This window comes from Ferrimonas sp. YIN67 (assembly GCF_057219095.1).
The window spans coordinates 1-56,495 of record NZ_JBXVVJ010000013.1; the positions used below are offsets into that span (position 1 = coordinate 1).

At 54.4% G+C, this 56,495-nt stretch carries 59 protein-coding genes and 4 tRNA genes (1 of these 63 running past the window's edge); 59 read left to right on the plus strand and 4 right to left on the minus strand.

All coding sequences use genetic code 11. From position 1 onward, the window contains the following. Positions 1–844: 844 nt before the first annotated feature. Entirely contained in the window at positions 845–3,139 is a 2,295-nt protein-coding gene (locus tag AC2D8U_RS19780) for a DUF3604 domain-containing protein (RefSeq protein WP_484620812.1), read from the minus strand. Between the two features lie 248 nt (positions 3,140–3,387). On the opposite strand from AC2D8U_RS19780, the gene AC2D8U_RS19785 reads away from it, so the two are divergent. From AC2D8U_RS19785 to birA, 5 genes are all read left to right on the plus strand, one after another. Beyond that, the gene (locus tag AC2D8U_RS19785; RefSeq protein WP_484620813.1) at positions 3,388–4,353 is read left to right on the plus strand and encodes a tripartite tricarboxylate transporter substrate binding protein; all 966 of its coding nucleotides are present in this window, start codon (positions 3,388–3,390) and stop codon (positions 4,351–4,353) included. Beyond that, a complete protein-coding gene (locus tag AC2D8U_RS19790) occupies positions 4,350–4,823 on the plus strand; it encodes a tripartite tricarboxylate transporter TctB family protein (RefSeq protein WP_484620814.1) in 474 nt (157 codons plus the stop codon). The genes AC2D8U_RS19785 and AC2D8U_RS19790 overlap by 4 nt, the downstream gene beginning before the upstream one ends. A 32-nt stretch (positions 4,824–4,855) precedes the next feature. Then, on the plus strand, positions 4,856–6,373 hold the full coding sequence (locus AC2D8U_RS19795) for a tripartite tricarboxylate transporter permease (RefSeq protein ID WP_484620815.1): 1,518 nt from the start codon (positions 4,856–4,858) through the stop codon (positions 6,371–6,373). Between the two features lie 236 nt (positions 6,374–6,609). Beyond that, positions 6,610–7,644 (plus strand): UDP-N-acetylmuramate dehydrogenase, encoded by a 1,035-nt coding sequence (murB, locus tag AC2D8U_RS19800; RefSeq protein ID WP_484620816.1) that lies wholly within the window; start codon positions 6,610–6,612, stop codon positions 7,642–7,644. A gap of 3 nt (positions 7,645–7,647) precedes the next feature. Next, positions 7,648–8,610 (plus strand): bifunctional biotin--[acetyl-CoA-carboxylase] ligase/biotin operon repressor BirA, encoded by a 963-nt coding sequence (gene birA, locus AC2D8U_RS19805; protein ID WP_484620817.1) that lies wholly within the window; start codon positions 7,648–7,650, stop codon positions 8,608–8,610. On the opposite strand, the gene coaA is transcribed toward birA, so the two are convergent. Continuing rightward, complete coding sequence (gene coaA, locus AC2D8U_RS19810) at positions 8,607–9,554, minus strand: type I pantothenate kinase (protein ID WP_484620818.1); 948 nt, start codon at positions 9,552–9,554, stop codon at positions 8,607–8,609. The two genes, birA and coaA, sit on opposite strands and share 4 nt — an antisense overlap. A gap of 219 nt (positions 9,555–9,773) precedes the next feature. Here coaA and AC2D8U_RS19815 point away from each other — a divergent pair. The 19 genes from AC2D8U_RS19815 (at position 9,774) to AC2D8U_RS19905 (ending at position 30,669) form a co-directional block, all read left to right on the plus strand. After that, positions 9,774–9,849 (plus strand) — tRNA-Thr (locus AC2D8U_RS19815). A 7-nt stretch (positions 9,850–9,856) separates the two neighbouring features. Beyond that, positions 9,857–9,941 (plus strand) — tRNA-Tyr (locus AC2D8U_RS19820). A gap of 30 nt (positions 9,942–9,971) precedes the next feature. After that, positions 9,972–10,046, plus strand: a tRNA-Gly gene (locus tag AC2D8U_RS19825). Between the two features lie 10 nt (positions 10,047–10,056). Further along, positions 10,057–10,132: transfer RNA gene (locus tag AC2D8U_RS19830), tRNA-Thr, on the plus strand. Between the two features lie 100 nt (positions 10,133–10,232). Next, positions 10,233–11,417, plus strand: coding sequence for an elongation factor Tu (gene tuf / locus AC2D8U_RS19835; RefSeq protein ID WP_484620819.1), 1,185 nt, complete (start codon positions 10,233–10,235; stop codon positions 11,415–11,417). Between the two features lie 224 nt (positions 11,418–11,641). Then, positions 11,642–12,013: a preprotein translocase subunit SecE gene (gene secE, locus AC2D8U_RS19840; RefSeq protein WP_484620820.1), complete on the plus strand. Its 372-nt coding sequence runs from the start codon at positions 11,642–11,644 to the stop codon at positions 12,011–12,013. Between the two features lie 5 nt (positions 12,014–12,018). Further along, positions 12,019–12,564 carry a transcription termination/antitermination protein NusG gene (nusG, locus tag AC2D8U_RS19845; RefSeq protein WP_484620821.1) on the plus strand — a complete coding sequence of 182 codons (546 nt, stop codon included), beginning with the start codon at positions 12,019–12,021 and terminating at the stop codon, positions 12,562–12,564. Between the two features lie 118 nt (positions 12,565–12,682). Beyond that, positions 12,683–13,111, plus strand: a complete 429-nt coding sequence (gene rplK, locus AC2D8U_RS19850; RefSeq protein ID WP_484620822.1) for a 50S ribosomal protein L11 — start codon at positions 12,683–12,685, stop codon at positions 13,109–13,111. A gap of 4 nt (positions 13,112–13,115) precedes the next feature. Next, a complete protein-coding gene (gene rplA / locus AC2D8U_RS19855; protein ID WP_484620823.1) occupies positions 13,116–13,817 on the plus strand; it encodes a 50S ribosomal protein L1 in 702 nt (233 codons plus the stop codon). Between the two features lie 266 nt (positions 13,818–14,083). Continuing rightward, positions 14,084–14,587 carry a 50S ribosomal protein L10 gene (gene rplJ, locus AC2D8U_RS19860; RefSeq protein WP_484620824.1) on the plus strand — a complete coding sequence of 168 codons (504 nt, stop codon included), beginning with the start codon at positions 14,084–14,086 and terminating at the stop codon, positions 14,585–14,587. A gap of 48 nt (positions 14,588–14,635) precedes the next feature. Continuing rightward, on the plus strand, positions 14,636–15,001 hold the full coding sequence (rplL, locus tag AC2D8U_RS19865; protein WP_484620825.1) for a 50S ribosomal protein L7/L12: 366 nt from the start codon (positions 14,636–14,638) through the stop codon (positions 14,999–15,001). Between the two features lie 222 nt (positions 15,002–15,223). Beyond that, positions 15,224–19,249 (plus strand): DNA-directed RNA polymerase subunit beta, encoded by a 4,026-nt coding sequence (gene rpoB / locus AC2D8U_RS19870; protein WP_484620826.1) that lies wholly within the window; start codon positions 15,224–15,226, stop codon positions 19,247–19,249. A gap of 92 nt (positions 19,250–19,341) precedes the next feature. Beyond that, positions 19,342–23,547 (plus strand): DNA-directed RNA polymerase subunit beta', encoded by a 4,206-nt coding sequence (rpoC, locus tag AC2D8U_RS19875; protein ID WP_484620827.1) that lies wholly within the window; start codon positions 19,342–19,344, stop codon positions 23,545–23,547. 209 nt (positions 23,548–23,756) lie between these two features. Next, on the plus strand, positions 23,757–24,131 hold the full coding sequence (gene rpsL, locus AC2D8U_RS19880) for a 30S ribosomal protein S12 (RefSeq protein WP_067666107.1): 375 nt from the start codon (positions 23,757–23,759) through the stop codon (positions 24,129–24,131). 82 nt (positions 24,132–24,213) lie between these two features. Next, on the plus strand, positions 24,214–24,684 hold the full coding sequence (gene rpsG, locus AC2D8U_RS19885; RefSeq protein ID WP_484620828.1) for a 30S ribosomal protein S7: 471 nt from the start codon (positions 24,214–24,216) through the stop codon (positions 24,682–24,684). A 104-nt stretch (positions 24,685–24,788) separates the two neighbouring features. Continuing rightward, the gene (gene fusA, locus AC2D8U_RS19890; RefSeq protein ID WP_484620829.1) at positions 24,789–26,888 is read left to right on the plus strand and encodes an elongation factor G; all 2,100 of its coding nucleotides are present in this window, start codon (positions 24,789–24,791) and stop codon (positions 26,886–26,888) included. Positions 26,889–26,973: 85 nt separating this feature from the next. Continuing rightward, entirely contained in the window at positions 26,974–28,158 is a 1,185-nt protein-coding gene (tuf, locus tag AC2D8U_RS19895; protein ID WP_484620830.1) for an elongation factor Tu, read from the plus strand. Between the two features lie 173 nt (positions 28,159–28,331). After that, positions 28,332–29,243, plus strand: coding sequence for a glycosyltransferase family 2 protein (locus AC2D8U_RS19900; RefSeq protein ID WP_484620831.1), 912 nt, complete (start codon positions 28,332–28,334; stop codon positions 29,241–29,243). Positions 29,244–29,250: 7 nt separating this feature from the next. After that, a complete protein-coding gene (locus AC2D8U_RS19905) occupies positions 29,251–30,669 on the plus strand; it encodes an oligosaccharide flippase family protein (protein ID WP_484620832.1) in 1,419 nt (472 codons plus the stop codon). Here AC2D8U_RS19905 and AC2D8U_RS19910 read toward each other — a convergent pair. Continuing rightward, positions 30,586–31,518: a glycosyltransferase gene (locus AC2D8U_RS19910; protein WP_484620833.1), complete on the minus strand. Its 933-nt coding sequence runs from the start codon at positions 31,516–31,518 to the stop codon at positions 30,586–30,588. The two genes, AC2D8U_RS19905 and AC2D8U_RS19910, sit on opposite strands and share 84 nt — an antisense overlap. Before the next feature lie 209 nt (positions 31,519–31,727). Further along, entirely contained in the window at positions 31,728–33,053 is a 1,326-nt protein-coding gene (locus AC2D8U_RS19915) for an O-antigen ligase family protein (protein ID WP_484620834.1), read from the minus strand. A 153-nt stretch (positions 33,054–33,206) separates the two neighbouring features. Between AC2D8U_RS19915 and AC2D8U_RS19920 the strand changes: the two genes are divergently transcribed. The 35 genes from AC2D8U_RS19920 to rplQ all read left to right on the plus strand — a co-directional run. Then, a complete protein-coding gene (locus tag AC2D8U_RS19920) occupies positions 33,207–34,361 on the plus strand; it encodes a glycosyltransferase (RefSeq protein WP_484620835.1) in 1,155 nt (384 codons plus the stop codon). A gap of 149 nt (positions 34,362–34,510) precedes the next feature. Beyond that, a complete protein-coding gene (locus tag AC2D8U_RS19925; RefSeq protein ID WP_484620836.1) occupies positions 34,511–35,632 on the plus strand; it encodes a glycosyltransferase family 4 protein in 1,122 nt (373 codons plus the stop codon). Positions 35,633–35,649: 17 nt separating this feature from the next. Further along, positions 35,650–37,074, plus strand: a complete 1,425-nt coding sequence (locus tag AC2D8U_RS19930) for a lipopolysaccharide biosynthesis protein (RefSeq protein ID WP_484620837.1) — start codon at positions 35,650–35,652, stop codon at positions 37,072–37,074. A 251-nt stretch (positions 37,075–37,325) separates the two neighbouring features. Next, positions 37,326–38,723 (plus strand): undecaprenyl-phosphate glucose phosphotransferase, encoded by a 1,398-nt coding sequence (locus tag AC2D8U_RS19935; protein ID WP_484620838.1) that lies wholly within the window; start codon positions 37,326–37,328, stop codon positions 38,721–38,723. A 17-nt stretch (positions 38,724–38,740) separates the two neighbouring features. Next, positions 38,741–39,931 (plus strand): outer membrane beta-barrel protein, encoded by a 1,191-nt coding sequence (locus tag AC2D8U_RS19940; RefSeq protein WP_484620839.1) that lies wholly within the window; start codon positions 38,741–38,743, stop codon positions 39,929–39,931. Positions 39,932–39,940: 9 nt separating this feature from the next. Continuing rightward, positions 39,941–40,462 carry a polysaccharide biosynthesis/export family protein gene (locus AC2D8U_RS19945; protein WP_484620840.1) on the plus strand — a complete coding sequence of 174 codons (522 nt, stop codon included), beginning with the start codon at positions 39,941–39,943 and terminating at the stop codon, positions 40,460–40,462. A 66-nt stretch (positions 40,463–40,528) separates the two neighbouring features. Further along, on the plus strand, positions 40,529–42,730 hold the full coding sequence (locus tag AC2D8U_RS19950) for a GumC family protein (protein ID WP_484620871.1): 2,202 nt from the start codon (positions 40,529–40,531) through the stop codon (positions 42,728–42,730). A 295-nt stretch (positions 42,731–43,025) separates the two neighbouring features. After that, positions 43,026–43,337, plus strand: a complete 312-nt coding sequence (gene rpsJ, locus AC2D8U_RS19955; RefSeq protein WP_014290685.1) for a 30S ribosomal protein S10 — start codon at positions 43,026–43,028, stop codon at positions 43,335–43,337. A gap of 29 nt (positions 43,338–43,366) precedes the next feature. Beyond that, the gene (gene rplC, locus AC2D8U_RS19960; RefSeq protein WP_484620841.1) at positions 43,367–44,005 is read left to right on the plus strand and encodes a 50S ribosomal protein L3; all 639 of its coding nucleotides are present in this window, start codon (positions 43,367–43,369) and stop codon (positions 44,003–44,005) included. A 17-nt stretch (positions 44,006–44,022) separates the two neighbouring features. Next, complete coding sequence (gene rplD, locus AC2D8U_RS19965; protein ID WP_484620842.1) at positions 44,023–44,628, plus strand: 50S ribosomal protein L4; 606 nt, start codon at positions 44,023–44,025, stop codon at positions 44,626–44,628. Beyond that, on the plus strand, positions 44,625–44,927 hold the full coding sequence (rplW, locus tag AC2D8U_RS19970) for a 50S ribosomal protein L23 (RefSeq protein ID WP_484620843.1): 303 nt from the start codon (positions 44,625–44,627) through the stop codon (positions 44,925–44,927). The genes rplD and rplW overlap by 4 nt, the downstream gene beginning before the upstream one ends. Before the next feature lie 18 nt (positions 44,928–44,945). Continuing rightward, complete coding sequence (gene rplB, locus AC2D8U_RS19975; RefSeq protein ID WP_484620844.1) at positions 44,946–45,770, plus strand: 50S ribosomal protein L2; 825 nt, start codon at positions 44,946–44,948, stop codon at positions 45,768–45,770. Positions 45,771–45,785: 15 nt separating this feature from the next. After that, the gene (rpsS, locus tag AC2D8U_RS19980) at positions 45,786–46,064 is read left to right on the plus strand and encodes a 30S ribosomal protein S19 (RefSeq protein WP_298445050.1); all 279 of its coding nucleotides are present in this window, start codon (positions 45,786–45,788) and stop codon (positions 46,062–46,064) included. 10 nt (positions 46,065–46,074) lie between these two features. After that, positions 46,075–46,407: a 50S ribosomal protein L22 gene (rplV, locus tag AC2D8U_RS19985; protein ID WP_345335755.1), complete on the plus strand. Its 333-nt coding sequence runs from the start codon at positions 46,075–46,077 to the stop codon at positions 46,405–46,407. A gap of 11 nt (positions 46,408–46,418) precedes the next feature. Then, on the plus strand, positions 46,419–47,108 hold the full coding sequence (gene rpsC, locus AC2D8U_RS19990) for a 30S ribosomal protein S3 (protein WP_484620845.1): 690 nt from the start codon (positions 46,419–46,421) through the stop codon (positions 47,106–47,108). Between the two features lie 11 nt (positions 47,109–47,119). Then, entirely contained in the window at positions 47,120–47,533 is a 414-nt protein-coding gene (rplP, locus tag AC2D8U_RS19995; protein ID WP_484620846.1) for a 50S ribosomal protein L16, read from the plus strand. Beyond that, positions 47,533–47,724 (plus strand): 50S ribosomal protein L29, encoded by a 192-nt coding sequence (rpmC, locus tag AC2D8U_RS20000; protein ID WP_067665778.1) that lies wholly within the window; start codon positions 47,533–47,535, stop codon positions 47,722–47,724. The genes rplP and rpmC overlap by 1 nt, the downstream gene beginning before the upstream one ends. Next, complete coding sequence (rpsQ, locus tag AC2D8U_RS20005) at positions 47,724–47,972, plus strand: 30S ribosomal protein S17 (RefSeq protein ID WP_222545565.1); 249 nt, start codon at positions 47,724–47,726, stop codon at positions 47,970–47,972. Before rpmC ends, rpsQ begins: the two co-directional genes overlap by 1 nt. A 165-nt stretch (positions 47,973–48,137) precedes the next feature. Continuing rightward, positions 48,138–48,506 (plus strand): 50S ribosomal protein L14, encoded by a 369-nt coding sequence (gene rplN / locus AC2D8U_RS20010; RefSeq protein ID WP_484620847.1) that lies wholly within the window; start codon positions 48,138–48,140, stop codon positions 48,504–48,506. A 10-nt stretch (positions 48,507–48,516) separates the two neighbouring features. Further along, positions 48,517–48,831 carry a 50S ribosomal protein L24 gene (rplX, locus tag AC2D8U_RS20015; RefSeq protein WP_067665769.1) on the plus strand — a complete coding sequence of 105 codons (315 nt, stop codon included), beginning with the start codon at positions 48,517–48,519 and terminating at the stop codon, positions 48,829–48,831. Positions 48,832–48,843: 12 nt separating this feature from the next. Beyond that, on the plus strand, positions 48,844–49,383 hold the full coding sequence (rplE, locus tag AC2D8U_RS20020) for a 50S ribosomal protein L5 (RefSeq protein ID WP_484620848.1): 540 nt from the start codon (positions 48,844–48,846) through the stop codon (positions 49,381–49,383). A gap of 11 nt (positions 49,384–49,394) precedes the next feature. Beyond that, positions 49,395–49,700, plus strand: coding sequence for a 30S ribosomal protein S14 (rpsN, locus tag AC2D8U_RS20025; protein ID WP_484620849.1), 306 nt, complete (start codon positions 49,395–49,397; stop codon positions 49,698–49,700). 20 nt (positions 49,701–49,720) lie between these two features. Then, the gene (rpsH, locus tag AC2D8U_RS20030; protein ID WP_484620850.1) at positions 49,721–50,113 is read left to right on the plus strand and encodes a 30S ribosomal protein S8; all 393 of its coding nucleotides are present in this window, start codon (positions 49,721–49,723) and stop codon (positions 50,111–50,113) included. 11 nt (positions 50,114–50,124) lie between these two features. Then, a complete protein-coding gene (gene rplF, locus AC2D8U_RS20035) occupies positions 50,125–50,658 on the plus strand; it encodes a 50S ribosomal protein L6 (protein WP_484620851.1) in 534 nt (177 codons plus the stop codon). 9 nt (positions 50,659–50,667) lie between these two features. Next, the gene (rplR, locus tag AC2D8U_RS20040) at positions 50,668–51,018 is read left to right on the plus strand and encodes a 50S ribosomal protein L18 (protein WP_484620852.1); all 351 of its coding nucleotides are present in this window, start codon (positions 50,668–50,670) and stop codon (positions 51,016–51,018) included. 14 nt (positions 51,019–51,032) lie between these two features. Further along, positions 51,033–51,533, plus strand: coding sequence for a 30S ribosomal protein S5 (gene rpsE, locus AC2D8U_RS20045; RefSeq protein WP_484620853.1), 501 nt, complete (start codon positions 51,033–51,035; stop codon positions 51,531–51,533). Positions 51,534–51,539: 6 nt separating this feature from the next. Then, the gene (rpmD, locus tag AC2D8U_RS20050) at positions 51,540–51,719 is read left to right on the plus strand and encodes a 50S ribosomal protein L30 (protein WP_028115040.1); all 180 of its coding nucleotides are present in this window, start codon (positions 51,540–51,542) and stop codon (positions 51,717–51,719) included. A gap of 3 nt (positions 51,720–51,722) precedes the next feature. Continuing rightward, positions 51,723–52,157, plus strand: coding sequence for a 50S ribosomal protein L15 (gene rplO, locus AC2D8U_RS20055; protein WP_484620854.1), 435 nt, complete (start codon positions 51,723–51,725; stop codon positions 52,155–52,157). A gap of 14 nt (positions 52,158–52,171) precedes the next feature. Further along, positions 52,172–53,491: a preprotein translocase subunit SecY gene (gene secY, locus AC2D8U_RS20060; RefSeq protein WP_484620855.1), complete on the plus strand. Its 1,320-nt coding sequence runs from the start codon at positions 52,172–52,174 to the stop codon at positions 53,489–53,491. Between the two features lie 24 nt (positions 53,492–53,515). Further along, a complete protein-coding gene (rpmJ, locus tag AC2D8U_RS20065; protein ID WP_073326189.1) occupies positions 53,516–53,629 on the plus strand; it encodes a 50S ribosomal protein L36 in 114 nt (37 codons plus the stop codon). A 135-nt stretch (positions 53,630–53,764) separates the two neighbouring features. Further along, the gene (gene rpsM / locus AC2D8U_RS20070; RefSeq protein WP_484620856.1) at positions 53,765–54,121 is read left to right on the plus strand and encodes a 30S ribosomal protein S13; all 357 of its coding nucleotides are present in this window, start codon (positions 53,765–53,767) and stop codon (positions 54,119–54,121) included. Between the two features lie 13 nt (positions 54,122–54,134). After that, entirely contained in the window at positions 54,135–54,524 is a 390-nt protein-coding gene (rpsK, locus tag AC2D8U_RS20075; RefSeq protein ID WP_067665737.1) for a 30S ribosomal protein S11, read from the plus strand. 24 nt (positions 54,525–54,548) lie between these two features. After that, positions 54,549–55,169, plus strand: a complete 621-nt coding sequence (gene rpsD / locus AC2D8U_RS20080) for a 30S ribosomal protein S4 (protein WP_484620857.1) — start codon at positions 54,549–54,551, stop codon at positions 55,167–55,169. Between the two features lie 24 nt (positions 55,170–55,193). After that, positions 55,194–56,186 (plus strand): DNA-directed RNA polymerase subunit alpha, encoded by a 993-nt coding sequence (locus AC2D8U_RS20085; protein WP_484620858.1) that lies wholly within the window; start codon positions 55,194–55,196, stop codon positions 56,184–56,186. A 38-nt stretch (positions 56,187–56,224) separates the two neighbouring features. Beyond that, positions 56,225–56,495, plus strand: the 5' portion of a protein-coding gene (gene rplQ, locus AC2D8U_RS20090; protein WP_484620859.1) for a 50S ribosomal protein L17. 122 nt of this gene lie beyond the right edge of the window; only the first 271 of its 393 coding nucleotides appear in the window; its start codon is at positions 56,225–56,227; the stop codon falls past the right edge of the window.

The window sequence follows — 56,495 nt, forward strand, 5'->3', positions numbered from 1 at the left end:
AGAATACCGGCCTGTCACGCCGGGGGTCGCGGGTTCGAGTCCCGTCCACTCCGCCATCTATTTGCAGAAAGCCTGAGTCGAAAGACTCAGGCTTTTTGCATTTCTGAAGTTTAATGAGTGGACGGTGCAGTGGTACGTGTGCGCTGGGCACCATCAACCCATCCCTGGTGCTCCCCTCTGCTCGGCGTCCTGCCTCGCGCTCAAGCGCTGCGTTGCTGCGCAACGGTCGCTTTCGCCCACTCCGCCATCTATTTGCAGAAAGCCTGAGACTAGGCGTCCCCGACGAAAGACTCAGGCTTTTTTGCATTTTTGAAGTTCAATGAGTGGACGGTGCAGTGGTACGTGCGCCTTTGGTGCGAACAACACATCCTGTGTCATCCCTCAGGCTGCCATCCCTGGCAGCCGCTACGGGCCTGCGTCGCTGAAGAGGTTCGTACTTGACATATTACGGCAACACCTCCCTGTGACTGTGCCCTGTCGGCGTCCTGCCTCCACCTCAGCGAACTGCGAAGCTGTGCTTCGGTTCCGCTTCACCCGCCATTATTTCCCTCTCTCTGGATTAGGGCCTCATCTTCGGATGAGGCTTTTTTCGTTGTTGTTTCGAGACTTGAGTTGGAGTGAACGGTGCAGTGGTATGTGCTCCTTGCACGGAAATTGCTAACAACACGTCCCTGTGGCGGTGCCCTGTCGCCATCCATGGCTCCACCTCGCAGGGCTGCGAAGCTGCGCTTCGGTCCCTGCTCGCCCGCCATTATTTGCAGAAAGCCTGAGACTAGGCGTCCCCGACGAAAGACTCAGGCTTGATGTATGTGGCGAGTTTAAACTGGCATTTGGGGAAGCGTTTCTAACGGATGGCGTAGATAGGGCTAGACCAGGCTTGAAAACCGTCTTCGGTGATGGTGCTGATCCAGATCGGACTATCCCCTTCAGGATTGAGTTTGATGGTGCGCTCGATATTGATCTGCTTGTGAGGATTCTCCTGCGGTAAGCGGATCACCGAAAGCTTGCGATCCAGTCCACCGCAGTCAAGAACCTCTCCGTCATAACCGATCTCAGCCAAAGCCAGGGTCAGATCGCCACGATTGGTGCTGATCTTCAGTACCGGATCTGGATGGATATCCTCGTCCAGCCAGACATCGAAACCCATAAAGTTGCCTGTCGTCAGGGTATCCCATATCACTTGATCCGAGCCTACCTGCTGAAACTGCCGTTCGGGGTTCCAGTGATTGATGGTTCGGAACTGGGTGATCTTGGCACCTTGAAAGTGTGCCCGACCGCGCCATAGGGAGTTTCGCCCTCGGCCTCGGTATTCTGCTCCCTGCCAGATAACCCGGATCCGATTGCCCAGTTCATCTTGGGAATAGGGGCGCACAGTCTCCAGAAGTGCTTTGCCGTTGCGGATCTCAAGCCTCTCGATGGGCTCAGCAGCGGCGATCTTCACCTTAAGTTCCAGTGTGTCGCTGTTGGTTCTGACGATGTCGCCCATCATTGCCTGGGTAATTGGCTCGGGAGTGACGGGAATACGGCCATTGGGATCGGTCTCGTAGTAGAGGCTGCCCTCCGGGAATTGCGCCGTGACCTCCAGATGGATGCGTGAGCCGGTGGTAGCGTAATGGTGACGTTTCTTGAGGGAATCAAAGATCCCATTGCGATCGAGGCGGTCGGTGAGAAAGCAGGTGAGCCCTCCATAAGCTCCGAAAGTCCCCGCACCAGGGTAACTGGCACCAGGGCGCCCTTTGTGGCCGTCACTGTTGGCGACTACGCCGCTGCGGTGGCCTAGTTCAAAGCTGTCGGTCATCACCCACTCAAAAGTGCCCCATGCGGAGTGGATCTCATTGGCGCAGCGGATGTTGGGATCATGAGCCAGGGCCAGATTGGCGTAACGACCGCCGATATGGGCGTAGATAAAGCAGTCTTCCTGGGCAAGGGCGTTGAATAGGTCGTCGAGAGTATTGGCATCATCCTTAAGATTGGAGCGGTCGCTCAGCAGGGCGTGGGAGGAACGATAGATAGGGCGCCCTTCATGACGGTAATAGACGTTGTGATCACCACCAACCGCCGTGTTTCCGGACCACTCATAACCTGGCAGGGTGACAAATTCGCCGGGTTGGTAAAACTCGGCATTTAGCTCACTGAGCTGACCCCAAAACGCATTGGTGATTTGAAAATCGTTGCCTTGGTGCCCCGTTGCATCAAGGAAGGCCAGGTCGCGGGCAAATTCAAAGTAGGCACGAGCAGTGGAGGATCCGACGGTTTCCCCGGTCTGACCATGCATATCTCCCCAGTAGCCGGCCTTGGTTCCCTTCTCGATAAGCAGCGGTCCGGCGGTTGCCACCAGTTGGTCGTTGGCAAACACTTTGATCCACAGGGTGCCCTCATGTTCGACCTGTAGGTTTTCCAGGATCATTGAGCGCCGCCCCCGTTCGTACGTCAGTGTGTCCGGCAAGCCAGTAACGGGCAGGTTGGGTTCAAAGCGCAATTGCGCGCTGGCTTGATCAGTGGGGTTGCCCCAAAGATCTTCCACCTTAACTCCCAGTTTGAAAATCTCTTCGGGCCGCCTCAGGGTTGGCAGGATCGCCTTCCAGTCATGTGCTGGCCCGGGAACGATTGGGATCACCAGGCGATCATCCAGGGGTTCAAAGTGCCCGGTGGCGCAGATGTCGGCGGCGATACGGAACTCAAAGGCTTCCTCAACGTAGGTAGCCATCTCCATGCCAGGCGATCCCTGGCTGGTGTCACCCAGGGTGATGGTAATGGTATCGCCTGACTTCAGGTAACCCCCTTTTAATCTGGCGGTCAGGGTACGGTTCCAGGGACGCTGACCGGCGTTGCCATCAAATTCCAGGGCGATCTTGCCGTCACCGGAGCAGTGAGCCGTGGTGTAGTTTGCCAGGCTGGGGGCGTTCATCTGGGGCGAGCCACAATCCGACACGATACGCATAAAGAGGCGGATGGCCCCAGTGTCATCCAGACCCAGCTTACCCACTGTGTAGGTTACGGTCAGGGTTTGAAAGGAACGTGCTTCAACGGGTGAATGCGGGGTGATTGCCGCGCGGCCATAGAGTTCTTTCTCCTCTCCGGGGCGGACTAACGGGCCGGCATCTCCCATGAACTCGCGCGGAATGGCACTACTCGACATATGACTCTCCTTGTTATTGTTTTTTACGTTGCCACCCATGCTTGCATGTGCCCAAAAGGTCATAAGCAATGGCTGCTTTGTATATGTTTTTTATGTAGTTTTTATTGAATTTGTGCAGAATGGTCATTACAGCATTTATTGAACTCGGGGACCACAGATAGCGCCCTTCAATAAGTAATAACAATGACAAATTCGGTCCTAGCAAAGTGGTCAGGGGCAGAGTCGATAACAGATTGGAGCTTGAGCGAATGGGCGAAGTAAGAAACCAAGGCAGGCAAACCTGGCTGCGGGTTGTGGTGGGATCATTTGTGCTGATCTCCACTATGGTCGCACCAAAGCTTGTCTGGGCCGGGGCCTATCCTGAGAAACCTATTACCCTGGTGGTGCCTCATCGGGCCGGTGGCAGTACGGAAACCATGGCACGGGTGTTTGCAAAGTCCCTGACGGGAGAATTGGGCAAGCCTGTGATTGTCAAAACCCGCCCCGGCGGTGGGGGGGCGGTGGGGGCTGCGGAAGTGGCCACTGGCAGTGCGGATGGTTACACTCTGCTGTTCGCCTCCACCAGCACCTTGCTCTGGCCGCCTCTGGTGCAAGATGTGCCCTTTGATCTGGATAGTTTCTCCTATGTTGCGCAGATCACTGAGTATCAGCAGGCGCTGGTCACCCGTGCCGATGCGCCTTACGACGATTTGGCCGGTTTAATTGAGTACTCGAAGGGACAAAAGCGCATGACCTATGCGGATCAGAACCCTCTCTCTCGTGCCTATATCGATTATCTGGCTGACGCCGAATCTCTCAACTGGACGGCGATCCCCACTCGGGGAGGGGGAGAGGTGCTGCCTCTGTTGCTCTCCGGTAAGATCGATTTCGCCTATTCAGGCGGTATGCATAACCGTTATCCGGGGAAACTGAAGGTGTTGGCATCCTTGAACAAAGAGCCGTTGATGGCTTCCCCGGAGATTGGCACCATCCATGAGTCCCATGGGATCAGTATTCCGGGTCACACAGTCGTGGTCGTACCCAAAGGCGTTGATAAAGCCATCATTCAGCGCCTGGAGTCAGCCATTGAGACCTCACTTCGGGACAGGGATCTGGTCAAACTGCTAAATGATAACCTGAAGTTTCCGGTTAAGTTTGTTGGCTCTGAGGGCTTAACCGCCGAGGTGAAGAGGACGGTTGATGTCGTTCGCTCTGTCGCAGAGAGCATTCAATGAGTGGGCAGATGCTTGCTACGCCGCGCTCTCAACTCCTGAACGCCGATGTGATCGCCAGCCTTGTGCTGGCAGTCGTTGCGCTCATCCTGTTGTGGCAGGTGATCCCGGCAGAAGTGGATGGCTCCGCCAATGACCTGGATCTGCCCGCGACCTTTTTCCCCAATGTAATGGCGAGCCTTCTGCTGCTGTTAAGTCTGGCTCAGGCATTTTCCGCGGCAGCCTTTCCTGCGGCTCGAGCGGGCCAGGGAGACTCTGAGCATCGGCATGGGCTGATCTGGGCCGCCTTAATGGCGCTCTATTTCTTGGGTTTATGGGGGGTGGGTTTTGTCGTCTCAAGCATCCTCGGGATCGCAGTTGCAATGTGGTTGATCGGGGAGCGGTGTTGGTGGCAGATCCTGGCCCTTTCCCTGATCTTTCCTTTGCTGGTTGAGCGGGCGGCCTGGCACTTCTTCATCGTTCAACTCCCTTAATTCAGAATAACGACAATAGGAGTTAATGGCTCATGTTTGAGCAACTGCTCGCAGGGTTTGAGGCCGCTCTTACCTTGCAAAATCTCATCTATATCGCCGTTGGTGTGACCCTTGGCATTGTGATTGGGGCGGTACCCGGACTGGGCAGCGTGACTGCTTTGGCGGTGTTGGTCCCTCTCACCTACTATATGACGCCACTTACCGCCATCGCCTTCCTGGTTGGTGTGAATAAAGGGGGCACCTCCGGCGGTGCGATCCCGGCGATTTTGCTCAATACTCCGGGAACACCCGAGTCGGCGGCAACCGCGATGGATGGGTACCCTATGACCCAGAAGGGGGAGGCTAAGCGCGCCATGAAATTTTCCCTCTACGCCTCTGTGACTGGGGATACCTTCTCCGATCTGATGCTGATCCTGCTTGCTGCTCCCTTTGCCATATTTGCGTTGCAGTTCGGACCGCTGGAATTCAGCTGTGTGTTGATCCTCTCCTTTACCCTGTTGGCGGGGCTGACCGGGGAACGGCCACTGAAGGGGTTTATCGCCATCGCAATGGGGGTATTGATCTCTACCATTGGATTGGACCCCATCGATAGCACCCCTCGTATGATTTTTGGCCAGATCAACCTTTTTGATGGTCTGCCGCTGGCGTCGATTGCCATCGGTGCGCTGGCCCTGGCGTCGGTTGCCGATCAGATCTTGCGCCTTCGGGGCCAAAATCGCGCGCGCCGTTTCAGCGCTCAGCCTCAGGGAAATAGCAGAGTTTCATTGCGGGAGTTCTTTGGTCATTGGCGAACTCTGGGGCGCTCCTCGATGATCGGGTCGGCGATCGGTTTACTGCCTGGGCTGGGGGTGACCCTGGCAGCCTTTCTCAGTTACGGCGCGGCAAAGCGAAGCGCCAAGAACCCGGCCGAGTTTGGTAAGGGGACCCCAGAGGGGATCATTGCAACCGAGGCGGCAAACAGCGCGGTGGTGGGCTCGAACCTGATCCCAACCATAGCCTTGGGGATCCCTGGCAATATCGCTGCGGCTTTGCTGATCAGTGCCTTTATGATCCATGGTGTGGTGCCTGGCCCCTTTATGATGACCATGCACGGTGAGCTGATCTACGCGCTCTTTGCTTCCATGCTGCTGGCCAATGGAGTGCACCTGATCATCGGACGCCTTGGGATCCCCCTATGGGCTCTGATCGCCAAAGCCAAGATCTCTCTGGTATTGCCACCGGTGGTCATGCTTTGCGTGGTTGGAGTGTACCTGCCGGGCCAGTCTCTGTTTGATGTGGGAGTGATGCTGGTGTTTTCTGTGGTTGGCCTGGTGATGAGTCGCCTTGGGATCCCGGTAGTCTGTCTGGTTATTGGCTTCCTGCTGGGAAGTCTGTTTGAAACGTCCTTGCGCCAGGCGATCCGTTTGCATAATGGCGATATCGGCTCGGTGTTGCACAGCCCGATCGCGATGATTGCCTTGCTGCTTGCGGCGATGGTACTGGTAAGGGGCCTATGGCGGGCCTGTGTGCTGTATAAAAAAGCGAATGTAGGCCTGGCCTCCGTGCGTTGAATGCTGGACTCTGGGCTGAGGGTTGGCAGGGACTAGCCTTCCTGGTTTGACTTAGGGGGCAGGCAATAAAAGTCCTTGTGGTGTATTGGTATCAAGCTCCTTATCCCTGTGAGCAAAGTCCGGTTATCCAGTCAAATCGCAGCAGTTTGGGGGAGCCCTTGCGCTCCCCCTCGCTTCTTGTGGTGGCTTGCCTTACCATTCGGGTTTGTTTTTTGTCACCCGGAGTCTCCACCCCAATGTCCCTCACTCCATCACATTTGTGTGATCTGCAGCCACACCACACTTTTGCTGTTCCAGCACAGGCGAAGACGATGGTGTCGGTAAAGAGCGTCGCCGAGCTGCGCTCTGTGCTGCGCGATCGCAACTACGACGGAATGCCTCGCTTCATCCTGGGCGGGGGGAGCAATGTCCTCTTTACGGAACTCTTTGATGGTTTGGTGATCTGCAATGAGATCCGGGGACGCACACTGCATCGGGGCGAAAGCGAAACCTTGTTGCACCTCGGGGCAGGGGAGAGCTGGGACGAGAGTGTGCGCTGGAGTCTGGCACAGGGTGTTTCCGGGCTGGAGAATCTGGGGTTGATCCCAGGTTCGGTTGGCGCGGCACCTATTCAGAATATTGGCGCTTATGGTTGTGAGTTCGCCGATCATTGCCTCTATGTCGATTATCTGGACAGCGAAACTCTGGAGGTGGTTCGACTGGACGCTCAAGAGTGTGGTTTTGGCTATCGTGACTCTGTGTTTAAACAGTCGCTGGCAGGTAAGGCTATTGTGATTGCGGTGGGCTTGGCCCTACCCAATGAATGGCAACCAAAGTTGGGTTATGGCCCGCTTAAAGCCTTGCAGGAGAAAGCCTCCCTCACTGCTGACTGTGTGTATCACGAAGTCGTTAAGGTGAGACAAAGCAAGTTACCGGATCCTAACGTGATGGGGAATGCTGGCAGCTTTTTCAAAAACCCCGTGGTGCCCGTCGATCGGTTTAAAACATTACAGCAGGCGCACCCCGAACTCCCAGGCTATCCGGACCGAGAAGGGTGGGTCAAAGTGCCCGCAGGCTGGCTGATTGATAAGGCTGGCCTTAAGGGGATGCAATCTGGCGGTGCCGCCGTTCATCAGGATCAAGCTTTGGTCCTGATCAATCGAGGACAGGCTACGGCCGAGGATGTCGTCGCTTTGGCCAGGATGGTGGTGGAAGTGGTTGAGCACCACTATGGGCTAGTGCTAGAGCCAGAAGTACAGATCATCGACCGCCATGGTCGTTTGTGCTGGTAGCCTATGTTTACTGAAATTCGTCAAAAACTAATTACTCAACTGTCTGATGGGCGCTTCCATTCGGGGTCTTCATTGGCACTGGCGATGGGAGTAAGCCGAGCGGCTATACACAGCCAGATGGAGGCATTGTCGGATCTGGGACTCGAGATCTTTCGCGTGAAAGGTAAAGGGTATCGTTTATCCGAGCCCCTGAGTTTACTCGAGCCCATGAGGTTACAGTCTCGCGAGGTCCCCCTTCATCTGTTTTGGCAGCTTGATTCGACCAATGCGTTTCTAATGAGCCGGCGAGATTGTGCCGTCAGTGGCGAAGCCTGTCTGGCCGAGATGCAGACTGCTGGACGGGGTCGCCGAGGTCGCACTTGGGTTTCGCCCTTGGCAAGCCATCTATACCTTTCTTATTTTTGGCGCCTGGATCAGGGGATGAGTGCCATTGGTGGATTGAGCCTGGCCGTCGGGGTGATGTTGGCGGAGGCGATTGAGGCGCTTGGGGTGGCCAATGTGGAACTGAAGTGGCCCAATGATCTCTATCTCAACGGACGAAAACTCGGTGGGATCCTGATCGAGATGAATGCCCAGATCGGTGAGCCTTGTGAATTGGTGATCGGCTGTGGCATCAATGTCGCGATGCCGCCGGAGCAGGCGAAGTTGATCGATCAACCCTGGGCCGATCTACAAAGTGAACTGGGCCCGGTGGATCGCACCACCCTGGCGCACAGAGTGCTGGACTGTCTTGATCAGGGGATGGAGACCTTTGAGCGAGCAGGTTTGACTCCCTTCCTGGAAGCATGGCGAAAGCGAGACTGTTTTGCTGATACTCAGGTTAAGTTACTGATGGGCAATCGTGAAGTGCTTGGGGTGGCTAGGGGCATCGATGAGCAGGGGAACGTACTGATTGCTCTGCCTGATGGCCAACTTAAAGCTTTTGGTGGGGGCGAATTGAGCTTGCGCCGGATTACGCCATCCTAGCCACGTAGCCGGATCTGCTCGATCCTATGCTGCTGACCTTTGGTCAGGATCAGATCGGCACGCTCCCTTGTGGGTTCGACATTGTTACGCAGGTTGGGTCCGTTGATCTCGTCCCAGATCTTACGGGCAGTCTTGCTTGCTTCTGAGCTGGTCAGCTTAGCATAGTGGTGGAAATAGGAGTTGGGGTCGCGGAAGGAGCCGTCGCGGAAGCTCAGAAAGCGATCTACATACCACTGCTTGAGCAGCGTTTCATCTGCATCAACATAGATGGAGAAGTCAACGAAGTCGGAAACAAAGGGGCGCTGTGGCCAGTGTGGATAGTCGATCCCGGACTGCAGGACATTGAGCCCTTCGAGGATCAGAATGTCGGGTTGGTGGATCTTCTGACTGGCGTTTGCGATCCGATCATAGCTGAGGTGTGAATAGATTGGGGCTTCTGCCATTTCACCTGACTTCACTTTACGTACAAAGTCGAGTAGCAGGCGAATATCATAGCTTTCAGGGAAGCCTTTGCGTGCCATTAGGTCACGTTTCTTCAACTCATCAAGTGGATAAAGAAAACCATCAGTGGTGACCAGTTCAACCTGTGGGTGCTCGGGCCAACGTTGCAGCAATGCCTGAAGAATACGGGCAGTGGTGCTTTTGCCCACGGCTACCGAGCCGGCGACGCTGATGATGTAGGGTCCCAATGAGGGTTTGCGCCCTAGGAATTGTTCCAGGACATCTCCCCTGCGCTGTTTGGCGTGGACATAAAGGTTGAGCAGGCGGGACAGGGGTAGATAGATGGTTTCTACCTCCTCCAGTGAAATATGTTCATTTATCCCACGCAGACGGACAAGCTCACTTTCACTCAGTGGCAGAGGTACGGCATCACGCAGTCCGGCCCATTGAGGGCGGCTGAAACATTGATAAGCGTGATCTTTGTCTACTGAATGTGAAACCATTATCTCTCCTAGGCTGCGAGCGGGACTATACAATTCGTACGGAAAAAGGTACAGCCGCTTACATGCCTGAGTGTTTTCGAACGGCTCACCGGAGGCTGGCGACATGATGGTTGGTTAAAAGCTGCCCATACGGTAGGGGATTTGGCGGATTTTTTCATTTCCCTATTGCGCTACCCCTACGGTTTTCTTATTATGCGCTCCGCATCTTAAAGATGCCGTGCCGCTATAGCTCAGTTGGTAGAGCAACTGACTTGTAATCAGTAGGTCCCGAGTTCGACTCTTGGTGGCGGCACCAAATTTCTGGAGGGGTTCCCGAGTGGCCAAAGGGAACAGATTGTAAATCTGTCGGCACTGCCTTCGATGGTTCGAATCCATCTCCCTCCACCATATTTTTCCCTGGCGTGCGCTACGGGAAATGCGGGCATCGTATAATGGCTATTACCCTAGCCTTCCAAGCTAGAGATGCGGGTTCGATTCCCGCTGCCCGCTCCAATCTTAAAGTGCTGATATAGCTCAGTTGGTAGAGCGCACCCTTGGTAAGGGTGAGGTCCCCAGTTCGACTCTGGGTATTAGCACCATCTCTCTCGCGTCACGTCACATCTATCCTGTTATACTCATTCCCGAGTAACCAAGAAGCCAAAGTGAATTATCCACTTTAAGTTTTGACCGAGGCACATCATGTCTAAAGAAAAGTTTGAACGTACGAAACCGCACGTTAACGTTGGTACCATTGGCCACGTTGACCACGGTAAAACCACTCTGACCGCTGCGATCACCAACGTGCTGGCTAAGCACATGGGTGGTGAAGCCAAAGCGTTCGATCAGATCGATAATGCTCCTGAAGAGCGCGAGCGTGGTATCACCATCGCTGCTTCTCACGTTGAGTACGACACTGAGATCCGTCACTACGCTCACGTAGATTGCCCAGGTCACGCTGATTACGTTAAAAACATGATCACCGGTGCTGCCCAGATGGACGGCGCGATCCTGGTTTGTGCGGCGACTGATGGCCCAATGCCACAGACCCGTGAGCACATCCTGCTGTCCCGTCAGGTTGGCGTACCTTACATCATCGTGTTCCTGAACAAGTGCGACATGGTTGATGATGAAGAGCTGCTCGAGCTGGTAGAGATGGAAGTTCGTGAGCTGCTGTCCGAGTACGACTTCCCAGGCGACGACACTCCAGTGATCCAGGGTTCTGCCCTGAAAGCTCTGGAAGGCGATGCCGAGTGGGAGAAGAAGATCCTGGAACTGGCTGAAGCTCTGGATACCTACATCCCAGAGCCAGAGCGTGCCATCGACGGTGCGTTCATCCTGCCAATCGAAGACGTATTCTCCATCCAGGGCCGTGGTACCGTAGTTACCGGTCGTGTAGAGCGTGGTATCGTTCGCGTGGGTGACGAAGTAGAGATTGTGGGTATCAAAGAGACCCAGAAGACTACCTGTACCGGTGTAGAGATGTTCCGCAAGCTGCTGGACGAAGGCCGTGCTGGTGAGAACTGTGGTGTTTTGCTGCGTGGTACCAAGCGTGAAGAAGTAGAGCGTGGTCAGGTTCTGGCTGCTCCGGGTTCTATCAACCCGCACACCAAGTTCACCTCTGAGGTTTACGTACTGTCCAAAGAAGAAGGTGGTCGTCACACCCCGTTCTTCAAAGGCTACCGTCCTCAGTTCTACTTCCGTACTACCGACATCACCGGCACCATCGAGCTGCCAGAAGGTGTTGAGATGGTAATGCCAGGCGATAACATCCAGATGGAAGTTACCCTGATCGCACCTATCGCGATGGAAGAAGGCCTGCGTTTCGCTATCCGTGAGGGTGGCCGTACCGTAGGTGCTGGTGTTGTTGCGACCATCGTAGAGTGATCTACTGACGCAATATCACTGAAAGGGCGCCTTTAGGCGCCCTTTTTGCTGCACAAGTGTTCATCTTGCTTGTCAGCACTGGTCGGAATGCATAAAATCTAGGGCTACTTTTTTGCCGGTCGGCGGTCCTGTGACAGGGCGGTCCCTTTTTTGCTGCCGGCGTGGATCAGACAGTGGGCGACTTGTCGCCTTATGAGCACAGACTCGAATACGGGATTGTAGTAATGAGCACCAATACTGAAAACCAAGGCAGCTCCATGGATACCCTCAAGTGGGGCCTGGTCGCAATCATTCTTGCGGCTGCCGTGGTTGGCAACCAATACTTTGATACGGTCTCCGTACTGTATCGTGCCCTGGGCGTGGTCCTGGCCATTGCCGGTGCGCTGTTTATCGCCGCTTCCACCGAAAAAGGGAAAGCTGCGTGGGCCTTCGCCCAAGAGTCCCGTCTGGAAGTTCGCAAGGTGGTATGGCCGACTCGCCAAGAGACCATGCAAACCACTATGATCGTACTTGCCGTAACCGCGCTGGTGGCTTTCGCCATCTGGCTGCTGGATATGGGACTGGTGTGGATCGTTAACCTGATCACTGGGGTATAACTTCAATGTCCGAACAACCGAAAATGCGTTGGTATGTCGTGCAGGCCTTCTCTGGTTTTGAGTCCCGTGTGTCCAAAACCCTGAAAGAGCACATCAAAATGCACGAGATGGAAAAGTACTTCGGTGAAGTACTGGTCCCCACCGAAGAGGTGGTGGAAATGCGTGCCGGCCAGCGTCGCAAGAGCGAGCGTAAGTTCTTCCCAGGTTATGTCCTGGTGCAGATGATCATGAATGATGAGTCTTGGCACCTGGTTCGCAATACTCCACGCGTGATGGGCTTTATTGGCGGAACTTCTGATCGTCCTGCCCCAATCTCCGAAAAGGAAGCGAACGCTATCCTGAATCGCCTGGAAGAGACTGCTGAGTCTCCAAGTCACCGCACTCTGTATGAGCCGGGTGAAGTGGTTCGTGTAACGGATGGGCCTTTTGCCGACTTCAACGGTACCGTTGAAGAGGTTGATTACGATAAGAGTCGTGTCAAGGTCTCGGTGATGATCTTCGGTCGTTCCACCCCGGTGGAACTGGATTTTGGTCAGGTTGAAAAGTCCTGATCAAAAGATCGCCAAAAAGGTTTGTCGAGTGGTGGCGGATTTGTATATAATTCGCCGCCCCTTTTTCACGGGGAGTCTGGTTAATCCAGACGTTTGAACCCAAACGAGGTAATTTACCATGGCTAAGAAAGTCACAGCTTATATCAAGCTGCAAGTAGCGGCTGGTGCTGCTAACCCGTCTCCACCAGTTGGTCCAGCTCTGGGTCAGCACGGTGTAAACATCATGGAATTCTGTAAGGCGTTTAACGCCCGTACAGACAAGGTAGAGAAAGGTCTGCCGATCCCTGTTGTGATCACTGTATACGCGGATCGTTCTTTCACGTTCGTAACCAAGACTCCACCTGCTGCCGTTCTGCTGAAGAAGGCTGCTGGTATCAAGTCCGGTTCCGGTCGTCCGAACACCGAGAAAGTAGGTACTGTAACTCAGGCTCAGCTGAACGAAATCGCTGAGACCAAAGCTGCAGACATGACTGGTGCTGATATCGATGCTATGGCTCGCTCCATTGCCGGTACTGCCCGCTCCATGGGCCTGGTAGTAGAGGGATAAGACGATGGCTAAAATTTCTAAGCGCATGCGCGTTATCCGCGAAAAAGTTGATGCGACTCGCGAGTACGAGATCAACGAAGCTGTTGCCCTGCTGAAAGAGCTGGCCACTGCCAAATTCGTTGAGTCTGTTGACGTTGCCGTTAACCTGGGCATCGACGCTCGTAAATCCGACCAGAACGTACGCGGTGCAACTGTACTGCCACACGGTACCGGTCGTGACGTACGCGTTGCTGTCTTCACCCAAGGTGCCAACGCCGACGCTGCCAAAGAAGCCGGTGCTGATCTGGTAGGTATGGACGAGCTGGCTGCACAGGTTAAAGCTGGTGAGATGAACTTCGACGTTGTGATCGCTTCCCCGGATGCGATGCGTGTTGTGGGTCAGCTGGGTCAGATCCTGGGTCCACGTGGCCTGATGCCTAACCCTAAGACTGGTACTGTTACCCCGAACGTTGCTGAAGCGGTTAAAAACGCTAAAGCCGGTCAGGTTCGCTACCGTAACGACAAGAACGGCATCATCCACACCACCATCGGTAAGGTTGATTTCGACGGCAACAAGCTGAAAGAAAACCTGGAATCTCTGCTGGTAGCGCTGAAGAAGGCTAAGCCTGCTTCCGCCAAAGGTACTTTCATCAAGAAAGTAGCTATCTCTACCACCATGGGTGCTGGTGTTGCGGTTGACCAGGCTAGCCTGGAAACCCAAGCTTAATAGCATTTACAGGGCGCGAGGTTATCTGTATAATTTTGCGCCCTATAGGTCGAAGCCTGAGTCCTCTTTGAGGGTTGGGCTTTCGTCCGAGACCGTAGGTGGAACCCAGGTTTCGAACCGAGGATCCTTAATAAGTGCCTACGTAGACGGTGTTGGACCTAAAGAAGAATTCTGTTCTTCTGGAACCTCCCCACCGTGTTCGCTCCCCGCAAGGGGTCTTTAGTTTCTAGGCGAAAGCCTAGGTGGAATCCAGGAGTGAAAGCCCAATGGCACTGAATCTCGAAGGCAAGAAAGCAATTGTTGCTGAAGTCAACGAAGCTGCCAAAGGTGCTCTGTCCGCAGTTGTAGCCGATTCTCGCGGCGTAACTGTGAGCAGCATGACCTCTCTGCGTAAATCTGCCCGTGAAGCTGGTGTTGTTATGCGCGTTGTGCGTAACACCCTGGCCAAGCGTGCGGTTGAAGGCACTGCTTTTGAGTGCTTGAACGACGCATTTACAGGTCCGACTCTGATCGCCTTCTCTCAGGAGCACCCAGGTGCTGCGGCTCGTCTGTTCAAAGACTTTGCCAAAACTGAGCAAGCGTTCGAAGTCAAAGCACTGGCATACGAAGGGGAGCTGATCCCTGCCGAGCAAATTGACCGTCTGGCGAAGCTGCCGACTTACGACGAAGCAATTGCACAGCTGATGATGACCATGAAGGAAGCATCTGCTGGCAAGCTGGTACGTACTCTGGCTGCTCTGAAAGACCAAAAAGAAGAGCAAGCTGCCTAATTCGGCTCGCTGCTTAAACTTTTACAGTAATTATTAGGATTGTTAGTAATGTCTATCACCAAAGACCAAATCATCGAAGCCGTAGCTGAAATGTCCGTAATGGACGTTGTTGAACTGATCGAAGCTATGGAAGAAAAGTTCGGCGTATCTGCTGCTGCTGCTGTTGTAGCTGGTGGCGGCGAAGCTGCTGCTGTTGAAGAGAAGACTGAGTTCGACGTAGTTCTGACCGACATCGGCGCCAACAAAGTTGCTGCTATTAAAGCAGTACGTGGCGCTACCGGCCTGGGCCTGAAAGAAGCCAAGGCTATGGTTGAGTCTGCTCCGGTTGCTGTTAAAGAAGCCGTTGCTAAAGACGAAGCTGAAGGTCTGCAGAAGCAACTGGAAGAAGCCGGCTGTAAAGTTGAGCTTAAGTAAGCTATCCTATAGCTTATGCGCCTGACTTCGGTCAGGTTGGGCTGGTGGTTAAAAAACCACCGGCCCTTTTGCGCTATAAGCGCTGGCGATCCTCCTGGGATCGCCGCATTTCTTGGAACGCGGGCCTGGCAGAGATTATTGGTTGGGTTCTTGCGCAAATAAGGGCGAAATCACTGCAAAAGCAGCGATTTTCGGGTCTCCAATCACGAGCAGAGGAACCACATGGTTTACTCCGATTTCGAGAAAAAACGCATCCGCAAGGATTTTGGCAAGCGTCCTAAGGTCATTGACGTACCTTACCTGCTTTCTATCCAGCTGGACTCGTTCCAAAATTTCCTGATTCAGGATCCGGAAGGCGAACGTGGCCTCGAAGCCGCATTCCGCAGCGTCTTCCCTATTAAGAGCTTCTCTGGTTATGCCGAGTTGCAATACGTCAGCTATAAGCTGGGTGAGCCGGTATTTGACGTTAAAGAGTGTCAGATCCGTGGCGTAACCTACTCTGCTCCCCTGCGCGTGAAACTGCGCATGGTTTTGATGGACAAAGAAGCCGGCGGTGCCGTCAAGGACATCAAAGAGCAGGAAGTGTACATGGGCGATATCCCGCTCATGACCGACAACGGTACCTTTGTGATCAACGGTACCGAGCGTGTGATCGTGTCTCAGCTGCACCGCAGCCCGGGTGTGTTCTTCGACCACGACCGTGGTAAGACCCACTCCTCCGGTAAGGTCCTGTACAACGCACGTGTGATCCCTTATCGCGGTTCTTGGCTGGACTTTGAGTTCGATCCGAAGGACAACCTGTTTGTTCGTATCGACCGCCGTCGTAAATTGCCATCTTCAATCATCCTGCGTGCCCTGGGTTTCTCTACCCAGGAGATCCTGGACATGTTCTTCGACACAGTGAACTTCTCCTTGAAGAAGGACAAGCTGGTCATGGATCTGGTGCCAGAGCGTCTGCGTGGCGAAACTGCGGTATTCGACATCAAGGACAACGATGGCAACGTGCTGGTGGAAACCGGCCGTCGCATCACTGCACGTCATATTCGTCAGCTTGAAAAAGGCGGCGTGACTCAGCTGGAAGTGCCGGTTGAGTACCTGGTTGGCAAGACCGCTGCCCGGGATTACGTAGACGAAGCGACTGGCGAGCTGGTGGTTGCCGCTAACCAGGAACTGTCCCTGGAAGATGTGGCCAAATTGTCTCAGGCGGGTGTTAAGGCGTTCGAAACCCTGTACACCAACGAGCTGGATAACGGCCCGTACATGTCCACCACTCTGCGTGTAGACTCCACTACCGACCGTATGGAAGCGTTGGTTGAGATCTACCGCATGATGCGCCCAGGCGAGCCGCCAACCCGTGATGCGGCAGAGGCTTTGTTCCAGAACCTGTTCTTCAGCGAAGAGCGCTACGACCTGTCTACCGTAGGTCGGATGAAGTTCAACCGTCGCTTGGGCCGTGAAGAGTCCACCGGCGCCGGTATCCTGGAAAAGCAAGACATCGTCGACGTGATGCGCAAGATCATCGAGATCCGCAATGGCGGTGACGAAGTCGATGATATCGACCACCTGGGTAACCGCCGTATTCGCTCCGTGGGCGAAATGGCAGAGAACCAATTCCGTGTCGGTCTGGTCCGTGTTGAGCGTGCGGTTCGTGAGCGTCTGTCTCTGGGCGATCTGGATTCCCTGATGCCTCAGGACCTGATCAATGCCAAGCCGATCTCTGCGGCAGTGAAGGAGTTCTTTGGCTCTTCCCAGCTGTCCCAGTTTATGGATCAGAACAACCCGCTGTCCGAGGTGACTCATAAGCGTCGTATCTCCGCTTTGGGCCCAGGCGGTCTGACCCGTGAGCGCGCAGGCTTTGAGGTTCGAGACGTACACGCGACTCACTACGGTCGCCTGTGTCCGATCGAAACCCCGGAAGGTCCAAACATTGGTTTGATCAACTCCTTGGCAACCTTTGCTCGGACCAACGAGTACGGTTTCCTGGAGACTCCTTACCGTCGTGTCGACAACGGCTTGGTGACTGAAGAGGTAGAATACCTGTCAGCCATCGAAGAGGGTCACTACGTGGTGGCCCAGGCCAACGCGCCTGTTGACGAAAAAGGTGTTCTGGTTGATGAGCTGATCCCGGCCCGTCATAAGGGTGAGTCCACCTTTGTGTCTGCCGATCAGGTTCAGTACATGGACGTATCTCCACAGCAGATCATCTCTGTGGCGGCGTCTTTGATCCCATTCCTGGAACACGATGATGCTAACCGTGCCTTGATGGGTGCGAACATGCAACGTCAGGCCGTACCAACTCTGCGCGCTGACAAGCCGCTGGTCGGTACTGGTATCGAACGTGCAGTGGCCGTTGACTCCGGTGTAACCGTCGTCGCCAAGCGTGGCGGTGTTGTCGACTATGTCGACGCGGGCCGTATCGTGGTTAAGGTGAACGAGTCTGAGTTGACTGCGGGTGAAGCCGGCATCGACATCTACAACCTGACCAAGTACACCCGTTCTAACCAGAACACCTGTATCAACCAGCGTCCGGTGTGCAACATTGGCGAACCGGTAACCCGTGGCGATGTGCTGGCCGATGGCCCGTCCACCGATCTGGGTGATCTGGCACTGGGTCAGAACCTGCGTGTCGCGTTCATGACCTGGAACGGTTACAACTTTGAGGATTCCATCCTGTTGTCCGAGCGTGTGGTTCAGGAAGATCGCCTGACTACCATTCACATTCAGGAACTGTCCTGTATTGCTCGTGATACCAAGCTGGGTCCAGAAGAGATCACCGCTGATATCCCGAACGTAGGTGAGTCTGCTCTGTCCAAGCTGGACGAGTCCGGTATCGTTTACGTCGGCGCCGAGATGAAGCCTGGCGACATTCTGGTGGGTAAGGTAACGCCTAAGGGTGAAACCCAGCTGACCCCGGAAGAGAAGCTGTTGCGTGCCATCTTCGGTGAAAAGGCGTCTGACGTTAAAGACTCCTCTCTGCGTGTGCCGAACTCCGTGTACGGTACCGTGATCGACGTACAGGTCTTTACCCGCGATGGCGTGGAGAAAGACAAGCGTGCGGTTGATATCGAGAACATGCAGCTGCGTGATGCCAAAAAGGATCTGACTGAAGAGTTCAGCATCCTGGAGAACGGCGTTTACGATCGTGCTCGCAACTTGCTGCTGTCCGCCGGCCTGACCGATGCTCAGCTGGACAAGCTGGGTCGTGACAAGTGGCTGGAGCAGCCGCTGGACGACGAAGGCAAGCAGACCGAGCTGGAGCAGCTGGCCGATCAGTACGAAGAACTGAAAGCCGAGTTCGACAAGAAGTTCGAAACCAAGCGTCGCAAGATCACCCAAGGTGATGATCTGGCGCCGGGCGTACTGAAGATCGTTAAGGTCTACCTGGCCGTTAAGCGCCGCATCCAGCCGGGCGATAAGATGGCCGGTCGTCACGGTAACAAAGGTGTAATTTCCACCATTGTTCCTGTCGAAGACATGCCACACGATGAGAAAGGCCAGCCGGTCGACATCGTACTGAACCCTCTGGGTGTACCGTCTCGTATGAACATCGGGCAGATCCTCGAAGTTCACATGGGTATGGCGGCGAAAGGCATTGGTGACAAGATCAACGCCATGCTGGAAGAGCAACGCAAGGTCGAGGAGCTGCGTGAGTACATGCAGAAAGCCTATGATCTGGGCGACACCCAGCAGAAGGTTGACCTGTCTACCTTCTCCGATGCAGAAGTGAAGCGTCTGGCGAACAACCTCAAGGGCGGTCTGCCAATGGCAACCCCGGCCTTCGATGGTGCGTCTGAAGATGAGATCAAGGGCATGCTGCGCCTGGGCGACCTGCCGGATTCCGGTCAGTTCACCCTGTACGATGGCCGTACTGGTAACGCATTCGAGCGTCCGGTTACTGTTGGCTACATGTACATGCTGAAGCTGAACCACTTGGTTGATGACAAGATGCACGCCCGTTCCACTGGCTCTTACTCCCTGGTGACTCAGCAGCCGCTGGGTGGTAAGGCACAGTTCGGTGGACAGCGATTCGGTGAGATGGAAGTGTGGGCCCTGCAGGCCTACGGTGCCGCTTACACCCTGCAGGAGATGTTGACCGTGAAGTCCGATGACGTGAACGGCCGTACCCAGATGTACAAGAACATCGTGGACGGAAACTACTCCATGCAGCCGGGTCTGCCGGAATCCTTCAACGTAGTGTTGAAAGAGATCCGCTCCCTGGGTATCAACATCGAGTTGGATCAGGAATAACCGTCCGCCGCAGCAATGCGGATGGCTAACGGTCTTGTGCCCCACCCAAGTGGGGTGGGGCACATGAATAGAAACCTCCTTGGGAGACGATCGTGAAAGACTTACTTCAGTTTCTAAAGAAACAGAATACGTCCGAAGAATTTAACGGCATTAAGATCGGTCTGGCCTCGCCGGACATGATCCGCAGCTGGTCTTTCGGCGAAGTGAAAAAGCCGGAAACCATCAACTACCGTACCTTCAAGCCGGAACGTGATGGCCTGTTCTGTGCCCGGATCTTTGGTCCGGTTAAGGACTACGAGTGTCTGTGTGGCAAGTACAAGCGCCTCAAGCACCGTGGTGTGATCTGTGAGAAGTGTGGCGTCGAAGTGACCCAGACCAAAGTGCGTCGTGAGCGCATGGGTCACATCGAGCTGGCTTCCCCAGTTGCACACATCTGGTTCTTGAAGTCCCTGCCGTCCCGTATCGGTCTGTTGCTGGACATGACCCTGCGTGACATTGAGCGCGTGCTCTACTTCGAAAGCTATGTGGTGATCGAGCCCGGTATGACTGCGCTTGAGCGCGGCCAGATGCTGACCGAAGAAGAGTACCTGGACGCTCTGGAAGAGCACGGTGACGAATTCGATGCCCGCATGGGTGCCGAAGCGGTGAAAGAGCTGCTGAAAGACATCGAGCTGGAACCAGAAATTGCGGCCATGCGCGAAGAGTTGCCACAAACCAACTCCGAGACCAAGCGCAAGAAGATCACCAAGCGCTTGAAGCTGATGGAAGCCTTCTACAACTCTGGCAACAAGCCTGAGTGGATGATCATGGGCGTTCTGCCGGTTCTGCCGCCGGATCTGCGTCCGCTGGTACCGTTGGACGGTGGCCGCTTCGCGACCTCCGATCTGAACGATCTGTACCGCCGCGTGATCAACCGGAACAACCGTCTGAAGCGTCTGCTCGACCTGGCTGCGCCGGACATCATCGTACGTAACGAAAAGCGCATGCTGCAGGAATCTGTTGATGCGCTGTTGGATAACGGCCGTCGCGGTCGCGCCATCACCGGCTCCAACCGTCGTCCGCTGAAGTCTCTGGCCGACATGATCAAAGGTAAGCAGGGTCGTTTCCGTCAGAACCTGCTGGGTAAGCGCGTGGACTACTCCGGTCGTTCCGTAATTACCGTAGGTCCTACCCTGCGTCTGCATCAGTGTGGTCTTCCTAAGAAGATGGCACTGGAGCTGTTTAAGCCCTTCATCTACGGCAAGCTGGAAGCCCGTGGCCTGGCCACTACCATCAAAGCTGCCAAGAAGATGGTTGAGCGTGAAGTCGCTGAAGTTTGGGACGTTCTGGACGAAGTGATCCGCGAACACCCAGTGATGTTGAACCGTGCACCAACCCTGCACCGTTTGGGTATCCAGGCGTTCGAACCGGTTCTGATCGAAGGTAAAGCGATCCAACTGCACCCACTGGTGTGTGCGGCCTACAACGCCGACTTCGATGGTGATCAGATGGCGGTACACGTACCGCTGACTCTGGAAGCCCAGCTCGAAGCCCGCGCCCTGATGATGTCCACCAACAACATCCTGTCTCCGGCGTCTGGTGATCCTGTGATCACCCCGTCTCAGGATGTGGTCTTGGGTCTGTACTACATGACCCGTGAAAAGGTGAATGGCAAGGGTGAAGGTATGGCCTTCGCTTCTGTTGAAGAGGCCGAAAAGGTTTACCGCACCGGTGATGCCGAACTGCACGCTCGCGTGAAGGTTCGTATCAACGACAGCTACACCGATGAAGATGGTAACGTGATCGAAGAGACCAAGATCTTTGACACCACCATTGGTCGCGCCATCCTGTCCATGATCCTGCCGAAGGGCCTGCCTTTCGAACTGATCAACCAGGATATGGGTAAGAAGCCGATCTCCAACGTGCTCAACACCTGTTACCGCAAGTGTGGTCTGAAAGACACAGTGATCTTTGCTGACCAACTGATGTACACAGGTTTTGCTTACGCCACTGTTTCTGGCACCTCTGTTGGTATCAACGATATGGTGATCCCAGCTGCCAAGAAAGAGATTGTTGAAGCCGCTGAAGAGGAGGTTATCGAGATCTCCGAGCAGTTCCAGGCCGGTCTGGTGACCGCTGGTGAGCGTTACAACAAGGTGATCGACATCTGGGCCAGCGCCAACGAAAAAGTTTCCAAAGCGATGATGGACAACTTGTCCACCGACGTTGTGGTGAACCGCGATGGCGAAGACGAAGAGCAGAAGTCCTTCAACAGCATCTACATGATGGCCGATTCCGGTGCTCGTGGTAGTGCTGCTCAGATCCGTCAGTTGGCGGGTATGCGTGGCCTGATGGCGAAACCAGATGGCTCCATTATCGAAACCCCAATTAAAGTGAACTTTAAAGAAGGTCTGTCGGTACTGGATTACTTCATCTCCTCGCACGGTGCACGTAAAGGTCTGGCCGATACCGCACTGAAGACCGCAAACTCCGGTTACTTGACCCGTCGTCTGGTTGACGTCTCTCAAGATCTGGTTGTGGTTGAGGACGACTGTGGTTCCGAAGAGGGCCTGACCGTTAAGCCGCTGATTGAAGGCGGTGACGTGGTTGAGCCACTGCGCGAGCGCGTACTGGGCCGTGTGGTAGGCAAAGACGTGATGAAGCCAGGTACTGATGAAGTCCTGATCCCGCGTAACACCCTGCTGGACGAAAAACTGTGTGACGTTATCGAAGAGAACTCCATCGATGAGATGATTGTTCGCTCCGTGATCACCTGTAAGACCGACTTCGGTGTCTGTGCCAACTGTTATGGCCGTGATCTGGCCCGAGGCCACATGGTGGCGGAAGGTGAGTCCATCGGTGTGGTAGCGGCACAGTCCATTGGTGAGCCGGGTACCCAGCTGACCATGCGTACCTTCCACATCGGTGGTGCGGCATCTCGTGCCTCTGCCGAGTCCAATGTTCAGATCAAGAACTCCGGTTCTCTGAAGCTGCACAACGCCAAGTACGTTGTAAACGCCGAAGGTAAGATCGTGGTCGTGTCCCGTTCTACCGAGCTGGCCGTGATCGATGAGCTGGGTCGTGAGAAGGAACGTTACAAGCTGCCTTACGGTGCTGTTCTTGAGAAGGCTGAAGATGACGCGGTGAACGCCGGTGACATCGTGGCTAACTGGGATCCGCACACGCACCCAATCATCACCGAGGTAGAGGGTCAGGTTAAGTTCGTCGATATGATCGATGGCGTCACCATGACCAAGCAGACCGACGAACTGACCGGTCTGTCTAGCATCCTGGTACTGGACCCGGCTCAACGCCCGAGCGCCGGTAAAGAGATGCGCCCGATGGTGAAGCTGGTTGATAAAGCCGGTAACGATATCCTGATCCCAGGCACCGAAGTGGTTGCCCAGTACTTCCTGTCCGGCAACGCGATTGTCAACTTGGAAGATGGCGCTGCCGTAGGTGTGGGTGACGCGGTTGCCCGTATCCCACAAGAGTCTGGCGGTACTAAGGATATTACGGGTGGTCTGCCACGCGTAGCTGACTTGTTCGAAGCCCGTAAGCCTAAAGAGCCTGCGATCCTGGCTGAGATCACCGGTACCATCTCCTTCGGTAAAGAGACCAAAGGCAAACGTCGTCTGGTGATCACTCCTCATGATGGTGGTAACGCCTATGAAGAGATGATCCCGAAATGGCGTAACCTGAACGTCTTCGAGGGTGAGAAGGTTGAGAAGGGTGAAGTGATCGCGGACGGTCCAGAAGCGCCGCACGACATCTTGCGCCTGCGTGGTATCCACGCGGTGGCCAACTACATCGTTAACGAAGTCCAGGACGTATACCGTCTGCAGGGCGTAAAAATTAACGATAAGCACATCGAAGTGGTTATTCGTCAGATGTTGCGTAAGTGCATCATCGTCGATGGCGGTGACACCGAGTTCCTGCCGGGTGAACAGGCCGAAGTGGCCCGTGTTAACCAGGCAAACCGTGAACTGGGTGAAGATCAGCGTCCTGCCACCTTCGAACGCGAGTTGTTGGGTATCACCAAGGCGTCTCTGGCGACCGAGTCCTTCATCTCAGCGGCCTCGTTCCAGGAGACCACGCGCGTACTGACCGATGCGGCTACCTATGGTAAGCGTGATGATCTGCGCGGTCTGAAAGAGAACGTGACCGTGGGTCGTCTGATCCCTGCGGGTACCGGCTATGCTTACCATCGTAAGCGTCAGCAGGAAGCAAAGGGTGAAGCAGCGCCGACCGTGTCTGCCTCCGAAGCGGAGCAGAACCTGGCGGATCTGCTAAATGCCTCCATTACTGACAAACAGTAATCGAAGACACTGCTTGAAGAGGGCACCTTCGGGTGCCCTTTTTGTTGCAAAAACCGAGCAGGCTTGCCGAAGATCGAAGGCAAGGCTGGCTAAATCTTGACACGTAACCTGCAGGTGCTTAAAATTTCGCGTCCCCCAACTGTGGGGGTAGATTTTTCGCACCTAAAACTGAGTTACTGAGTCGTTTTCAGTCAATCAGGAGTTAATGAATGGCTACTGTTAATCAGCTGGTTCGTAAGCCGCGTAAGGACAAGGTTCAAAAGACCAACGTTCCTGCCCTGGCTGCGTGCCCACAAAAACGTGGTGTTTGTACTCGCGTGTACACCACCACCCCTAAGAAGCCGAACTCTGCACTGCGTAAAGTGTGCCGTGTTCGTCTGACCAACGGTTTTGAAGTCACCTCCTACATCGGCGGTGAAGGTCACAACCTGCAAGAGCACTCCGTAGTGCTGATCCGTGGCGGTCGTGTAAAAGATCTGCCAGGTGTTCGCTACCACACTGTACGTGGCGCGCTGGACACCGCTGGTGTTAGCGACCGTCGTCAGGGTCGTTCCAAGTACGGTGCTAAGCGTCCTAAGTCTTAATGGTTCTCCGTTAAGTAAGGCCAAACACTTTAATTATTGTTCATCCTGTTTTGGATAAACCTGAAGAAATCGGAGAGATCCCATGCCAAGACGTCGCGTCGTAGGTCAACGTAAAATCCTGCCAGATCCTAAGTTCGGATCTGAGCTGCTGGCGAAGTTCGTGAACATCGTCATGCTGGACGGTAAAAAATCCACCGCTGAAAAAGCAATCTACGGTGGTCTGGAAGCAGCTGCTGCCAAATCTGGCAAAGCTGAACTGGAAATTTTTGAAACTGCTCTGGACAACATTCGTCCGACCGTGGAAGTTAAGTCCCGCCGTGTAGGTGGTTCTACTTACCAGGTGCCGGTAGAAGTTCGCCCAGTGCGTCGTAATGCCCTGGCCATGCGCTGGTTGGTAGATGCGGCTCGTAAGCGTAGCGAAAAATCTATGGCTCTGCGCCTGGCAGGTGAACTGCTGGACGCTGCCGACAACAAAGGCACTGCGGTTAAGAAACGTGAAGACGTTCACCGCATGGCTGACGCGAACAAAGCGTTCGCTCATTACCGCTGGTAATGAACCAATGGCGTGGCTCTTCGGAGCCGCGCCACTTTTGCGCTTTTTTGCGCAAACTCTGGAGTAATATCTGAGGCCCCAGGCCTTAGAAAGAGGAATTTATTGTGGCTCGTACGACCCCTATTGAGCGCTATCGCAATATCGGAATTTGTGCACACGTGGATGCGGGTAAAACCACCACCACGGAACGTGTACTGTTCTACACTGGCCTATCACACAAAATCGGTGAAGTGCACGATGGTGCTGCGACCATGGACTGGATGGAGCAGGAGCAGGAGCGTGGTATTACCATCACCTCGGCTGCTACGACTACCTTCTGGCGCGGTATGGACGCTCAGTTCACTGAGCATCGCATCAATATCATCGACACCCCTGGACACGTGGACTTTACCATTGAGGTAGAGCGTTCATTGCGTGTGCTGGACGGCGCTGTGGTGGTGTTCTGTGGTTCCTCCGGCGTTGAGCCGCAGTCCGAGACTGTATGGCGTCAGGCCGACAAATATCACGTACCCCGTCTCGTGTTCGTTAATAAAATGGACCGTGCCGGCGCAGATTTCGATCGGGTTGTTGAACAGATCCGCGATCGTCTGGGGGCCACCTGTGTGCCGATCCAGATGAACGTGGGCGCTGAGGATGAGTTCCGTGGCGTCATCGACCTGATCAAGATGAAATACATCAACTGGAATGAGGCCGATCAAGGTACCTCATTCGAATACCACGAAGTACCTGCCGAGCTGGCCGACAAGGCCGCTGAGATGCGCGAGTACCTAGTGGAAGCCGCCGCGGAAGCGAGCGAAGAGTTGATGGAAAAGTACCTGGAAGAGGGTGAACTGTCCGAAGAAGAGATCAAACAGGCTCTTCGCCAGCGTACTCTGAACAACGAGATTGTTCTGGCCACTTGTGGCTCCGCCTTTAAGAATAAAGGCGTACAGGCCGTTTTGGATGCCGTTGTCGAATACCTGCCGTCTCCGGTGGATGTGCCCGCCATTAAAGGTGTGGACATGGACGACAACGAAACCTCGCGTCCGGCCGATGACAATGCGCCATTCTCTGCTTTGGCCTTTAAGATCGCCACCGATCCCTTCGTGGGCACCCTGACCTTTATGCGGGTTTATTCAGGGGTGGCCGAAACGGGACAGGGCGTTTACAACTCCGTCAAGCAGAAGCGTGAGCGCTTCGGTCGTATGGTGCAGATGCACTCCAACGACCGTAAAGAGATCAAAGAAGTGCGTGCCGGTGATATCGCCGCCGCCATTGGTCTGAAAGACGTGACGACCGGTGACACTCTGTGTGATCAGGACCATAAAGTGGTTCTGGAGCGCATGGAGTTCCCCGAACCGGTGATCCAGATTGCCGTGGAGCCTCGCACCAAGGTGGATCAGGAAAAGATGGGCATTGCCCTGGGTAAGTTGGCCGCAGAGGATCCGTCTTTCCGCGTGGAAACCGACGAAGAGTCCGGCCAAACCCTGATCTCCGGTATGGGTGAGCTGCACCTGGACATCATCGTCGACCGCATGAAGCGTGAATTCAGCGTCGATTGCAATGTCGGTAAGCCTCAGGTGGCTTATCGCGAGACCATCCGTTCCGCCACCGAGGTGGAAGGGAAGTTCGTGCGCCAGTCCGGTGGTCGTGGTCAGTTCGGTCATGTATGGCTGAAACTGGAGCCGCGCGAGCAGGGCGAAGGCTACGAGTTCGTCAATGAGATTGTGGGCGGGGTGGTTCCAAGAGAATACATCCCGGCTGTAGACAAAGGTATCCAGGAGCAGATGGCTCAGGGTGTGCTTGCGGGCTTCCCTGTACTTGACGTTAAGGTTACCTTGTTCGATGGTTCGTTCCACGACGTGGACTCCAACGAAATGGCGTTTAAAATCGCCGCTTCCATGGGTTTCCGCAAAGGTGCCCTGGAGGCGTCACCTGTGTTGCTTGAGCCGATGATGAAGGTTGAAGTGACTACGCCAGAAGATTGGATGGGTGATGTCGTTGGGGATCTGAACCGTCGACGTGGCATGATCGAAGGGATGGATGACGGCACTGCCGGCCTGAAGATCGTTCACGCCAAGGTGCCGCTGGCCGAAATGTTTGGCTATGCCACCGATTTGCGCTCTGCTACGCAGGGGCGTGCTTCCTACTCCATGGAGTTTGCCGAGTACGCCGATGCACCGCAGAACGTGGCGAAAGCCGTGATTGAAGCTCGCGGATATTAATATCCGTCAGGGCAAAATCCTGAACTCAGTTCGTTAACAGACTCGGTTCCCCGGGACCGAGTCGCAAATTGAAAGGAAAGACGTCGTGTCTAAAGAAAAGTTTGAACGTACGAAACCGCACGTTAACGTTGGTACCATTGGCCACGTTGACCACGGTAAAACCACTCTGACCGCTGCGATCACCAACGTGCTGGCTAAGCACATGGGTGGTGAAGCCAAAGCGTTCGATCAGATCGATAACGCTCCTGAAGAGCGCGAGCGTGGTATCACCATCGCTGCTTCTCACGTTGAGTACGACACTGAGATCCGTCACTACGCTCACGTAGACTGCCCAGGTCACGCTGATTACGTTAAAAACATGATCACCGGTGCTGCCCAGATGGACGGCGCGATCCTGGTTTGTGCCGCGACTGATGGCCCAATGCCACAGACCCGTGAGCACATCCTGCTGTCTCGTCAGGTTGGCGTACCTTACATCATCGTGTTCCTGAACAAGTGCGACATGGTTGATGACGAAGAGCTGCTCGAGCTGGTAGAGATGGAAGTTCGTGAACTGCTGTCCGAGTACGACTTCCCAGGCGACGACACTCCAGTGATCCAGGGTTCTGCCCTGAAAGCTCTGGAAGGCGATGCCGAGTGGGAGAAGAAGATCCTGGAACTGGCTGAAGCTCTGGATACCTACATCCCAGAGCCAGAGCGTGCTATCGACGGTGCGTTCATCCTGCCAATCGAAGACGTATTCTCCATCCAGGGCCGTGGTACCGTAGTTACCGGTCGTGTAGAGCGTGGTATCGTTCGCGTGGGTGACGAAGTAGAGATCGTTGGCGTTAAAGAAACCACCAAGACTACCTGTACCGGTGTTGAAATGTTCCGCAAGCTGCTGGACGAAGGCCGTGCTGGTGAGAACTGTGGTGTTCTGCTGCGTGGTACCAAGCGTGAAGAAGTAGAGCGTGGTCAGGTTCTGGCTGCTCCTGGTTCTATCAACCCGCACACCAAGTTCACCTCTGAGGTTTACGTACTGTCCAAAGAAGAAGGTGGTCGTCACACCCCATTCTTCAAAGGCTACCGTCCTCAGTTCTACTTCCGTACTACCGACATCACCGGCACCATCGAGCTGCCAGAAGGTGTTGAGATGGTAATGCCAGGCGATAACATCCAGATGGAAGTTACCCTGATCGCACCTATCGCGATGGAAGAAGGCCTGCGTTTCGCTATCCGTGAGGGTGGCCGTACCGTAGGTGCTGGTGTTGTTGCTACCATCGTTGAGTAATCAACGGTAGTACACACTACTCCCTAAAAGGGCGCCGAAAGGCGCCCTTTTTGCGTTTGTCTGGTTGATGGTAGGCGGAGCAGCAGGTGTGGCCACTTGCTATACTCTTTGGGCGTCGAGTTCCGGCCGATTTTTGGGCTGGCAACACTGTCCCCCGGAAAGAGGTCCTGTCAGTGCAACTCTCCATCGTTATTCCACACTTCAATGACATCGCCAAGCTTGGTCGATTACTCGACTCTATCGATTATCAGTCAGGGCAGATGGAGGTGCTGGTGGTGGACGACCATAGTGCGCCAGAGCAGGAGGCGCAGCAGATCAGCCACCGCTATCCTTGGGTCACTTTCCTGTCCAACCGGCCAGGGGCGAAGGGCGCCGGAGCCTGTCGTAATGTGGCGTTGGAGCGTGCTAAAGGGCGTTGGCTGCTGTTTGCCGATGCGGACGATTATTTTCTTCCGGGCGCCTTTGAGCTGGTGGCTGAGTACTTCAATTCCTCGGCGGAACTGGTGTTTTTCAAGCCCTGCTCACACGATGAGAGCGGTGGGCAGTTTGCTCATCTGAGGGATAGAACCGAAAATTATCGCCGTTTGGTGGAGGCCTATTGCCGGAAAGGGGAGGCATTGCCCCTAAAATTGCGTTTCTTCGTTCCCTGGAGCAAGCTGGTCCGGCGGGAGCTGGTGGAGCGCCAGCATATCCGTTTTGACGAAGTGATCGCTGGGAACGATCTGGTCTTTTCTTTGCGCTGTGGTGTGGAGTGTCGCGAGCTCAGTGCAACCGAGCGCAGCCTCTATTGCGTGACTCGAGATGTGGGAACCTTGACCACCAAAACGGATCGTGCTCGTTTATTCAGCCGCTTACATGCCACCATTCGGTACAACCAGCTGCTCCAGTCTTATAGTTTGCCCGAACACCAGCATAGCCTGTTGGGTTTTGTGGTTCGTGCCTGGAAGTTAAGCCCAAGGGATGGCTGGCAAGCGATCCAGGAGATCTCGGCCAGCGGTCATCGCTTTCTGATCAAGTCGCCTTGGGTTTACCTGAAGCAGATCCCCCATTACCTAGCGCGATTGCGTTACTTGTCTCGGATGTAGGAGCCGAATGAGCGAGGTGAGCGGGATATACAATGCACTGCGCTCGGCGATCACGCTGAGCGTGCTGTCTCGGTACAGTGCGTACGTAGTGAGTCTACTCGTGATGATGGTCTATGCCCGCCTGTTCACTCCTGAGCAGTTTGGGATAGTGGCGATCATCAACGTTTTTGTCCTTTTTTTCATGGTATTTGGGGAGGCGGGACTCAGTGCCGGGATCGTCAGCCATGTAGCGATCGACGGTCGGGAGCGGGATGGGATCTTCAGCTTTACGGTGTTTCTGGCTCTGCTGGTGGCGGCGGCTTTTTACCTGTTTCTTTTTCTGCTGAATGGCCTGTATGAGCGCAATGACCACCACTTGCTGGGTTTGTTCGCGACCGGTGCCATCTTCTTCAATGTCCTGGCGGCTGTGCCGTTGGCCGCATTCCTTCGGCAAAGATCTTTCCATCGTATTGCTCTGCATACGGCCATCGGCGAATTGGTCGCCTTGTGCCTGGTTGCCACTCTTTGGCGGCTTGGCTACGGGATCTGGGCCTTGGCAGCGCGACCGTTGTGGGTGGCTTTGACCGTGTTCGCGCTTCACTGGCAGCAAAGTGTCTCCACTGAGTTGGGCAGACCCGCTTTGGGTTCACATTGGCGGGCTGTCTACACGATCGCGCATTTTTCCTCCTTTTTGCTGGGCTTCAACCTGCTGAATTACCTATCGCGAAACAGTGACAATATCTTGGTGGGGAAATGGCTGGGCGCCGGCGCACTGGGGATCTACGAGAAGGCCTATGCCATTATGAAATACCCCATGATGCTGCTGAGCTTTGCGGTCAACCCGGCGATCCAGCCGACCATCACCCTCTATCGAGATCAGCCCCAAAAGGTCTGTCAGGTACACCTTCTGTTGATCCGCAAACTCTCTTTTATGGCGGCATTGCTGAGCTTTGTGGTGTTTAGTCAGGCCCATTGGATCGTATGGCTGTTATTGGGAGAGCAGTGGGGCTCGGTAGTGCCCTTATTGCAGATCCTGGCCGTGGCGATCCCTGTCCAGGCGATCACGGCTTGTAACGGCGGTTTTTGGCAGGGTATGGGGGATACACGCAACATGTTCATCAATGGGGTGCTCAGTGCCGTGATCCTGGTGCTTACCATAGTGGTGACCCTGCTGCTCTTCTCTGATCTTCGGATCCTCTGTCTGGCGCTGGTTGGAGCGTTCCATCTGGTGTTTATCGTGGCCTTGCAGCGACTGTTCTCCTGTCTCTATGGGCGTTCACTGTGGCCGGTGATGCGGGAGCTTATTGGCTCATTGTTGCCATTTTGGCTGGCGTGTGGGATCTGGCTTTGGGGGCCGATGCACTCAAGTGTTTCGCTGTCCCTGGTGACCCTGCTGCTGTTTGTGCCCTTTATGCGCCGCCAGTTGCGGGGACGGGGTGCCTTGTAACAGTAATTCCAGCCAGACCTGGTGGATCTGGGCCGGATCTGTGGTGTGGCTTAAGGCCAGCGCAGAGCGGGCATAGCGATGGAACTGCTCTGTGTCGGAGAGTATCGCGCGGACTCTGTCGGCAAAGAGAGCAATCTGATTGGCCGGTACGATATGGCCATTTTCACCTTCACGGACAATCCAGTGCAGTGCGTCAAAGGTGTCGAAGGCGACGATGGGGAGTCCTTGGCTGCGTGCTTCGATCAGTGTATTGCCAAACCCTTCAAAGTGGCTGGTCATGAGGAATAGGGCATGTTGCCTGAGTAAAGGAACTATCTGCTGATCTTCACCCAGATAGCGGACATTGGGGTGGTGCCGCAACTGTACTTGCAAACCGCTAAGCTCTTTTTTGCTTCCTCCCCCATACAGTGAAAGCTGGTAGTGCGGTCCCAGTGCCGCCATCACAGCCAGCATATCTCGATAATTCTTGTGGTTCTCCTGGATGCGTCCTATGGATATGAGCTTTCGAGAGAAGGGCGGAGGGGAGTCTGCCTGCGCCAGCCGGCAGGCTCTGGGGATCACCACGACGGGACAAGAAAGTGTCGGGCAGCGTGATCGTAACGCCAGTCTGTCGCTGTCTGTGTAGACCGTCATCGCATCTATCTGCTTTTGATAACGATGGAAGATCTGGCCCTGGCTTCCCCCTAAAAAGAGGTCAAACCGATTGGTTTGTACCAGTATGATCCGACATCGTTGGCGAACGGCTCGTGGCAGGCAGGCCAACACAAAGGGATTAAACAGCAGCAGGGTGTCACCATCTTTCATATGGGCTTGAAAACGGGCCCGATCGACCGCCTGTGAACCGATCATTGCCAGTTTTCGATGAAGCGTCGAAGGGGCGAGCCCCCATCGCCGGTACTGGAGTCCGACGGGCCCCTTGTTGTCCGAGGCTGGACCGGGAGCGACATACCACTCACAACAGTGTTGCCCGGCTTGCAGCAGAGCGTTTGCCAAGCCGCGGACTGTGGTCTGGACTCCGCCACTGCTGGTGGATTGACTGAAGTGGACAAAATGGAAGGTCATGACGAGAGTGGAAACCGCAGTGTCTGGAGAGATGTCGTCAGCGCAGGTGAGGTGGAGACTGGCTGCAGGGTGCAACTGTGGCACAGGGCAAAGACGATCCAGATGTAGTTACCGCCCAGGAAGAGGCCATCGTTATGGAAAGCCGAATGTGCGAAGTAGGGCAGCAGGCCAATCAATAGATAGTGGGAGTTTTCCTGCTTGAGTCGATACAGGTACCAGCCCATAACGCCAAGGGCACCGATCCCGTAGACAAAGAGAAGCTTTATCAGTGCGTTGTGTGTCTCTCTTCCGGCGACGGCATGGGCATTATCCATTTGGTAGAGCAGGTGCCAGTATTGGCTCTGCAGCTCAGTGGTGTCTGCCAGCCAGCCATAACCCATCGGGGCATCGAGAAACAGTAGGAAGCTGACGAGCGTCAGGGGTTTGCGTGCGGCGAATGAGCTGTCCTCTGTGCTTAGGATCCGCAGATCCAGCGCTTCGTAGAGGATGGGTTGAAGGACGGGGATCGCCAGTAGCAGAGCTCCACCCAGCAGTAGCAGGGGCAGCTTGTACCGACTTTGGAAGAACAGGTGAGCCGGCCCGAGCAGCAGGAGCCCGTACAAGCTGGAACGGGTGGCGGTAAAGAACACGGCCAGTAGGACCCAAAATAAGATCCCATAGGCTATCCATGGTGTTTGAGGGAATAAACGTGCGTAACGCTGTGGCTGCATTCGGGAAAGATAGAACATCAGGTAGATGAGACAGGCCTGGTATCCCAGATGGATGTTGGAGTAGGACAGGCCCCGGGGACGAAAGCGGTCGATAAAGACACCGTTGCCGGACTGGTTCTCGGTGACAAATATGTCTGCCCTGGCGAGACCCTGAAGGCTGGCCAGTTTATTGGCCAGATCCCAGGCAGGTTGCAGATCCAGTCCCTGCAGGATTGCGACCGTGGCCGAGACCATCACCATCAAAAGAAATCCTCGGGCTAGGAGTTCAGGGCTCAGCAGGAGGCTGAGCAGTAGGAAAGTCAGCAGGATCATGGCGGGTTGAACTATGTATCGGAACAGCTGCATCGCAATGGCGGCGGGCTCAAAGTGAAACAGCAGCGAAGCCAGGAGGCCGAACAGCCCCATGGAGAGCAGTGCGCGAATGTGGATATTGTCAAAAAGGGGTTGCCAGGAAAATCGGAACAGGGTGAGCAGGCCTGTTAAGCAGAGCAACAACACCCAGGTGCGCAGCGGCAGACCGACGCTGAGTTTGACCAGAAAAAACGACAGCCCAAGGAAGAGCAGCGCCAGTCCCGCGAAGATCAGTCGGGGCAGCTTTAAGCTTCTCTCCATTCACTCTCCTACGCCGGTATTTTCCCCTAAGTGTTGGAACTTGAGCTTAGTTCCAAAGTGCGCCCCGTGCCTCAGGGGGATAAGTTTTCTACTGACTTTGAGTCAGTTGTCTAAGCTTGTCTGTGCGTATTCAGGGGGGAGGGGAGCGGCAGCATGCAGGTAAAAAGTGAGAGCCTAATCGTTGTCTTTATGTATGGCGAGTCAGCTACTCGACTGACTAAAAACGGCTTTTTGAATATCGATAGCACAATTGCGGCCGCTTACTTGGAAACGGGACTGTGCCGTCGTGTGCTCTGGCTGACCTATGATCCTGCGGATCTCTCTCTGATCGCTGATCTGAAGGCACGAGGTCAATTGGCAGAAGGGATCGAAGTCTTGCCGGCTCCCGCTTGGGCCAGTTCTTTTTGGGGCCGAATGTTGTACTCCCTCGTTGCGCCCTGGATCCATCGTCAGGCCTTTCGTCAGGCTCAGGCAAGCATTGGTCAGCAAACCAGTGGTGCCTGGACCGGCGCCATTGGCAAAGTGCTGTTCGGCACTAGGTTTGTTTATCGTTATGGCCACTCTCTGTGGCGCCGCCACCTCGATCGGCGGCAGTGGGGACGGTTGGTCCTATCCTGGCCCCTGGATCGTTTATTGACGCGTTTTTCCGATCATACGCTTGTCTGTACCCATCTGGATTACGCTTATAGTCTCGGGCTCAAAAACGTCACCCTGTGTCCTAACTTTATTGATACGCGGCAGATCAGGGCACTTCCTCCATGGCCGAAGCGACAGGAGCGGGCGGTCTACGTTGGACGCCTGATGCCCTTTAAGAATGTGTTCAACATGGTCGAAGCCTGTGGCCGTGTGGGGTGGCCTCTGGATATCTATGGTGATGGCCCACTCAGGGCGGAGCTGGAGCAGCATGCGGGGGAGGTTGGGGCCGAGGTCTGCTTTAAAGGGATCCAGCCCAATGAGCAGATCAGGGAGGTGTTACCAGGTTACAAGTATCACTTGCTGGTGAGTAACTTTGAGGGGATGCCCAAAGCCTTACTGGAAGGCATGGCGGCCGGCTCCTTATGCCTTGTGACCCCTATCTTTGGTTGTACCGAGATCATTGATGACGGGGTGAATGGCCTGGTTGCCGAGGGGGAAGACCTCGAAAGTCTGGTAAGGCTGTTTGAAAGGGCCAAGGGGACGGATGGTCAGATGATAGGGAAGAACGCCGTGACAACGATCCACGCGCACTACTCTCTTGAGCGGGTTGTCGAGCTGCATGGCAGAGCCCTGTTTGCCGATCAGGACCATCCCCAGTCGCTCGTGACGTAACGTTTTAATTCCATGGGTCGGCAAGGTTGGCCGACTGTTGTCGCAGGATGCATCAACCTAAACTCGTCGGTGTCGACGGCCGGGGTCATGCCTTCTGTTGGAAGGCATGACCCCGGTTGACTGCCTGGCGTAGGAGTGGGGTAAGCGCTGTGGCAGGTATTGCGCTGGTTGGTGGCAGAGGGTATGACTCGGACTATGGCGGCGTAGAGAATGCGATACGTCATCTTGCGCCGGAGATGGCCAGGTTGGCCGATGAGCCGATCTGGGTAACGGGGCGAGGGACAAAAAGCTGGTTTGTGGTAACTAAGCGGGATGGGGTTTATTCGCTCTGCGCTCCGGGCTGGATCAGTCGCCTGGGGCACAGCTTTACTACTCTTTTCGTGCTGCTATATCTGTTGTTGTGTTATCGCCCTCGTGTTGTTTGCCTCTTTGCTTCCGGCCCCTGCCTGCTAAGCGGCTTGACCCGCTTGTTTGGTGTTCCCACCTTGGCTTGTCTGCGCGCGCTGGACAGCCAGCGTGAAGGCTGGCGTGGGCCAAGCAAGTGGATCTTACAGGCGGGAGAGTACCTGGCCACTCATTGGGCCCATGCCTGTACGGTGAATAGCCTGGCCATGCAGCGCCACTTTGCTGAGCGCGGCCTCCACACCCACTATATTCCCAATGGGATCACCCATCCTGGGGCAGAGATCCCCGGAACGCTGGAGGCTTTGGGATTGATCCCCGAGGGCTATATCTTCTTCGCCGCTCGGCTGGATCCGGTCAAACGCCTGCATTTGTTGCTTGAGGCCCATCGAGGTTTGTCGTTGCCCCTGGTTGTTGCGGGAGGGCATTGTAAGTCGGCGGATTACGAGGCTCAGCTACGCGCTATGGCGGGTTCCAATGTGCTCTTTCTGGGGCATGTTGATAAGTCTGTGGTGGCCGACTTGATGCGCCACTGTGCCTTGTTTGTTCTGCCTTCCGTTCTTGAGGGGATGTCCAACAGCCTTTTGGGGGCCATAGGTGCGAAGCGCTGCGTCCTGTGTGCGGATGTCCCGGAGAATGCGGATGTGGTGGGAGGGGCGAGTGAAGCCCTGTTTAAGGCTGACAGTGCTGCTGAACTGCACCGCAAGCTCGCCTACTTTGTCGATCATCCGGCTCGGCGCCGGTGGGTTGCCAGGTCGCTTCAGGCAGCTTGTCGAGATCTGGACTGGGGGCGCTCGGCTCAGGGCTTTATCTCCCTGTGTTCAACGCTGGCCCCCGTGGACCCTCATGCATCCGAGCGGCCTTACTGAACCCCACGGAGGAATCGATGGCATTGGCCGGCAAGACCGTCAAAGGTATTGGTTGGACACTGGGAGGAAAACAGTTTCAGCAGATCACTGCCCTGGTGATCACGGCCATGCTTGCCAAGTGGTTGGGACCAACGGCGTTTGGTTTACTTGGAATGGTCATGGTCTTTGTTGGCCTGGCAAGGATCCTGGCGGATACTGGGATCGCCGCGGCCTTGATCCAGATGCAGGAGCTCAAGCCGGTTCATTGGTCGACCCTATTCTGGGTGAACCTGATGATGGCATCGTTGACGGGAGTATTGCTTTACCTTTGTGCCCCCGCCATTGCTGCGCTCTACGGCCAGCCTGAGCTGGTTGGGATCTGCCGCGGTCTGTGTGTAATGTTTCTGTTCTCCGGGATTGCCACCGTGCCTCAGGCACATATGAGAAAGGCATTACGCTTCAAGGAGCTGGCGCTGATCGATACCCTGGCTCACTTATGCGCAGGGATCCTGGCTCTGTGGCTGGCCTGGCTGGGGCTGGGGGTCTGGGCCCTGGTGGCGCAACCCATCGGCTTCCATGCCGGTAAAGCTCTATTGCTCTGGGTACGCTGTGAGTGGCGGCCTTCTTGGCTTTTTTCGCGCAAGGCCCTTGGCGAAGTGTTTCAGTTCAGTGCTCAGGTCATGGGGGTTCGATACCTGCAATATGGCATTGCCAATCTGGATCAACTCCTGATCGGCCAATTCCTCGGCCCCGTTGCCTTGGGGTACTACAGTTTGGCGCTTAAGTTGATGCTGGTGCCGATTCGCAATATCGCATTAGAGATCACCAAAGTCCTGTTTCCCTCCTTTGCCCGGCTTCAGGAGGACCGTGACGGCCTGCAAGCCGGCTATCTCAGAGCGCTGCGGGGAACTGCCATGGTGGTATTTCCGATGTTGATGGGAATGTGGGCGGTTGCCGAGCCTTTGGTTTCTCTCCTGTTTGGTATGGAGTGGATGGATGCAGTGCCAGTGCTCAAGGTGCTCTGCTGGGTTGGGATCTGCCAATGTCTCATCGCTGTATCCGGTGTGATCTTCCGGGTGACAAACCAGCTTGCCCTTGAGCTTAAATTGAATCTGCTCCGCTTGACCGTCATTGTCCTGGCGTTGACCGCAGTGGTCGATCTGGGGCTAATGGTGTTTACCTGGACCCGATTTGGGGCAGCCCTGCTCTTTTGTCTGGTGCAACAGTACTGGATTGGGCGGATCTTGGAGTATGACCCTCGTCGTCTATTGGGCGTTTTGCGGGTCCCCGTCGGCTTATCTGTTTTGATGCTTCTGGGTGTCATGTTGCTGGAACGGGGGCTTCCCCAGGCGAATGTTATGGGCTCTTTGGCGCTGCTGATAGCGTCTGGAGCGCTCGTCTATGTTGCCGGCCTGGCAGCGGTCTGGGTGTGGCACCGGAGACACAATAGCCAATGGTTATAGCTCCTTGTGTGCAAGAAATAGCGGTTAATTACCTAGGCGCGAGGGGGCCATGGACTATGCTTACCGCCGATGGGGTTGAGTGTACTGTGATCCCCAGTGCCAAGGATGTGCGCTTCGAAGAGAGTTTCAGCGCTGTGCTGACTGGGAGGCGATGGTGACGGTCTATCAGATTTGGCAAGCGGCCTGGTGTGGGTCGCTCGCCGCAGTGTCTCACTGTTTGGCGAGCGTATTATTGACGATCGGGGTAGGCCATGACATTCCATGAAGGCTCCCTTCAACTTTCTGCCTTTTGGTTCCGGATCCTGGACTTTTTGACCATCGTCATGGGCCTTGCTCTGATCCAGCTCTCTCCCCTGGAGATCCCGGTCTCGATTCAGACATTGGCGCTATGGGCCTTGCTGGCGGCTTTGCTGATGTTGTACTGCTCAGAGGTTTTTTCCCTGTATCGCTCCTGGCGTCTGACCTCGTTTGCTGAGCTGGTGTTGACCACCCTACTGACCTGGGGTTTGGTTGTAGTGACCATGATCTTTGCCCTGTACTTCCTTAAGTTAGGAACGGATCTGAGTCGAACCAGCTTTGTGGTCTGGGTGTGTGGGGTTGCCTTGGTCTTGGTGGGGTGGCGATGGATCTACTTGCATCACCTCAAGTCACAGCGGGCGGCGGGGCGCCACATCAAAACGGCTCTGGTGATTGGTGCGACAAGCATGGGCCGTCGGCTGGCGGATGAGATCAATCGGCAACCCGGGCTGGGGATCCGTGTGCTGGGTTTTTGTGATGATCGGGAGGGAGAGCGGTTGGATGGGTCTCAATGCACTCCCTTGCTGGGGGATATCGATTCCGCCATTGAGAGGGCGTCGAAAGGGGGGGTCGATAAATTGTTTATTGCTTTGCCGATGAAGGCGGAGTCCCGTATTGCCGAGATCCTGGAAAAGTGCCGAAATACCGTCAGTGAGATCCATCTGGTACCAAATTTCTTTATTTATAATTTGTTTAACGCAGCTTGGCATAGTGTTGGGCGGCTCAAAACCCTGAGTGTCTATGAAAGTCCTATTCGCGGGCCTTGGGGCGCCCTGAAACGCGCCGAAGATCTGGCCATCTCGGTCGTGGCCTTAATCGTTTTTGCCGTGCCTATGTTGGTGATTGCACTGGCTGTCCGAATGGGGTCCCCAGGGCCCGTACTCTTTAAGCAAAATCGCTACGGCATCGATGGCAAGCGAATTGAGGTTTGGAAGTTCCGCACCATGACGACAGTCGAGAACGGAACTACTATTAAGCAGGCTCAAAGAAATGACAGTCGGATCACGCCCTTGGGCGCTTTTCTTCGTCGCACGTCGCTTGATGAGCTGCCGCAATTTATTAATGTTTTACAGGGTCAGATGTCGGTTGTTGGTCCCCGGCCACATGCTGTTGCTCACAATGAGCAGTACCGGGCACTGATTGACGGCTACATGCTAAGACACAAGGTCAAGCCTGGGATCACCGGCTGGGCCCAAGTCAATGGCTGGCGAGGCGAGACCGATACCTTGGATAAGATGGCTAAGCGGGTTGAATTTGATCTTCACTATATAACCCATTGGTCAGTGCTGTTGGATATCCAGATTGTGGCCATGACACTCACAAAGGGCTTTTCTCATGAGAATGCCTACTAAACCAGGAGGAGTCACAGGTGCGTCGATATTGTGGGGTACTCGGACTGGCACTGGCCAGCATGGGCGCAGTTGCTGAGTCGTTTGAGCCAGCGCGTATGGAGGTGATGGAGGGGCTCTATCTCCGTCCAACGGTCATGACGGAATTGGGCCATGATGACAACCTTCTGAATACCGGGGGAGAGTCATTGAGCTCAGGTTATTTTCTCATCGAGCCGGATCTTTGGTTGACGATGGGCCGCAGGATCAGCCATATCAAGGCTCGCTATAAGCTTGCTTCGGGCAGCTATTTTGACTCATCAGCCGACAACTACACAGATCATCGAATCGATCTCCTTGGTCATCACGAATTTACAGCCCGTCACCGTCTTGACCTGAATTATCGATTTCACAAGGCTCACGAGGCTCGAGGAACGGGTCTGGCGGAGTTTGAGTTGCTCAGCGAGCCGGTAAAGTACACTCGACATCGAGCCACAGTGGAATACGGCTTTGGCGCGGATAGCAGTACCATGCAGTTGGGCGCGTTACTGGGTTTTGAGGACAGAAGGTACAACAATTTTCGGGATGGGTTTACCGAGTTTCGGGATTATGAGGATTACTCCTTTGGTGCGGATCTTCGTTGGCGACTGGGCACGCGTACAGGCTTGGTCTTGGAGGCGCGCCATACCGATCGCAGTTACGATCTTGTCGAGTCAGGCAGGGCGGCGCGGGACAGTAAGACGCTAAGAGCTTTGGCTGGGCTCACTTGGGAGGCAACGGGTAAAACCCAGGGGCGAGCCAAGTTCGGCATCGAGGATAAGCACTTCGATGACTCAGGGCGTGAGGATTTCTCCGGCCTATCCTGGGATATAGGCGTGACCTGGCATCCTGTTACCCACTCTGAGTTGGAATTGTCGAGTGCTCGAGCGGCAACTGATCCCTTTACTGACGGTGATTATGTCGATCAGACTATTTATGAACTGGGTTGGACTCACGGCTGGTGGGAACGCTTACAGACTGTGCTTCGATACCGGTTCGAGAATGAGGATTATACCGGCGATTCCAGAGAGGATGATATCCACACTGCGCGTGCAGCCGTCTCTTATGCCTTTCGGCGCTGGCTTAAGTTCGAACCCTATCTTCAATACATTGACCACACTTCCTCTCGAACGGATCCTGCCATCAATTACGACAAAATCCAGTATGGCCTTGCAGTCACTCTGTCCTTGTAGGAGTCGGGTATGATCAGAATCTTGGCGCTCTTCTGTTGGCTCTTGGTGCCTGGGGGCCTGGCGGCATCCACAGCCTATCACCTTGGAGCTGGCGATCAGCTTAGGATCCAGGTGTTTGGGGAGGCGGATCTGAGCATCGATTCCATTCGTCTCGGTGAATCCGGGGAGATCACCTATCCCTACCTGGGTGTGTTGCGGGTCGCCGGATTGACGGTGGCCGAGGTGGAATCCTTAATCCACCAGGGACTGAAAGGAGACTATCTGGTTAACCCGAGTGTGTCGGTCAGTATCGTGGAGTATCGCCCCTTCTTTATCAACGGAGAGGTACGGCGACCGGGGGGATATCCTTTTCAGCCAGGTTTGACGGTGCGCCAAGCGATCGCGCTGGCGGGAGGATTAACTGAACGGGCGGCACGCAGTGGTTTGACTCTGGTGCGCACGGACAATCGTGGGGAGCGCACTCTCAAAGCCGATATGGCAACCCAGGTATTACCCGGCGACTCCATCTTTATTGAAGATTCCTTTTTCTGATTGAGCAACCATTCGGAGGCCTCAATGCTAGCTGACCGCGACCCCTCACGAGATCAGGCTCTGACTATGGAGTGGGTGGGGCTATCGAGCCGATGGGCCGTTCTGGTTCGATACCGAGGGTGGATTTTGATGTTCACCTTGCTGGTGACCACCCTTGGAGGCGTTGTGGTCTCTCGCCTGCCTCCCAGCTATCTGGCGGAGTCGACACTCTTGCTGGAAAACCGAGAGTCCAAGTTGCTCTCTATCGAAGAGCTCTATGGTGTCGATGCAACGGCTGATGAGTATTTCTTAACTCAGTATCAGATCATACAGTCTCGTAAGATCGCTAACGTTGTGATCGAACGCCTCGGTCTTCATATGGTGCCCGAGTTTACTGCTAGTCGCGGGTTTGGTCTGGGATTGCTGAAAAGTTGGGTTAGGCAGTATGTGCCTTGGCAGTCGACTCTCACTCCATTGACTGACCAGGAGCGGGAGTATCGGCTTAACCAGCGCGTGCTTTCTCGTTATTTCGAACGCTTGACGGTCGTCCCGGTGCGTAATACCCAGTTGGTCAAAATCCAGTTTACCTCTGCCGATCCTGAACTGGCGGCCGAAGTGGCTAACGCAATAGGTCGGGCCTATATCGAGTCCCATATGGAAGACAAGCTCTTGGCGACGCAGGAAGCGACGGGGTGGATGCGTGAAAGACTCGAGACGTTGAAGACCAATCTGCACAGTTCGGAACTGGCGTTACAGCAGTTTCGGGATGAGGCTGGCCTAGTGGATGTCGAAGGCCTGCTGACGCTTGAGGGGCAGCAGTTGGAGGGGATCACCGATCGACTGAATGATGCCAAGGCTCGCCGTAGTGCCGCCCAGACGATTGCCCGTAGTGTTTCCAGCGTTGCTGGGAGCGATGTGGATCAGCTGGCGGCTCTACCCGAGATCAATCGCCATCCTAGCATCCAACAGTTGCGGCGTGGCGAAGCTTCTGCCGAGCAAAAGGTCGCACAGTTGGCAAACCGCTATGGTCCCAAGCATAAATCGATGATCGCTGCTCGAGCGGAGCTAAGTGAAGTGCGCGGAGCCCTGCGTAGACAGATCCGTCAGCTGGTCGATGGGATCCAGAAAGAGTACCAAGCGGCAAGTCGAGAAGAGTCCAGTTTGCTGGCGGAACTGGCTGCGGCCAAACAGAATTATCAGGGCTTAAGCAAGAGTGAAACGGCTTACAGTGAATTGATGCGTGAGGTCGAAACCAATCGCCAGCTGTATGAGACCTTTTTGACTCGGATCAAGGAGACGGGCGTTGCCGGTGATTTTAACGAAGCCATTGCCCGCTTTACCGATCCAGCGTTGCCCCCATTGGTTGCCGCTTCACCCAAACGGGGTATGCTGGTGATCACTGTGGCTCTTTTAGCGCTTATGTGTGCTTCTTTTATGGCGTTGTTGATGGCCAGGTTGGCCGATGTGATCAATAGGGCCGATGAGGTTGAGTTCGAACTTAAGGCCCGTATGTTGGGGATCGTTCCCGAAATAAAACAGTCGTCAACCGATCTGGCGGTTAAAGGGTACTTTAATACCAAGCACCCGGAGTTTGGTGAGGCCTGGCGTAGTATTCGAACGGCTCTAAGCCTCCAGGACAGTCGTCAGGGTAGTCTCCAGGTGCCGTCGATATTAGCTGTCAGTTCAGCCAGCCCCGAGGAGGGCAAAACCACCTCGGCAATCAGTCTGGCGCTATCCTTGAAGCAAGTAAAAAAAGTTCTCTTGGTTGATTGTGATCTTCGGCGGCCTTCGGTGGGAAAGGCGTTTAAGATCCCCGAATATGAGCCAGGATTGACGAATGCCATCAGCGGTACCCACACCTTGGCGCAGTGTATCTATCAGGATACCAGCACAGGGTTGGATATTCTGGCTGCGGGCACCGCGTTATCAAATCCGCTGGAGACCCTGTCTAGTGAGGCTTTCCGAGGGCTGCTTGACCAGGTGCGGAGCCAATACGATGCCGTGGTACTCGATACTCCTCCTATTAACTCAGTGTCCGATGGGCTATTGATAGGCCAGATGGCGGGAGCCATCATTTTTGTGGTCAGGGCGAATCATACTCGGGTTCGCTTGGCGACAAGGGCACTGGACCAGATCTTGGGCAACAAAATCCTGTTGTCTGGCGTCGTGTTGAATCGTGCAGCCAAAGAAGCGATGCAGGCCCAGTATGGTAAGCATTACGACAGCTATTATGGCCACGGCTACCAGAGGAAAAATAGGGGTACCGAAAGTCGGGAAAGTGCGGCATAATTCGCGCCCCAAACAGGCATTCGAGATGGTGCGTCCACAGAATGGGGCCCGGCAGTGAATTTTACTGAAATTGGCCTTGCACTTGTGCAATTGTTGCGTATAATTCGTCCGGCTTACGCAATTGGCGTAAGCCGCCATCCCCGTTAAGGGGGTGAAAAATAGGTGGCACAATTGGTGCCACAAACAGCGGTCCCGATCTGGGATCGAATGTAGGTGAATCGTCTCTTCCCCCTTATTATGAACAGGGTGGTGAAGGGATTGGTTTATGTGTTTCTTAGAGTTGGAGCTCTGGTCAATGCAGAACCAAAGAATCCGTATCCGTCTGAAGGCGTTCGATCATCGCCTGATCGATCAGTCTACCGCGGAAATCGTTGAGACTGCTAAGCGTACAGGTGCTCAAGTTCGCGGTCCTATCCCGCTGCCCACCCGTAAAGAACGCTACACCGTACTGGTCTCTCCTCACGTGAACAAAGATGCACGTGATCAATATGAGATCCGTACCCACAAGCGTTTGGTGGACATTGTTGAGCCTACCGACAAGACTGTCGACGCGCTGATGCGTCTGGATCTGGCTGCAGGCGTAGACGTGCAGATCAGTCTGGGTTAATTCCAGATTCGGAATAGAGGTTTATAAGAATGGCTATCGGTCTTGTAGGTCGCAAAGTTGGCATGACCCGCATCTTCACTGAAGACGGCGTGTCCATCCCTGTGACTGTAATCGAAGTAGAACCGAACCGTGTAACTCAGGTTAAAGCACTGGAGAGCGAAGGCTACCGTGCTATTCAGGTTACCGTAGGCAGCAAAAAAGCTTCCCACGTGAACAAGCCTGAAGCTGGCCACTTTGCCAAAGCTGGTGTAGAAGCCGGTCGTGGTCTGTGGGAGCACCGCCTGGGTGAAGGTGAAGGTGAAGGCATCGAGCTGGGTGCTGAGCTGAAAGTCGACATCTTTGCTGATGTTGCAAAAGTAGACGTTACCGGTCAATCCAAAGGTAAGGGTTTCCAGGGCGCTGTTAAGCGTTGGAACTTCCGCACCCAAGATATGACTCACGGTAACTCCTTGAGCCACCGTGCTCCGGGTTCCATTGGTCAAAACCAATCCCCGGGCAAGGTATTCAAGGGCAAGAAAATGGCTGGCCACATGGGCGCTGAGCAGGTAACTACTCAGAACCTGGACGTGGTACGTGTTGACGCTGAACGTAACTTGCTGCTGATCAAGGGTGCTGTCCCTGGTGCAAACGGCGGTGACGTGATCGTTAAGCCTGCCGTTAAAGCGTAACGTCTGAGGAGATAGTAATGGAATTGGTAATGAAAGACGCCCAGAGCGCTCTTGAAGTTTCCGAAACTACCTTCGGGCGTGAGTTTAACGAAGCTCTGGTACACCAAGTAGTAGTGGCTTTCGCAGCCAATGCTCGTCAAGGTACCCGTGCTCAGCTCAGCCGCTCTGAAGTTACTGGCACCGGCAAAAAGCCGTGGCGCCAGAAAGGTACTGGCCGTGCGCGCGCCGGTACTGTAAAGAGCCCAATCTGGCGTTCTGGTGGCGTAACTTTCGCTGCTAAGCCGCAAGATCACGGCCAAAAAGTTAACAAGAAGATGTACCGGGCCGCTCTGCGCAGCATTCTGTCCGAGCTGGTTCGTCAAGATCGTCTGATTGTTGTTGAGAACTTCTCTGTTGAAGCGCCGAAAACCAAAGAATTGGTTGCCAAGCTGAAAGAGATGGATCTGGCTGACGTACTGATCGTTACCGGTGAAGTTGATGAGAACCTGTTCTTGGCTTCTCGCAACCTGTACAAGGTTGACGTTCGCGACGTGGACGGTATCGATCCGGTTAGCCTGATCGCCTTCGACAAAGTCCTGATGACCGCTGACGCAGTTAAGCAGATTGAGGAGAAGCTGGCATGATCCGTGAAGAACGTTTGCTGAAAGTGCTGCTGGCTCCGCACATCTCTGAAAAGAGCACCATGGCTGCTGAACTGAACAACACTGTTGTGTTCAAAGTGGCCATCGACGCGACCAAAGCGGAAGTTAAAGCCGCTGTTGAGAAGCTGTTCGAAGTGCAGGTAACTGGCGTACGCACCAGCGTGATGAAAGGCAAGGTTAAGCGTCACGGCGCTCGTTTCGGTCGCCGCAGCGACTGGAAGAAAGCCTACGTCACCCTGGCCGAAGGCGCTGACATCGACTTTGTCGGCGGCGCTGAGTAAGCAGTAGGAGTTTAGATAATGGCTATTGTTAAGTGTAAGCCTACCTCTGCCGGTCGTCGTCACGTTACCAAAATCGTGAACGCCGAGCTGCACAAAGGTAAGCCTCACGCCGCCCTGCTGGACAAGAAGTCCAAGTCTGGTGGTCGTAACAACGCTGGTCGTATCACCACTCGCCACATTGGCGGTGGTCACAAACAGCACTACCGTATTGTTGACTTCAAGCGCAACAAAGACGGTGTGCCGGCCAAAGTTGAGCGTCTGGAATACGATCCGAACCGCAGCGCGAACATCGCTCTGGTTCTGTACGCAGACGGTGAGCGTCGCTACATCCTGGCCCCGAAAGGCCTGCATGCTGGTGATGCGATCATGTCCGGTGTAGAAGCCGAGATCAAAGTAGGCAACACCCTGCCAATGCGCAATGTGCCGGTTGGTTCTACCGTTCATAACGTAGAACTGAAGCCGGGCAAGGGTGGTCAGTTGGCTCGCTCCGCTGGCGCTTACGTCCAAATCGTTGCTCGCGATGGTGCTTACGTGACCCTGCGTCTGCGCTCCGGTGAGATGCGTAAAGTTCTGGCTGATTGCCGCGCCACCTTGGGTGAAGTGGGCAACGCCGAGCACATGCTGCGTCAGCTTGGTAAAGCTGGTGCCAACCGCTGGCGCGGTGTTCGTCCGACCGTTCGTGGTGTTGCCATGAACCCGGTAGATCACCCGCACGGTGGTGGTGAAGGTCGTACTTCTGGTGGTCGTCACCCGGTATCCCCGTGGGGCGTTCCGACCAAAGGTAAGAAGACCCGCAGTAACAAGCGTACCGATAAGTACATCGTACGTCGTCGTACCAAGTAATTTAGAGGATTCACCATGCCACGTTCTCTCAAGAAAGGTCCATTTATCGACCTGCACTTGCTGAAGAAGGTAGAGAAAGCGGTGGAAAACGGAGACAAAAAGCCTGTTAAGACTTGGTCCCGTCGTTCGATGATCATTCCTGATATGATTGGTCTCACCATCGCTGTCCATAATGGTCGCCAGCACGTTCCGGTATTTGTTACCGAGGACATGATTGGTCACAAACTGGGCGAATTCGCGCCGACTCGCACTTACCGCGGCCACGCTGCGGATAAGAAAGCGAAGAAACGCTAAGGGGTAGAAGATGGAAGTTTTAGCTAAACACCGTTTTGCCCGCACTTCTCCTCAGAAGGCTCGCCTGGTAGCGGATCAGATCCGCGGTTTGCCGGTAGATCGTGCTCTGGACATTCTGACTTTCAGCAGCAAAAAAGCTGGTGCTCTGGTTAAGAAAGTTCTGGAGTCTGCCATTGCAAACGCGGAACACAATGAAGGTCTGGACATCGACAACCTGAAGGTTGCCAAGATCTTCGTTGACGAAGGTCCGACCATGAAGCGCATCATGCCGCGTGCCAAAGGCCGTGCTGACCGCATCCTGAAGCGCTCTAGCCACATCACTGTGGTTGTGGCCGATAAGTAAGGGGAGCTGCAATGGGACAGAAAGTACATCCTAATGGTATCCGCCTTGGTATTACCAAGCCTTGGTCTTCGACCTGGTACGCGGAGAAAAAAGACTACGCTGACAACCTGTTCAGCGATCATGAAGTGCGTCAATTCCTGAAAAAGGAACTGGCCAATGCTTCTGTATCCCGGATCACCATCGAACGTCCGGCCAAGAGCATCCGTGTGACCATTCACACTGCTCGTCCTGGCGTTGTAATTGGTAAGAAGGGCGAAGATGTTGAAAAGCTGCGCAAGAAAGTAGCTAAGCTGACCGGTGTACCGGCTCAGATCAACATCTCCGAAGTACGCAAGCCGGAACTGGATGCTCAACTGGTCGGTGATTCCATCGCTTCCCAGCTGGAGCGCCGCGTTATGTTCCGTCGCGCTATGAAGCGCGCGGTACAGAACGCTATGCGTCTGGGTGCCAAGGGCATCAAAATCGAAGTTTCTGGTCGTCTGGGTGGCGCTGAGATCGCACGTACCGAATGGTACCGTGAAGGTCGCGTGCCACTGCACACTTTGCGCGCTGACATCGATTACGCTACTTCTGAAGCTCACACCACTTATGGTGTTATCGGTATTAAAGTTTGGATCTTCAAAGGTGAAGTTCTGGGCGGCATGCCGGTAGTAGAAGAGCAGCCGAAGCAGCAGCCGAAGCGCAAAGGTCGTGGTAAGTAAGGGGAACCGAGATGCTGCAACCTAAACGTATGAAGTTCCGTAAGATGCACAAAGGCCGTAACCGTGGTGTAGCCACCACTGGTGACAAGGTATCCTTTGGCTCTTTCGGTCTGAAAGCGACCACTCGTGGTCGTATGACTGCGCGTCAAATCGAAGCTGCACGTCGTGCCATGACTCGTCACATTAAGCGTCAAGGTAAGATCTGGATCCGTGTATTCCCGGATAAGCCGATCACCGCCAAGCCGCTTGAGGTTCGTCAGGGTAAAGGTAAGGGTAACGTTGAGTACTGGGTAGCACAGATCCAACCGGGTCGTGTCCTGTATGAAATGGAAGGTGTGTCTGAAGAGCTGGCTCGTGAAGCTTTCTCTCTGGCTGCCGCCAAGCTGCCTGTACAGACCACCTTTGTAACTCGTAAGGTGATGTGATGAAAGCACAAGATTTGCGTGAAAAAAGCGTTGAAGAACTGAATGCCGAGCTGCTGAACCTGCTGCGCGAACAGTTCAACCTGCGTATGCAGAACGCAACCGGTCAGCTGAAAGCGACTCACGAAATGAAGAAGGTACGCCGCAACATCGCGCGCGTTAAGACCGTTCTGACTGAGAAGGCAGGTGCGTAATGTCTGATAAAATCCGTACTCTTCAGGGTCGTGTTATCAGCGACAAGATGGACAAGTCCATCACCGTAGCCATCGAGCGCAAAGTTAAGCACCCGATCTACGGCAAGTTCATGAAGCGCACTACTAAGCTGCACGTTCATGACGAAACCAACCAGTGTGGTATCGGCGATCTCGTGGAAATCCGCGAATGCCGTCCACTGTCCAAGACTAAGTCCTGGACTCTGGTGAGCGTAGTAGAAAAAGCCTAATTTCAGGCATTTTCGACTACGATTAAGAGTAACCGGCTCGGGCTTGCCCGGGCCGGTTATTTTTTATCTTCCCTTTTGGAAAAAGGGTGGGTTATAATTGCGCGCCTTTTTGAGGCAGCCAACTAGCCCGTAAGGGCATATGAAGTAATAAAGCGGAGCACTGAAATGATCCAAATGCAATCTGTGCTGGACGTTGCCGATAACTCCGGCGCACGTAGCGTGCAGTGTATTAAGGTCTTGGGTGGCTCCCACCGTCGTTATGCCGGCATCGGCGACATCATCAAGGTTTCCGTAAAGGAATCCATTCCTCGCGGTAAAGCGAAGAAAGGTGATGTGTTTAACGCGGTGGTAGTGCGCACCAAGAAGGGCGTACGTCGTCCCGACGGTTCTGTCATTCGCTTTGACCGTAACGCTGCTGTCTTGCTGAATGCAAGCAACCAGCCGATCGGCACTCGTATCTTTGGCCCGGTGACCCGTGAACTGCGTAATGAGCAGTTCATGAAGATTGTGTCCCTGGCGCCTGAAGTACTGTAAGGAGCGAACCATGGCAGCAAAAATCCGTCGTAATGACGAGGTAATCGTACTGGCAGGTAAAGACAAGGGTAAACGCGGTAAAGTTTCCCAAGTCCTGACCACTGGTAAGGTTATCGTCGAAGGCGTCAACCTGGTGAAGAAGCACCAGAAGCCGAACCCCCAACTGGGTGTTCAAGGTGGCATCGTTGAGAAAGAAGCCCCAATCCACGCTTCCAATGTGGCACTGTTCAACCCTGCTACTGGCAAGGCTGATCGTGTGGGTTTCCGTATTGAAGACGGCAAAAAAGTCCGTTTCTTCAAGTCCAACGACGAAATTGTTAAGTAATTGGAGTTTACGATGGCGAAACTGCATGATTACTACAAAGAAGCTGTAGTAAAAGAACTGATGAAGCAGTTCGGCTACACCAGCATCATGCAAGTCCCTCGGATTGAAAAGATCACCCTGAACATGGGTGTCGGTGAAGCCGTAGCGGACAAAAAGGTGCTGGAACATGCCGTAGCTGATATGGCAGCTGTTTCCGGTCAGAAGCCCCTGATCACTAAAGCTCGCAAATCTGTTGCTGGCTTTAAGATCCGTGAAGGTTACCCGATTGGTTGTAAAGTAACCCTGCGCGGCGAGCGTATGTGGGAGTTCTTCGAGCGTCTGGTATCCATTGCGGTACCGCGGATCCGTGACTTCCGTGGCCTGAACCCGAAAGCGTTCGATGGCCGTGGTAACTACTCCATGGGCGTTCGTGAGCAAATCATCTTCCCGGAAATCGATTACGACAAGATCGATAAGATTCGCGGTATGGATATTACCATTACCACTACTGCGAACACCGATGAAGAAGGTCGTGCTCTGCTGGCTGCCTTCAACTTCCCGTTCCGCAAGTAAGGTGTAGGGTTATGGCTAAACAATCCATGAAGGCTCGCGATGTAAAGCGCGCCAAGCTGGTTGCTCAGTACGCTGAAAAGCGTGCCGCGCTGAAAGCGATCATCAAGGACGTCAACGCCTCTGAAGAAGAGCGTTGGGCTGCGGTCCTGAAACTGCAACAACTTCCGCGTGATTCCAGTGCTTCTCGCCAGCGTAACCGCTGTGCAATCACTGGTCGCCCACACGGTTACTTGCGCAAGTTCGGCCTGAGCCGTATCAAGCTGCGTGAAGCGACTATGCGTGGTGAAGTTCCTGGCCTCAAAAAGGCCTCTTGGTAAGCATTCGGGAGTAAGCGAATATGAGCATGCAAGATCCGATCGCGGATATGCTGACGCGCATCCGCAACGGCCAGGCTGCCAACAAAGTTGCAGTGACCATGCCGTCCTCTAAGCTGAAAGCGGCCATCGCTAACGTTCTGAAAGCAGAAGGTTACATTGCCGATTTCGCCGTCTCCGGTGACGTTAAACCGACTCTGGAAGTAACTCTGAAGTACTTCCAAGGTAAGCCGGTGGTTGAATCCATCGAGCGTGCCAGCCGCCCAGGCCTGCGCATCTACAAAAAGAAAGATGAGCTGCCAAAAGTAATGGGTGGTCTGGGTATTGCTATCGTATCCACCTCTAAAGGTGTGATGACTGACCGCGCAGCCCGATCTCAGGGCATGGGCGGTGAGATCATCTGCTACGTAGCGTAAGGAGTAGAACTATGTCTCGTGTAGCTAAGGCTCCTGTCGCTATCCCTGCCGGTGTAGAGGTAACTCTGAACGGCCAGGAGATCACCGTTAAAGGTGGTAAGGGTACTCTTACTCGTCAGATCAACGACGCTGTTGTTGTTGCCAAAGAAGAGAGCAATGTGACCTTTGGTCCCCGCGAAGGCGTTGCCAACGCTTGGGCCCAGGCAGGTACCGCTCGCGCTCTGGTAAACAACATGGTTGTTGGCGTAACCGAAGGCTTCACCAAGAAGCTGCAGCTGAACGGTGTAGGTTACCGTGCGGCTATCAAAGGTAACGCTGTCAATCTGACTCTGGGCTTCTCTCACCCGGTAGAATACGTTCTGCCTGAAGGTGTGAAGGCCGAGTGCCCGAGCCAAACTGAAATCGTCCTCACTGGCGCAGACAAGCAGTCTGTTGGTCAGGCGGCCGCGAACATCCGCGCTTACCGTAAGCCTGAGCCATACAAAGGCAAAGGTGTACGTTACGCTGATGAGAACGTGCGTCGTAAAGAGGCCAAGAAGAAGTAAGGTAATACGATGGACAAGAATGCAGCTCGTCTGCGTCGCGCTCTGCGCGCACGCAAGAAAATTCAGGAAATGGGCGCGACTCGTCTGGTCGTGTTCCGTACTCCGCGCCACATCTACGCCCAGGTTATCACTGCCGACGCTAACGTAGTGGCTGCTGCCTCTACCGTTGAGAAGGCAATTGCTGAGCAGTTGAAAGGCACCGGTAACATCGACGCTGCGAAGGCTGTCGGTAAAGCGGTTGCTGAGCGCGCTCTGGAAAAAGGCATTAAGTCTTTGGCCTTCGATCGCAGTGGCTTTAAGTATCACGGTCGCGTAGCCGCTTTGGCTGACGCTGCTCGTGAAGCTGGCCTCCAGTTCTAAGTTGGGAGTGGATCATGGCGAATCATGAGAATCAAACCGGTGACCTGCAAGAAAAGCTGATTGCAGTAAACCGCGTTTCTAAAGTTGTTAAAGGTGGTCGCATCTTTAGCTTCACCGCACTGACTGTAGTTGGTGACGGTAACGGCCGCATTGGTTTTGGTTACGGCAAAGCACGCGAAGTGCCTGCTGCTATCCAGAAGGCAATGGAAAAGGCTCGTCGCAACATGCAAACCGTTACCCTGAACAACGGCACTCTGCATCACCCTGTTAAGGGCCGTCATTCCGGCTCCAAGGTGTACATGCAGCCTGCCTCTGAAGGTACCGGTATTATTGCTGGTGGTGCGATGCGCGCCGTTCTGGAAGTTGCTGGCGTACACAACGTACTGTGTAAGGCCTACGGTTCCACCAACCCGATCAACGTAGTTCGTTCTACCGTAGACGCTCTGACTTCTGTGAAGTCTCCTGAGCAAATCGCTGCAAAGCGTGGTCTGCGTGCTGACGAGATCCGGGGGTAATCTGACATGGCTAAAACTATCAAGGTTACTCAAACCAAGAGCGCTATCGGTCGTCTGCCGAAGCACCGCGCTACTCTGGTAGGTCTGGGTCTGCGTAAGATCGGTCACACTGTTGAACTGGAAGATACTCCTTCCGTTCGCGGTATGGTCAACAAGGTTTACTACATGGTTAAGGTGGAGGACTAAGATATGCGTTTGAATACTTTGTCTCCGGCCGCTGGCTCCAAGAAAGCCGCTAAGCGTGTAGGTCGTGGTATCGGTTCTGGCCTGGGTAAAACCGGCGGCCGTGGCCACAAAGGCCAAAAGTCCCGCTCCGGCGGCGGCATCCGTCCTGGTTTCGAAGGCGGTCAGATGCCTCTGAAACAGCGTCTGCCTAAGTTTGGTTTCACTTCTCGTAAGGCTTTGGTTTCTACCGAAATCCGTCTGCATGAAGTGGCTAAAGTTGAAGGTGACGTGGTTAGCCTGGCAACCCTGAAAGATGCTGGCCTCATTTCTGCAAACATTCAGTTTGCGAAAGTGGTCCTTTCGGGTAAAATCGAGCGCCCAGTAACCATCTCTGGTCTGAAAGTGACCAAGGGTGCTCGTGAAGCCATCGAGGCCGCGGGCGGCAAAATCGAAGAGTAACGGGAAAGTACGCAATGGCTAAGCCAGGACTTGAATTGAAAAGTGCGAAAGGGGGCCTTTCCGAGTTGAAAGCGCGCCTGTTGTTTGTTCTCGGGGCCATTGTGGTGTTCCGAGCGGGTTCTTTCGTACCAATTCCTGGTATTGACGCCGCTGTGCTTGCCGAACTGTTCAAGCAGCAGCAGGGTACCATCGTAGAGATGTTTAACATGTTCTCCGGTGGTGCCTTGGAACGGGCTTCCGTTTTCGCTTTGGGCATCATGCCGTACATCTCTGCATCGATTATCATGCAGTTGTTGACGGTTGTGCACCCAACTTTGGCGGAATGGAAGAAAGAGGGTGAAACTGGTCGTCGCAAGATTAACCAGTGGACCCGCTACGGTACCTTGGGCTTGGCTTTCTTCCAATCCATTGGGATCGCGACTGGCTTGCCCAGCATGATCCCCGGTTTGGTGGTCAACCCTGGCTTCGGCTTCTACTTTGTAGCGGTTGTGAGCTTGGTAACCGGTACCATGTTCCTGATGTGGCTGGGTGAGCAGATCACCGAGCGCGGTATTGGCAACGGCATCTCTATCCTGATTTTTGCAGGTATTGTTGCTGGTTTGCCATCCGCCATCGGTCAAACGGCTGAGCAGGCGCGTCAAGGTGAACTGCACTTGCTCTTGTTGCTCGGTCTGGTGGTTATTGTCGGTCTGATCACTGCCTTTGTGGTATTTATGGAGCGCGGCCAGCGCCGCATTGTGGTAAACTACGCCAAACGCCAACAAGGTCGTAAGGTGTTTGCTGCACAAAGCACCCATTTGCCTCTGAAGGTTAACATGGCCGGCGTTATCCCGCCGATCTTCGCGTCCAGCATTATCCTGTTTCCAGGAACTCTGGCTCAATGGTTCGATCAGAGCCAAGGTGGCATCTTGTCAGATATCTCTCTGGCACTGTCTCCGGGTCAACCGCTGTATGTGATGATTTATGCTGTAGCGATTGTTTTCTTCTGTTTCTTCTATACTGCGTTGGTGTTTAACCCGCGTGAAACAGCGGACAATCTTAAGAAGAGTGGCGCGTTCATCCCCGGGATTCGTCCGGGCGAGCAAACTGCCCGCTACATTGATAAAGTGATGACCCGCCTGACATTGGCTGGCGCGGTATACATCACCTTTATCTGTCTGGTTCCTGAGTTTATGATGCTCACTACCAATGTGCCGTTCTACTTCGGTGGGACTTCACTCTTGATTATGGTAGTGGTTATCATGGACTTTATGGCCCAGGTGCAGACTCATCTGATGTCTTCTCAGTATGATTCTGTTCTGAAAAAGGCCAACCTTAAGGGCTACGGCCGTTAAGGGCGCCATTCACGGAGTATCAAAATGAAAGTTCGTGCATCAGTTAAGGCCATGTGCCGCAACTGTAAGGTGATCAAACGTAATGGTGTTGTTCGTGTTATCTGCTCTGAGCCGAAGCACAAACAGCGTCAAGGTTAATCAGAATTTCTGATAAACCAACTAAGTGCGCAGGGCTGGCCCTAGGGTCAGCCCCTGCGTTATTGCAATCTGGTTTGCTGTTGAGTATCCTACCGGGCTTTTCCCAGTAAACCACCGGAATTGAGGAGTGCTATAGTGGCCCGTATCGCTGGCATTAACATTCCCGAGCATAAACATGCGGTAGTTGCTCTCACCGCCATTTTCGGCATTGGCCAGACTCGCGCAAAAGCTATTTGTGTGAACGCTGGTATTGCTGAAGATGTTAAGTTTAAGGACCTTGACGAGTCCACTATCGACAAAGTGCGTGAGGCTGTTGCCGCATTCACCGTCGAAGGTGATCTGCGTCGTGAGGTTTCCATGAATATCAAGCGTCTGATGGATCTGGGTTGCTTCCGTGGCTTGCGCCACCGTCGTAACTTGCCAGTTCGTGGTCAGCGTACCAAGACTAACGCGCGTACCCGTAAAGGTCCGCGTAAGCCGATTAAGAAGTAAGGGGAATTAACCAATGGCTAAAGCTCCTTCTCGTACTCGTAAAAAGGTACGCAAGCAGGTCGCAGACGGTATTGCACACGTTCATGCTTCCTTCAACAACACTATCGTGACTATCACTGACCGTCAGGGCAACGCTCTGGCATGGGCCACCGCTGGTGGTTCCGGTTTCCGTGGTTCTCGTAAGTCTACTCCGTTCGCTGCTCAGGTAGCTGCCGAGCGTTGCGCCGAAGTCGCAAAAGAGTACGGCCTGAAGAACCTGGAAGTCGAAGTGAAAGGTCCGGGTCCGGGTCGTGAATCTTCCATTCGTGCGTTGAATGCTGCGGGTTTCCGCATCACCAACATCACTGATGTGACTCCGATCCCGCACAACGGTTGTCGCCCGCCGAAAAAGCGTCGCGTATAACCCTAGGTTAGTTGGAGAAAGAACATGGCAAGATATTTGGGTCCAAAGCTCAAACTGAGCCGTCGCGAAGGTACAGATCTGTTCCTGAAAAGCGGCGTTCGAGCGATCGATTCTAAATGTAAAATTGATACCGTACCTGGTCAACACGGCGCCCGTCGCGCTCGTCTGTCCGATTACGGTGTTCAGTTGCGCGAAAAGCAAAAAGTCCGTCGTATTTACGGCGTTCTGGAAAAACAATTCCGGAACTACTACAAGGACGCGGCTCGTATCAAAGGCAACACTGGTGAAAACCTGCTGCAGTTGCTCGAGAGCCGTCTGGACAACGTGGTTTACCGTATGGGCTTTGGTGCCACTCGCGCTGAAGCACGTCAGCTGGTGAGCCACAAGGCCATCAAGGTTAACGGTCGTGTTGTTAACATCCCGTCCTTCCGTGTATCTCCGGACGACGTTATCGCCGTTCGCGAGAAGTCTCAGAAGCAAGCCCGCATCAAAGGTGCGTTGGAAGTTGCTGAGCAGCGCGAGAAGCCGACTTGGGTTGAAGTAGACGCAGCGAAAATGGAAGGTACTTTCAAACGCCTGCCAGAACGTAGCGATCTGTCTGCTGACATCAACGAACAGCTGATCGTAGAGCTTTACTCTAAGTAAAGCTAACCGTTAAGAGAGGACAAAATGCAGGGTTCTGTTACCGAATTTCTAAAGCCACGACTTGTCGATATTGATCAGATTAGCGCTAACCGGGCTAAGGTGACTCTAGAGCCGCTTGAGCGTGGTTTTGGCCACACTTTGGGCAATGCTCTTCGTCGCATCCTGCTCTCTTCCATGCCGGGCTGTGCGGTTACCGAAGTTGAAATCGACGGTGTATTGCACGAGTACAGCAGCAAAGAAGGCGTCCAAGAGGACGTACTTGAGATCCTGTTGAACCTGAAAGGTTTGGCGGTCAAGCTGGAAGGCAAAGAAGAGGCGACTCTGACTCTGAGTAAGTCCGGTGCGGGCCCTGTCACTGCAGCAGACATCACCCATGATGGTGATGTGGAGATCGTTAACCCCGATCACCTGATCTGTACTCTGACCGGTGCCGATGCCGAGATTAACATGCGCATTAAAATCGAGTTGGGCCGCGGTTATATTCCCGCATCCGCTCGTGCGCAGGTTGAAGATGACGAGCGTCCGATCGGCCGTTTGCTGGTTGATGCGTCGTTCAGCCCAGTGGTTCGCATTGCTTACAATGTTGAAGCCGCTCGAGTTGAACAGCGTACCGACCTGGATAAGCTGATCATCGACATGCACACCGACGGCACTTTGGATCCTGAAGAAGCCATTCGTCGCTCCGCCACTATCCTGGCAGAGCAGCTGGATGCCTTCGTTGATCTGCGTGACGTTAGTGAGCCGGAAGAGAAAGAAGAGAAGCCGGAATTCGATCCGATTCTGCTGCGTCCTGTCGACGATCTGGAACTTACTGTTCGTTCGGCTAACTGTCTGAAAGCAGAAGCAATTCACTATATTGGTGATTTGGTTCAGCGTACCGAAGTTGAGCTTCTGAAGACCCCTAACTTGGGTAAGAAGTCTCTGACTGAGATTAAAGACGTTCTGGCTTCGCGTGGTCTTTCTCTTGGCATGCGCCTTGAGAACTGGCCGCCGGCCTCCCTAGTCGACAACATGTAACCGGATCTGTTTGAGATTTAGGTTAGAAGGATAAGGTCATGCGCCATCGTAAGAGTGGTCGTCAACTGAACCGTAACAGCAGCCACCGTCAGGCTATGTTCCGCAACATGGCTGGCTCCCTGGTTCGCCACGAAGTTATCAAGACGACCCTGCCTAAGGCCAAAGAACTGCGCCGTGTAGTAGAGCCGTTGATCACACTGGCTAAAACTGACAGCGTAGCGAACCGCCGCCTGGCATTCGCCCGTACTCGCGACAAAGAAGTTGTGGGTAAACTGTTTAATGAACTGGGTCCACGTTACCAGGAGCGTC

Coding starts and splice junctions, on each gene's coding strand:
- AC2D8U_RS19780 (WP_484620812.1), bottom strand. CDS start 3,139: ATGTCGAGTAGTGCCATTCCGCGCGAGTTCATGGGAGATGCCGGCCCG.
- AC2D8U_RS19785 (WP_484620813.1), top strand. CDS start 3,388: ATGGGCGAAGTAAGAAACCAAGGCAGGCAAACCTGGCTGCGGGTTGTG.
- AC2D8U_RS19790 (WP_484620814.1), top strand. CDS start 4,350: ATGAGTGGGCAGATGCTTGCTACGCCGCGCTCTCAACTCCTGAACGCC.
- AC2D8U_RS19795 (WP_484620815.1), top strand. CDS start 4,856: ATGTTTGAGCAACTGCTCGCAGGGTTTGAGGCCGCTCTTACCTTGCAA.
- murB (WP_484620816.1), top strand. CDS start 6,610: ATGTCCCTCACTCCATCACATTTGTGTGATCTGCAGCCACACCACACT.
- birA (WP_484620817.1), top strand. CDS start 7,648: ATGTTTACTGAAATTCGTCAAAAACTAATTACTCAACTGTCTGATGGG.
- coaA (WP_484620818.1), bottom strand. CDS start 9,554: ATGGTTTCACATTCAGTAGACAAAGATCACGCTTATCAATGTTTCAGC.
- tuf (WP_484620819.1), top strand. CDS start 10,233: ATGTCTAAAGAAAAGTTTGAACGTACGAAACCGCACGTTAACGTTGGT.
- secE (WP_484620820.1), top strand. CDS start 11,642: ATGAGCACCAATACTGAAAACCAAGGCAGCTCCATGGATACCCTCAAG.
- nusG (WP_484620821.1), top strand. CDS start 12,019: ATGTCCGAACAACCGAAAATGCGTTGGTATGTCGTGCAGGCCTTCTCT.
- rplK (WP_484620822.1), top strand. CDS start 12,683: ATGGCTAAGAAAGTCACAGCTTATATCAAGCTGCAAGTAGCGGCTGGT.
- rplA (WP_484620823.1), top strand. CDS start 13,116: ATGGCTAAAATTTCTAAGCGCATGCGCGTTATCCGCGAAAAAGTTGAT.
- rplJ (WP_484620824.1), top strand. CDS start 14,084: ATGGCACTGAATCTCGAAGGCAAGAAAGCAATTGTTGCTGAAGTCAAC.
- rplL (WP_484620825.1), top strand. CDS start 14,636: ATGTCTATCACCAAAGACCAAATCATCGAAGCCGTAGCTGAAATGTCC.
- rpoB (WP_484620826.1), top strand. CDS start 15,224: ATGGTTTACTCCGATTTCGAGAAAAAACGCATCCGCAAGGATTTTGGC.
- rpsL (WP_067666107.1), top strand. CDS start 23,757: ATGGCTACTGTTAATCAGCTGGTTCGTAAGCCGCGTAAGGACAAGGTT.
- rpsG (WP_484620828.1), top strand. CDS start 24,214: ATGCCAAGACGTCGCGTCGTAGGTCAACGTAAAATCCTGCCAGATCCT.
- AC2D8U_RS19905 (WP_484620832.1), top strand. CDS start 29,251: ATGAGCGAGGTGAGCGGGATATACAATGCACTGCGCTCGGCGATCACG.
- AC2D8U_RS19910 (WP_484620833.1), bottom strand. CDS start 31,518: ATGATCGGTTCACAGGCGGTCGATCGGGCCCGTTTTCAAGCCCATATG.
- AC2D8U_RS19915 (WP_484620834.1), bottom strand. CDS start 33,053: ATGGAGAGAAGCTTAAAGCTGCCCCGACTGATCTTCGCGGGACTGGCG.
- AC2D8U_RS19920 (WP_484620835.1), top strand. CDS start 33,207: ATGCAGGTAAAAAGTGAGAGCCTAATCGTTGTCTTTATGTATGGCGAG.
- AC2D8U_RS19930 (WP_484620837.1), top strand. CDS start 35,650: ATGGCATTGGCCGGCAAGACCGTCAAAGGTATTGGTTGGACACTGGGA.
- AC2D8U_RS19935 (WP_484620838.1), top strand. CDS start 37,326: ATGACATTCCATGAAGGCTCCCTTCAACTTTCTGCCTTTTGGTTCCGG.
- AC2D8U_RS19945 (WP_484620840.1), top strand. CDS start 39,941: ATGATCAGAATCTTGGCGCTCTTCTGTTGGCTCTTGGTGCCTGGGGGC.
- AC2D8U_RS19950 (WP_484620871.1), top strand. CDS start 40,529: ATGGAGTGGGTGGGGCTATCGAGCCGATGGGCCGTTCTGGTTCGATAC.
- rpsJ (WP_014290685.1), top strand. CDS start 43,026: ATGCAGAACCAAAGAATCCGTATCCGTCTGAAGGCGTTCGATCATCGC.
- rplC (WP_484620841.1), top strand. CDS start 43,367: ATGGCTATCGGTCTTGTAGGTCGCAAAGTTGGCATGACCCGCATCTTC.
- rplD (WP_484620842.1), top strand. CDS start 44,023: ATGGAATTGGTAATGAAAGACGCCCAGAGCGCTCTTGAAGTTTCCGAA.
- rplW (WP_484620843.1), top strand. CDS start 44,625: ATGATCCGTGAAGAACGTTTGCTGAAAGTGCTGCTGGCTCCGCACATC.
- rplB (WP_484620844.1), top strand. CDS start 44,946: ATGGCTATTGTTAAGTGTAAGCCTACCTCTGCCGGTCGTCGTCACGTT.
- rpsS (WP_298445050.1), top strand. CDS start 45,786: ATGCCACGTTCTCTCAAGAAAGGTCCATTTATCGACCTGCACTTGCTG.
- rplV (WP_345335755.1), top strand. CDS start 46,075: ATGGAAGTTTTAGCTAAACACCGTTTTGCCCGCACTTCTCCTCAGAAG.
- rpsC (WP_484620845.1), top strand. CDS start 46,419: ATGGGACAGAAAGTACATCCTAATGGTATCCGCCTTGGTATTACCAAG.
- rplP (WP_484620846.1), top strand. CDS start 47,120: ATGCTGCAACCTAAACGTATGAAGTTCCGTAAGATGCACAAAGGCCGT.
- rpmC (WP_067665778.1), top strand. CDS start 47,533: ATGAAAGCACAAGATTTGCGTGAAAAAAGCGTTGAAGAACTGAATGCC.
- rpsQ (WP_222545565.1), top strand. CDS start 47,724: ATGTCTGATAAAATCCGTACTCTTCAGGGTCGTGTTATCAGCGACAAG.
- rplN (WP_484620847.1), top strand. CDS start 48,138: ATGATCCAAATGCAATCTGTGCTGGACGTTGCCGATAACTCCGGCGCA.
- rplX (WP_067665769.1), top strand. CDS start 48,517: ATGGCAGCAAAAATCCGTCGTAATGACGAGGTAATCGTACTGGCAGGT.
- rplE (WP_484620848.1), top strand. CDS start 48,844: ATGGCGAAACTGCATGATTACTACAAAGAAGCTGTAGTAAAAGAACTG.
- rpsN (WP_484620849.1), top strand. CDS start 49,395: ATGGCTAAACAATCCATGAAGGCTCGCGATGTAAAGCGCGCCAAGCTG.
- rpsH (WP_484620850.1), top strand. CDS start 49,721: ATGAGCATGCAAGATCCGATCGCGGATATGCTGACGCGCATCCGCAAC.
- rplF (WP_484620851.1), top strand. CDS start 50,125: ATGTCTCGTGTAGCTAAGGCTCCTGTCGCTATCCCTGCCGGTGTAGAG.
- rplR (WP_484620852.1), top strand. CDS start 50,668: ATGGACAAGAATGCAGCTCGTCTGCGTCGCGCTCTGCGCGCACGCAAG.
- rpsE (WP_484620853.1), top strand. CDS start 51,033: ATGGCGAATCATGAGAATCAAACCGGTGACCTGCAAGAAAAGCTGATT.
- rpmD (WP_028115040.1), top strand. CDS start 51,540: ATGGCTAAAACTATCAAGGTTACTCAAACCAAGAGCGCTATCGGTCGT.
- rplO (WP_484620854.1), top strand. CDS start 51,723: ATGCGTTTGAATACTTTGTCTCCGGCCGCTGGCTCCAAGAAAGCCGCT.
- secY (WP_484620855.1), top strand. CDS start 52,172: ATGGCTAAGCCAGGACTTGAATTGAAAAGTGCGAAAGGGGGCCTTTCC.
- rpmJ (WP_073326189.1), top strand. CDS start 53,516: ATGAAAGTTCGTGCATCAGTTAAGGCCATGTGCCGCAACTGTAAGGTG.
- rpsK (WP_067665737.1), top strand. CDS start 54,135: ATGGCTAAAGCTCCTTCTCGTACTCGTAAAAAGGTACGCAAGCAGGTC.
- rpsD (WP_484620857.1), top strand. CDS start 54,549: ATGGCAAGATATTTGGGTCCAAAGCTCAAACTGAGCCGTCGCGAAGGT.
- AC2D8U_RS20085 (WP_484620858.1), top strand. CDS start 55,194: ATGCAGGGTTCTGTTACCGAATTTCTAAAGCCACGACTTGTCGATATT.